Source organism: Ferruginibacter yonginensis, assembly GCF_042651465.1.
GTDB classification, from domain to species: Bacteria; Bacteroidota; Bacteroidia; order Chitinophagales; family Chitinophagaceae; genus Ferruginibacter; species Ferruginibacter yonginensis.
The window spans coordinates 1482851-1540521 of record NZ_JBHSCZ010000001.1; the positions used below are offsets into that span (position 1 = coordinate 1482851).

The 57671-nt window shown below is 35.0% G+C and carries 56 protein-coding genes and 1 tRNA gene (2 of these 57 running past the window's edge); 18 read left to right on the forward strand and 39 right to left on the reverse strand.

All coding sequences use genetic code 11. The features are described from left to right. From ACFOWM_RS06600 to ACFOWM_RS06610, 3 genes are all read right to left on the reverse strand, one after another. Positions 1-199, reverse strand: the start of a protein-coding gene (locus ACFOWM_RS06600) for a helix-turn-helix domain-containing protein (protein WP_379708051.1). It extends 746 nt beyond the left edge of the window; the window shows 199 of its 945 coding nt (coding positions 1-199); its start codon is at positions 197-199; its stop codon lies off the left edge, out of view. 114 nt (positions 200-313) lie between these two features. Further along, on the reverse strand, positions 314-1339 hold the full coding sequence (locus tag ACFOWM_RS06605) for a hypothetical protein (protein WP_379708054.1): 1026 nt from the start codon (positions 1337-1339) through the stop codon (positions 314-316). A gap of 177 nt (positions 1340-1516) precedes the next feature. Beyond that, positions 1517-3451, reverse strand: coding sequence for a T9SS type B sorting domain-containing protein (locus tag ACFOWM_RS06610; protein ID WP_379708057.1), 1935 nt, complete (start codon positions 3449-3451; stop codon positions 1517-1519). A 383-nt stretch (positions 3452-3834) separates the two neighbouring features. Here ACFOWM_RS06610 and gyrB point away from each other — a divergent pair, with 383 nt between their 5' ends. Next, positions 3835-5814 (forward strand): DNA topoisomerase (ATP-hydrolyzing) subunit B, encoded by a 1980-nt coding sequence (gene gyrB, locus ACFOWM_RS06615; RefSeq protein ID WP_379708059.1) that lies wholly within the window; start codon positions 3835-3837, stop codon positions 5812-5814. Between the two features lie 86 nt (positions 5815-5900). On the opposite strand, the gene ACFOWM_RS06620 is transcribed toward gyrB, so the two are convergent. Together ACFOWM_RS06620 and ACFOWM_RS06625 are read right to left on the reverse strand one after the other, a co-directional pair. Then, positions 5901-6707 (reverse strand): DUF3108 domain-containing protein, encoded by an 807-nt coding sequence (locus ACFOWM_RS06620; protein ID WP_379708061.1) that lies wholly within the window; start codon positions 6705-6707, stop codon positions 5901-5903. After that, positions 6704-7681, reverse strand: a complete 978-nt coding sequence (locus ACFOWM_RS06625) for a lysylphosphatidylglycerol synthase transmembrane domain-containing protein (RefSeq protein WP_379708063.1) — start codon at positions 7679-7681, stop codon at positions 6704-6706. Before ACFOWM_RS06625 ends, ACFOWM_RS06620 begins: the two co-directional genes overlap by 4 nt. Positions 7682-7691: 10 nt before the next feature. Between ACFOWM_RS06625 and ruvC the strand changes: the two genes are divergently transcribed. Then, positions 7692-8276 (forward strand): crossover junction endodeoxyribonuclease RuvC, encoded by a 585-nt coding sequence (gene ruvC, locus ACFOWM_RS06630; protein WP_379708065.1) that lies wholly within the window; start codon positions 7692-7694, stop codon positions 8274-8276. A 2-nt stretch (positions 8277-8278) separates the two neighbouring features. Here ruvC and ACFOWM_RS06635 read toward each other — a convergent pair whose 3' ends face one another. From ACFOWM_RS06635 to ACFOWM_RS06650, 4 genes are all read right to left on the reverse strand, one after another. Beyond that, positions 8279-8668, reverse strand: a complete 390-nt coding sequence (locus ACFOWM_RS06635; RefSeq protein WP_379708067.1) for an HIT family protein — start codon at positions 8666-8668, stop codon at positions 8279-8281. 51 nt (positions 8669-8719) lie between these two features. Next, positions 8720-9193 carry a transcription elongation factor GreA gene (gene greA / locus ACFOWM_RS06640; protein WP_379708069.1) on the reverse strand — a complete coding sequence of 158 codons (474 nt, stop codon included), beginning with the start codon at positions 9191-9193 and terminating at the stop codon, positions 8720-8722. 99 nt (positions 9194-9292) lie between these two features. Then, positions 9293-10222: an NAD(P)-dependent oxidoreductase gene (locus ACFOWM_RS06645; protein ID WP_379708071.1), complete on the reverse strand. Its 930-nt coding sequence runs from the start codon at positions 10220-10222 to the stop codon at positions 9293-9295. Between the two features lies 1 nt (position 10223). Next, the gene (locus tag ACFOWM_RS06650) at positions 10224-10604 is read right to left on the reverse strand and encodes a RidA family protein (protein WP_379708073.1); all 381 of its coding nucleotides are present in this window, start codon (positions 10602-10604) and stop codon (positions 10224-10226) included. Positions 10605-10710: 106 nt separating this feature from the next. Here ACFOWM_RS06650 and ACFOWM_RS06655 point away from each other — a divergent pair, with 106 nt between their 5' ends. The 5 genes from ACFOWM_RS06655 to ACFOWM_RS06675 all read left to right on the forward strand — a co-directional run bounded on the left by ACFOWM_RS06655 (position 10711) and on the right by ACFOWM_RS06675 (position 14166). Further along, a complete protein-coding gene (locus ACFOWM_RS06655; RefSeq protein ID WP_379708075.1) occupies positions 10711-11313 on the forward strand; it encodes a 3-hydroxyacyl-CoA dehydrogenase family protein in 603 nt (200 codons plus the stop codon). Between the two features lie 5 nt (positions 11314-11318). Continuing rightward, the gene (tsaB, locus tag ACFOWM_RS06660; protein WP_379708077.1) at positions 11319-11987 is read left to right on the forward strand and encodes a tRNA (adenosine(37)-N6)-threonylcarbamoyltransferase complex dimerization subunit type 1 TsaB; all 669 of its coding nucleotides are present in this window, start codon (positions 11319-11321) and stop codon (positions 11985-11987) included. 109 nt (positions 11988-12096) lie between these two features. Then, positions 12097-12450, forward strand: a complete 354-nt coding sequence (locus ACFOWM_RS06665) for an ArsR/SmtB family transcription factor (RefSeq protein WP_379708079.1) — start codon at positions 12097-12099, stop codon at positions 12448-12450. 88 nt (positions 12451-12538) lie between these two features. Then, positions 12539-13942, forward strand: coding sequence for an MBL fold metallo-hydrolase (locus ACFOWM_RS06670; RefSeq protein WP_379708081.1), 1404 nt, complete (start codon positions 12539-12541; stop codon positions 13940-13942). Between the two features lie 50 nt (positions 13943-13992). Next, a complete protein-coding gene (locus tag ACFOWM_RS06675; protein WP_379708083.1) occupies positions 13993-14166 on the forward strand; it encodes a hypothetical protein in 174 nt (57 codons plus the stop codon). 39 nt (positions 14167-14205) lie between these two features. On the opposite strand, the gene ACFOWM_RS06680 is transcribed toward ACFOWM_RS06675, so the two are convergent. The 10 genes from ACFOWM_RS06680 to mutY form a co-directional block, all read right to left on the reverse strand. Continuing rightward, positions 14206-15102 carry a lysophospholipid acyltransferase family protein gene (locus ACFOWM_RS06680; RefSeq protein WP_379708085.1) on the reverse strand — a complete coding sequence of 299 codons (897 nt, stop codon included), beginning with the start codon at positions 15100-15102 and terminating at the stop codon, positions 14206-14208. A gap of 70 nt (positions 15103-15172) precedes the next feature. Then, positions 15173-16783 (reverse strand): L-aspartate oxidase, encoded by a 1611-nt coding sequence (nadB, locus tag ACFOWM_RS06685; protein WP_379708087.1) that lies wholly within the window; start codon positions 16781-16783, stop codon positions 15173-15175. A gap of 42 nt (positions 16784-16825) precedes the next feature. Continuing rightward, positions 16826-18814, reverse strand: a complete 1989-nt coding sequence (gene ispG, locus ACFOWM_RS06690; RefSeq protein ID WP_379708089.1) for a (E)-4-hydroxy-3-methylbut-2-enyl-diphosphate synthase — start codon at positions 18812-18814, stop codon at positions 16826-16828. A gap of 46 nt (positions 18815-18860) precedes the next feature. Next, positions 18861-20501, reverse strand: a complete 1641-nt coding sequence (locus tag ACFOWM_RS06695; protein ID WP_379708091.1) for a VWA domain-containing protein — start codon at positions 20499-20501, stop codon at positions 18861-18863. 63 nt (positions 20502-20564) lie between these two features. Further along, positions 20565-21383 (reverse strand): class D beta-lactamase, encoded by an 819-nt coding sequence (gene blaOXA, locus ACFOWM_RS06700; protein WP_379708093.1) that lies wholly within the window; start codon positions 21381-21383, stop codon positions 20565-20567. A 74-nt stretch (positions 21384-21457) separates the two neighbouring features. Next, positions 21458-22042, reverse strand: a complete 585-nt coding sequence (locus tag ACFOWM_RS06705) for a DUF3109 family protein (protein WP_379708095.1) — start codon at positions 22040-22042, stop codon at positions 21458-21460. A gap of 97 nt (positions 22043-22139) precedes the next feature. Next, positions 22140-22799 (reverse strand): gliding motility lipoprotein GldD, encoded by a 660-nt coding sequence (gldD, locus tag ACFOWM_RS06710; RefSeq protein WP_379708097.1) that lies wholly within the window; start codon positions 22797-22799, stop codon positions 22140-22142. 20 nt (positions 22800-22819) lie between these two features. After that, the gene (gene gldE / locus ACFOWM_RS06715) at positions 22820-24142 is read right to left on the reverse strand and encodes a gliding motility-associated protein GldE (RefSeq protein ID WP_379708099.1); all 1323 of its coding nucleotides are present in this window, start codon (positions 24140-24142) and stop codon (positions 22820-22822) included. Positions 24143-24201: 59 nt separating this feature from the next. After that, positions 24202-24633, reverse strand: a complete 432-nt coding sequence (locus ACFOWM_RS06720; protein ID WP_379708101.1) for a single-stranded DNA-binding protein — start codon at positions 24631-24633, stop codon at positions 24202-24204. A gap of 118 nt (positions 24634-24751) precedes the next feature. Continuing rightward, positions 24752-25825, reverse strand: a complete 1074-nt coding sequence (gene mutY, locus ACFOWM_RS06725) for an A/G-specific adenine glycosylase (RefSeq protein WP_379708103.1) — start codon at positions 25823-25825, stop codon at positions 24752-24754. A 104-nt stretch (positions 25826-25929) separates the two neighbouring features. Here mutY and ACFOWM_RS06730 point away from each other — a divergent pair, with 104 nt between their 5' ends. From ACFOWM_RS06730 to ACFOWM_RS06745, 4 genes are all read left to right on the forward strand, one after another. Further along, positions 25930-26250, forward strand: coding sequence for an HU family DNA-binding protein (locus tag ACFOWM_RS06730; RefSeq protein WP_379708105.1), 321 nt, complete (start codon positions 25930-25932; stop codon positions 26248-26250). A gap of 27 nt (positions 26251-26277) precedes the next feature. Then, on the forward strand, positions 26278-27129 hold the full coding sequence (locus ACFOWM_RS06735) for a tetratricopeptide repeat protein (protein WP_379708107.1): 852 nt from the start codon (positions 26278-26280) through the stop codon (positions 27127-27129). 391 nt (positions 27130-27520) lie between these two features. Next, a complete protein-coding gene (locus ACFOWM_RS06740; RefSeq protein ID WP_379708109.1) occupies positions 27521-29068 on the forward strand; it encodes an Rne/Rng family ribonuclease in 1548 nt (515 codons plus the stop codon). Between the two features lie 70 nt (positions 29069-29138). Further along, on the forward strand, positions 29139-30482 hold the full coding sequence (locus ACFOWM_RS06745) for an MFS transporter (RefSeq protein ID WP_379708111.1): 1344 nt from the start codon (positions 29139-29141) through the stop codon (positions 30480-30482). Here ACFOWM_RS06745 and ACFOWM_RS06750 read toward each other — a convergent pair whose 3' ends face one another. The 14 genes from ACFOWM_RS06750 to ACFOWM_RS06815 all read right to left on the reverse strand — a co-directional run bounded on the left by ACFOWM_RS06750 (position 30483) and on the right by ACFOWM_RS06815 (position 42898). Next, on the reverse strand, positions 30483-31736 hold the full coding sequence (locus tag ACFOWM_RS06750) for a class I SAM-dependent methyltransferase (RefSeq protein WP_379708113.1): 1254 nt from the start codon (positions 31734-31736) through the stop codon (positions 30483-30485). Beyond that, positions 31736-32536: a DUF1365 domain-containing protein gene (locus ACFOWM_RS06755; RefSeq protein ID WP_379708115.1), complete on the reverse strand. Its 801-nt coding sequence runs from the start codon at positions 32534-32536 to the stop codon at positions 31736-31738. Before ACFOWM_RS06755 ends, ACFOWM_RS06750 begins: the two co-directional genes overlap by 1 nt. Further along, complete coding sequence (locus tag ACFOWM_RS06760; RefSeq protein WP_379708117.1) at positions 32529-33782, reverse strand: NAD(P)/FAD-dependent oxidoreductase; 1254 nt, start codon at positions 33780-33782, stop codon at positions 32529-32531. The genes ACFOWM_RS06755 and ACFOWM_RS06760 overlap by 8 nt, the downstream gene beginning before the upstream one ends. Beyond that, a complete protein-coding gene (locus ACFOWM_RS06765) occupies positions 33782-34906 on the reverse strand; it encodes an alpha/beta hydrolase (RefSeq protein WP_379708119.1) in 1125 nt (374 codons plus the stop codon). Before ACFOWM_RS06765 ends, ACFOWM_RS06760 begins: the two co-directional genes overlap by 1 nt. Position 34907: 1 nt before the next feature. Continuing rightward, positions 34908-35936, reverse strand: coding sequence for an SAM-dependent methyltransferase (locus tag ACFOWM_RS06770; RefSeq protein WP_379708121.1), 1029 nt, complete (start codon positions 35934-35936; stop codon positions 34908-34910). Between the two features lie 18 nt (positions 35937-35954). Then, complete coding sequence (locus ACFOWM_RS06775) at positions 35955-36746, reverse strand: DUF1295 domain-containing protein (protein WP_379708123.1); 792 nt, start codon at positions 36744-36746, stop codon at positions 35955-35957. Position 36747: 1 nt separating this feature from the next. After that, a complete protein-coding gene (locus ACFOWM_RS06780; RefSeq protein ID WP_379708125.1) occupies positions 36748-37089 on the reverse strand; it encodes a DUF1475 family protein in 342 nt (113 codons plus the stop codon). After that, on the reverse strand, positions 37089-37817 hold the full coding sequence (locus ACFOWM_RS06785) for an acyl-CoA desaturase (protein WP_379708127.1): 729 nt from the start codon (positions 37815-37817) through the stop codon (positions 37089-37091). The genes ACFOWM_RS06780 and ACFOWM_RS06785 overlap by 1 nt, the downstream gene beginning before the upstream one ends. 133 nt (positions 37818-37950) lie before the next feature. Beyond that, complete coding sequence (locus ACFOWM_RS06790; protein ID WP_379708129.1) at positions 37951-39426, reverse strand: COG3014 family protein; 1476 nt, start codon at positions 39424-39426, stop codon at positions 37951-37953. Between the two features lie 45 nt (positions 39427-39471). Next, positions 39472-40053: a penicillin-binding protein activator LpoB gene (locus tag ACFOWM_RS06795; protein ID WP_379708131.1), complete on the reverse strand. Its 582-nt coding sequence runs from the start codon at positions 40051-40053 to the stop codon at positions 39472-39474. A 44-nt stretch (positions 40054-40097) separates the two neighbouring features. After that, on the reverse strand, positions 40098-40448 hold the full coding sequence (locus ACFOWM_RS06800) for a hypothetical protein (RefSeq protein WP_379708133.1): 351 nt from the start codon (positions 40446-40448) through the stop codon (positions 40098-40100). A 174-nt stretch (positions 40449-40622) separates the two neighbouring features. After that, the gene (gene tig, locus ACFOWM_RS06805; protein ID WP_379708135.1) at positions 40623-41984 is read right to left on the reverse strand and encodes a trigger factor; all 1362 of its coding nucleotides are present in this window, start codon (positions 41982-41984) and stop codon (positions 40623-40625) included. 84 nt (positions 41985-42068) lie between these two features. Next, positions 42069-42150: transfer RNA gene (locus ACFOWM_RS06810), tRNA-Leu, on the reverse strand. Between the two features lie 85 nt (positions 42151-42235). Next, positions 42236-42898 (reverse strand): hypothetical protein, encoded by a 663-nt coding sequence (locus tag ACFOWM_RS06815; protein WP_379708137.1) that lies wholly within the window; start codon positions 42896-42898, stop codon positions 42236-42238. A gap of 338 nt (positions 42899-43236) precedes the next feature. Between ACFOWM_RS06815 and ACFOWM_RS06820 the strand changes: the two genes are divergently transcribed. Genes ACFOWM_RS06820 through ACFOWM_RS06830 form a run of 3 tightly spaced genes read left to right on the forward strand, consistent with a single transcriptional unit; the run spans position 43237 to position 47039 of the window. Next, complete coding sequence (locus ACFOWM_RS06820; RefSeq protein WP_379708139.1) at positions 43237-45477, forward strand: RelA/SpoT family protein; 2241 nt, start codon at positions 43237-43239, stop codon at positions 45475-45477. 42 nt (positions 45478-45519) lie between these two features. Beyond that, complete coding sequence (locus ACFOWM_RS06825) at positions 45520-46836, forward strand: amidohydrolase (RefSeq protein ID WP_379708141.1); 1317 nt, start codon at positions 45520-45522, stop codon at positions 46834-46836. A gap of 23 nt (positions 46837-46859) precedes the next feature. Next, the gene (locus ACFOWM_RS06830) at positions 46860-47039 is read left to right on the forward strand and encodes a hypothetical protein (RefSeq protein WP_379708143.1); all 180 of its coding nucleotides are present in this window, start codon (positions 46860-46862) and stop codon (positions 47037-47039) included. On the opposite strand, the gene ACFOWM_RS06835 is transcribed toward ACFOWM_RS06830, so the two are convergent. The 6 genes from ACFOWM_RS06835 to porX form a co-directional block, all read right to left on the reverse strand. Then, a complete protein-coding gene (locus ACFOWM_RS06835) occupies positions 47040-47417 on the reverse strand; it encodes a c-type cytochrome (RefSeq protein WP_379708145.1) in 378 nt (125 codons plus the stop codon). Positions 47418-47467: 50 nt separating this feature from the next. Next, positions 47468-48607 carry an acyl-CoA dehydrogenase family protein gene (locus tag ACFOWM_RS06840; protein ID WP_379708147.1) on the reverse strand — a complete coding sequence of 380 codons (1140 nt, stop codon included), beginning with the start codon at positions 48605-48607 and terminating at the stop codon, positions 47468-47470. Positions 48608-48678: 71 nt separating this feature from the next. After that, on the reverse strand, positions 48679-49617 hold the full coding sequence (locus ACFOWM_RS06845) for a helix-hairpin-helix domain-containing protein (RefSeq protein WP_379708149.1): 939 nt from the start codon (positions 49615-49617) through the stop codon (positions 48679-48681). A 51-nt stretch (positions 49618-49668) separates the two neighbouring features. Further along, on the reverse strand, positions 49669-50448 hold the full coding sequence (locus ACFOWM_RS06850; protein WP_379708151.1) for an MBL fold metallo-hydrolase: 780 nt from the start codon (positions 50446-50448) through the stop codon (positions 49669-49671). A 28-nt stretch (positions 50449-50476) separates the two neighbouring features. Next, the gene (locus ACFOWM_RS06855; protein WP_379708153.1) at positions 50477-50743 is read right to left on the reverse strand and encodes a hypothetical protein; all 267 of its coding nucleotides are present in this window, start codon (positions 50741-50743) and stop codon (positions 50477-50479) included. Positions 50744-50877: 134 nt separating this feature from the next. Beyond that, positions 50878-52434 carry a T9SS response regulator signal transducer PorX gene (gene porX, locus ACFOWM_RS06860; RefSeq protein ID WP_379708154.1) on the reverse strand — a complete coding sequence of 519 codons (1557 nt, stop codon included), beginning with the start codon at positions 52432-52434 and terminating at the stop codon, positions 50878-50880. Positions 52435-52635: 201 nt separating this feature from the next. Here porX and ACFOWM_RS06865 point away from each other — a divergent pair, with 201 nt between their 5' ends. The 4 genes from ACFOWM_RS06865 to ACFOWM_RS06880 form a co-directional block, all read left to right on the forward strand. Continuing rightward, entirely contained in the window at positions 52636-53820 is a 1185-nt protein-coding gene (locus ACFOWM_RS06865) for an HD domain-containing protein (RefSeq protein WP_379708155.1), read from the forward strand. A 17-nt stretch (positions 53821-53837) separates the two neighbouring features. Next, positions 53838-54884: a UDP-3-O-(3-hydroxymyristoyl)glucosamine N-acyltransferase gene (lpxD, locus tag ACFOWM_RS06870; RefSeq protein ID WP_379708157.1), complete on the forward strand. Its 1047-nt coding sequence runs from the start codon at positions 53838-53840 to the stop codon at positions 54882-54884. Between the two features lie 63 nt (positions 54885-54947). Next, on the forward strand, positions 54948-57416 hold the full coding sequence (locus tag ACFOWM_RS06875; RefSeq protein WP_379708159.1) for a DUF5686 family protein: 2469 nt from the start codon (positions 54948-54950) through the stop codon (positions 57414-57416). Between the two features lie 90 nt (positions 57417-57506). Then, positions 57507-57671, forward strand: partial view of a bifunctional UDP-3-O-[3-hydroxymyristoyl] N-acetylglucosamine deacetylase/3-hydroxyacyl-ACP dehydratase gene (locus ACFOWM_RS06880; protein ID WP_379708161.1) — the start only. It continues 1242 nt past the right edge of the window; 165 of the gene's 1407 nt are visible here — the first part of the coding sequence; its start codon is at positions 57507-57509; its stop codon lies off the right edge, out of view.

Below are 57671 nucleotides of genomic sequence, written 5' to 3' on the forward strand. Positions count from 1 at the left end.
TTTCGTCGTTTTTGATGTATACGTATTCTAAAATACCCGTATCATCTACCGACCATTGTGGTTGACGCTTATACCTTCTAATGTTATAATAAACTGAACCTGGCACATTACGCTCCACCTCATGTAACAACTCCAAGTCAGATTGCATGTAAGGTTGCTTTTGAGCAAAGGCCAATATATCTTGTGTGGGAGTGAACATAATATTAATATTTATACAAAACTAACAAGCGTTAGTTAAATTACAAAATAAAAGAATCAATTTTAACAAATTAATGTTGCAACATCATTCACAAATATACCGGTTAGGTTAAAATTAATTGTCATATTTTGGTTGTAAAAACAACAATACCGAGCTGTAAGGCCTTGCAGCTGTGTATTTATCGTTAATTAAAAAGTACCCTTTTTTATAGGCTGCAATGCCTTCCCAATTATAGCTCATATATTTTGTAGGTAGCTCCCACAAAGGCTTCCAAACAAATACATTTTTTTTAGTGAGTGAAATGGTTACTAATCGACAGTAACTTTCGTATTGGTTATTTTTTCTGATAAGGGTATCATTTGCTACATCATTTGTAGGCACTCTATACACAGCATCTTCGCCGCCACCCTTATAAAAATAGTTAATGCCTACCCATTGTTTTTTATTGATAGCAGTAATATCTGTTAAACGAAAGGGTAATTTATTGGCAAAATGGTAGGTTGTAAGTTGATCAGGTGCTGGGTTATACAAAGAAATACTGTTCATAGATAGTGGTGCATCAAAACTATTGTATTCAAAAATGGGTAATAGTTGTTCACGTACAAATGCCAAAGCTTCATACCCTGCATTGTAAATATGTGATCCGTTTTTTGCCATAGGCTTAGGCAATGGCTGTAAAAATTGATGGTTTAAGATAACCGCCGTATCAGTTAATATACCTTCAAACAAATAACAATTATTAGAAGGTGTAGCGGTTTCAACCGTTAAATATACCATACCATTTATTATAACCATGGCTTCAAAACCTTCATAATCATCGCCTTGTTGTTTCATGCTATTTCTTAAAAGTGCAGCATTATATATTGGGTATTTTTTATAAGGTAATGCATAGCTGGTATCTTTTAACTGTTGGTCAATATCTGCTAATGCGATGCTATACAAAACAGCAGGAGCGGCATCTTGTAAACGACTCTCACTCATAAAAAATAAGTCGTTTTTATAAATATACAATCCAGAAAATTGATGATCATAGTAGCTAACCTCCGCTGGAAGTTTTATATTCTTAACATCAAAATTGGGCGTTTGTGCAACTGTTAACAATGAAAGTATGCTGAATACAAACACTAAAAAAAATTTCATACTGCTATTTTATGCTTTACTGCAAACAAACCAAATTATATATGGGCTACACTTTCATCTGGTTTTACATGCTCAAATGTACTTGTATTAAGCGATAATGTAGTGTCATTTTAATAGTTATAGCATTACATGTTATTAAAAAAGCCTCTTTGTAAGAGGCTTTTTTAATATTCAAGATTATCTTAAAATGGTGACATTTCCTTTTCGTTCTAATTGACTTCCATCAATTAAAAAGTATTGAATTACAAAATAATAAGTACCATCTGGTAGGGCTTTATCTTTATACGTTCCCTGCCAATCATTTTGGTAGTTGGTTGAACTATACACCCTTGAACCATACCTGTTGTACACATTAACCTTCACTAATTTTGTACAATTTCCGCCGCTTGTAACCAACCATTTATCGTTAATACCATCACCATTAGGTGTAATAGCTTCCATTGGTTTTATACAGAAAGGCAATACGTTTACAGTAACATCGTCAGTTGCCGTACAACCTTGTGGCGAAGTAACTTTTAAAGTATAAGTTGTGGTACTACCTGGCGAAGCAGTAGGGTTTAATATGTTAGTTGCACTTAAGCCGGTAGCAGGCGTCCACAAGTATGTTCCTGCAGGTGCTGTGGCTTGCAATACAGCTGAGCTACCTTGCAAAATGTTAATGGTATTACCTGCATCAACCACAAAACTTGGCGCTACTGCAATTCGAAATGTTCGTATAATGCTGCAATTACCAATACTTGCTGTTAAAGTATAGGTTGTAAGTGCAGCTGTAGGGCTCAACACTGGGTTTGCGATAGTAGCATTGCTTATGCCTGCTGTAGCTGCTGGCGAAGCCGTCCATAAATAACTTGTAGCATTACTCACTGTATTAGCGTTGATAGCTGCACCTGAACAAATAGTAGTATCGCTTCTAACTGAAGCTGTAACTGCAGGTTGCACAGTAATACTAAATGAACGTGAAGTTGTACAGTTACTACCTAATGTAGCCGTAACAGTATACGTTGTAAATGGTGCTGTAGGAGCCAAGGTAGGGTTTGCTGCAGTGGCATTACTAATACCGGCAGTTGCAGCCGGCACAGCCGTCCAAGTATAATTGGCAGCATTACTGTTCGTATTTGCATTAATTGACACATTGCTACAAATAGTAGTATCTAACCTAGTTGTAAGGGTAAGGTTATTTGTTAGCGTTACTGTAACGGAGCTTGTTGATACACAACTTGCAGCATCTGTTATAGTAGCTACATAGGAATTAGGCGTTAAATTCGTAGCTGTAACACCCGTTTGAACAGGTGTAGTATTCCATGTTACACTGTATGGACCCGATGACCCTATAATGTTTAAAGTGGCTGTTCCGTTTGCAGAACAAGTAGCATTTGTAACGGTAGGAGCAACAGTTTGGCTATAGGTTACACCAGATACTGCAAATACAATTGCATTAGGAAAAGGTGCGTTGGAACCTGCAGTAGTTACATTGGCTATATTAATTTTTTGAATATCTTTTTGTCTGTTAGCACATGAAATAGGCACTTCAATGTAGTACAACCTTGGGTTGGCCGTAAATGCATCGGCACCAGAAGCTGGTGTAGCACGAGTACAACGACCAAAGCCTTGTGCCACTACATTAGTTGTACCATTAAACCAATCACCAACGGTTGTGTTGGTAAGTGCATTTACAGAAGTTCCATCTGTAAAAAATACGGTAGCATTAATTAAACTTGCACCTTCGGTTGAAAGTACCAATAAACGTAATGCACTGTATTTAGCTGGCGTTGCAAAATTTAAATCGCCGTTTTGGTTACGAGGCACCAACAGTACATTATTACCTGTATAAGCTGCTAGTTGATAAGTAGCAGTACCACTCGTAAAAGTACCATTATCGGGTATACCGCCACCACCAAAACCATTTGCTAGCCTGAAAGCATTGGTGTACATTACTTTGTTTGAAACTGTAACACCGTCCATTGCAACAGTTGTTGTGGTGAGTGAACTTGTTCCTGCTTCCGCAATTACATCGTGGTTAAAACCAGTTAAAGTAATTGGCGCATAAACCTGTGCATTTGTTTGGTGCACAAAAAAAATCATACTTACAATAAAAATGTACAATTGTTTCATTTGTGAAGGCATTGTTTAAGGTGGATGAATAACACAATTTAAACAAAATTTTAACACCAATCTTACAATATTTTTTGAATAAAAATCAAATTCGTAAAAAGTATAAAGCAGCTAAATACAGTATGTAAGTTGTAGCTTGCAAAAAATACTAGGCAACGAATACATCATTTTTGATCCAATTCAAACCAAAATTTTGTGAAATAAAGCTAATTATGAGCCTAAATTCATTAAATAATTTCTTTCATTTTATCTAACAAATTATCATGTTCATTTCATAGAAAATATGTTGGTAAATGGTTCAAAATGAATGCCCTTTAATTAGTAAAAAACCTTTAATTTAGTTACCTTCGCACACATTCATTTTTTTAAAAATGTAACTAATTATGAGCACAGAAATTGAAAATATTGAAGCTACCAGCAAACCAGCTTATGGTGCTGATAGTATTCAGGTTTTAGAAGGTTTAGAAGCCGTTAGAAAAAGGCCTGCCATGTATATTGGCGATATAGGCGAAAAAGGCTTACACCACTTGGTATATGAAGTGGTTGATAACTCAATTGATGAAGCATTAGCTGGCTGGTGTAAAAATATTACCGTTACAATCCATAAAGACAATTCCATATCTGTTCAAGATGATGGTCGTGGTATTCCTACTGGTATCAATACAAAAGAACAAAAATCAGCACTGGAAATTGTAATGACCGTATTGCACGCCGGTGGTAAGTTTGATAAAGATACCTACAAAGTATCGGGTGGTTTACATGGTGTGGGTGTAAGTTGTGTTAACGCATTGAGCACCAAATTACATGTAACCGTACAACGTGAGGGCAAATTATTTGAGCAAGAATATCATACTGGTATACCTAGCTACCCCGTTCGTGAAATTGGCACATCAACCCAAACGGGCACATTGGTGCATTTTTGGCCTGATGGCAGCATTTTTATTACCACTGAGTATAAAAAAGAAATTTTAGAAGGTCGTTTAAGGGAGCTGGCTTTTTTAAACAGAAAAATTACCATTGTACTAAACGATTTACGTGAGGTAGATGAAAATGGCAAACATTACAGCAAAACATTTTACAGCGAAGGTGGTATAGTGGAGTTTGTTGAAATGCTTGATAAAAATGCAAACCGCCAACCTTTATTGCCAACTGTAATTTATTGCGATGGACATGATGAAAAAAATAACGTTGCAGTAGAAGTAGCTATGGTATATAATGCTGGCTACTCTGAGCATATTTTTAGCTACGTAAACAACATCAACACTATTGAAGGCGGTACACATGTGGCAGGCTTTAGAAGAAGCGTAACAAGGGTTTTTAAGGCATACGGTGAAAAAAATGGCATGTTCGAAAAAGCCAAAGTAGCTATTGAGGGTGATGATTTTAGAGAAGGTATTTCAGCTATCATTTCAGTAAAAGTACCAGAGCCGCAGTTTGAAGGACAAACAAAGACAAAACTAGGTAATAACGAAGTGATGGGTATTGTTGATACTACATTAAGTCGTGTATTAGAAAATTATTTAGAAGAAAATCCGAAAGATGCCAAAACCATCATCCAAAAAGTAATTTTAGCTGCACAAGCAAGGGCGGCTGCTAAAAGAGCAAGAGATATGGTACAACGTAAAAGCGTACTAGTAGGTGGTGGTTTGCCAGGTAAATTAGCCGATTGTTCTGATAAAGACCCTGGTAAATGTGAATTGTTTTTAGTGGAAGGTGATTCGGCAGGTGGTACTGCTAAACAAGGCCGTGATAGAAGCTTTCAAGCTATTTTACCATTAAGAGGTAAAATTTTGAATGTTGAAAAAGCCATGGAGCATAAAATTTATGACAACGAAGAAATTAGAAATATGTTTACGGCACTCGGCGTAAAAATTGGTACTGCAGAAGATGCAAAGGCCTTGGATATTTCAAAACTACGTTACCATAAGCTCATTATTATGACCGATGCCGATGTGGATGGAAGCCACATTGCTACATTGATTATGACCTTTATTTTCCGTTATATGAAGGAGTTAGTAGAGCAGGGTTATGTATACATTGCACAACCACCTTTGTATTTAATTAAAAAAGGTAAAGAGCAAGAATATGCTTGGAATGATGATGAACGTAAAGACTTATCAATAAAAATTGGAGGTGGTAAAGAAGATAGCGTAACTGTACAACGTTACAAAGGTTTGGGTGAAATGAACGCAGAGCAATTGTGGGAAACCACCATGAACCCTGCAACCAGAACATTAAAACAAGTAACATTAGATAGTATGAGCAGTGCAGATAGTGTTTTTTCAATGCTAATGGGCGATGAAGTACCACCACGTAGAGAGTTTATTGAAAGCCATGCCAAATACGCAAAAATTGATGTTTAAACTTAAATACGTTTACAATAAAAAAGCCCGAATAATTTCGGGCTTTTTTATTGTATGATTTTAAATACAGCTGATTAAAATACTATTTATCTAAAAGAAATCAATGAACTCAATGGATACCTTAACCCACTGTAACCCATCATATCAACCTTTACACTACCAACAGATATAGGACTTTCAACCCTTAAAATTAAACGGTTAGGATCATCACTCACCCAAGCCGTCATTTTTTCACCACCTTCAAATATGGTTCCCTTAATTAACAATGGCTTAAATTTAATTGCATTGAACTTTCCGTATTGGGTTTTAATTTTTTCTTTACCCATATAGCGAATATAGAGGTGAAAAATTTCATCATCTAAAAACATATCAAAGGGTATTTTATCACCTGGTTTGTATTTGTTCCAATCAATATTACGAGCATAATACATGGCACTTACAACATCTTGCATACACTCTGTAATTTTAAAAACACCATTGGTACTTACAGCCGTGTTAGATGCTTGGTTAAAAGTTACATTGTTATAAATTTTATGGCCACCTTCATCAACATTGCGTAAAAATTTTATGGGCGACATGTTTGCTGTGTCTATATAGCTTTCGTAGCGATCCCTCACTTTAAAAAAATTATCAAAAAAGGAGTAGGTTTTTCCTTCACCCACACAGTGGTATACTGGCTTGCCATTAAAACGCTCTAATGCAGTGGTAAAGCTAGCTTCGCCTGCGCCAATGTAAGCACCTAAAGCACTATAATATACTTTCATTATTACCTTTTCGCCAGGTAAAAAAGCTTTGTTTGTATTACCACAAAAACCCGTTTTTTGAGCAGCGGCTGTGATTGTTGTAATTACCATTAAAAAAATAATGGCGATATGTTTTGTAAAATTTATCATTTTTCTTTTAAAATTTTAGTTCCTAAAATAAACAAACTACCAATAATTGCCGGTACTACTAAATTGATTATCCAAATACCGAAAGTTGCTGCTTGTATACCTACGATATTACTGCTGTACAACTGTAATACTACCACACTTGCAGCCACCCTTATAGGAAGCTCTGTTAAACCAATTGTTGGTGCTACGGCCATTAACAAATAAAAAACAGTTAACAACCAAAAGCATATAATGAAGCTTATTTGTACTTGCATTACTTGCAACAACAAAATAAATTGCAAAACAAATACCGAATATCTTAGAAAAGATAAAAATAAAATTCTTAACAATTGTTTACGTGAAAATGACTTTAACAAAACAATGTGTGCAACCAATTTTTTAAATAAACGCACTTCTGTCAACAGCCGCACTAATACACCAATTTCTAAATAAATAAGTATTAAAACAATAGCCAACAGTATACTTCCCCAAAGTAAAACTGATGAAGTGTAAGTAGGTAAATGTTGAAACAGTAATAAACCATTGCTAAATAACTTAAAATACAATAAGCCAATTACACCCATAAAAATGGTTATAAATAATTGCCCCATACTACCTAAAATAGTAAGCGGAATAGCATCAATACGGTGGGGTTCACTTACAAATAAAATACGCCCCCCATACTCACCAACCCTATTAGGCGTAAGCATGGTAATACTACAACCAGCTAATACACTTTTAAAAGCTTTAAAAAAAGATATGTTTTCTAAAGGTGCTAATAATCGCTGCCACTTCAATGCTTCTAACCCCCAATTTACAATTGCCAATGAACATGAAAGCCAAAGTAAAGGCGAATAAAAACTGTTCTTTATTTGTTGCCAACGGTTATCAACATCAGGCTGATGCATAATTTGCTTATATAAGCTCCATGATAACACTATAAATATTAAAGGACCTAAAAACCAGTTGAATAATATTTTAATACTTTTGTTCAAACAATCAATTTTGGTAAAAATAACGTCCGTATTGCAAAAGTCGTCAAAAATAATTTTAGGAATTGACCCCGGCACTATCGTTATGGGTTACGGTGTTATATTGGTGAAAGGCAAAAGTATATCATTGATTGAAATGAACGTACTTAAATTGAATAGCAAAAAAGATGCGTATGAAAGGTTAGAACTCATTCACCATACGGTTGGCCAAATCATAAAAGCGTTTAAACCTACTGATTTTGCTATTGAGGCACCTTTTTTTGGAAAAAACGTTCAGAGTATGCTGAAGTTGGGTAGAGCCCAGGGCGTAGCAATTGCTGCAGCTATGCAAGCTGGGTTAAGCGTTTGCGAATACTCACCCAAAAAAGTAAAACAATCCATTACGGGTAATGGTAATGCTGATAAAGAGCAGGTACTGAAAATGCTACAAACTATTTTACAATTTGAAGGCAAACCGCAAACTTTTGATGCTTCAGATGCTGTGGCGGTTGCATTATGCCATCACTTTCAAGATAGCAATGTTTTAAGCCTACCTAAAGGCAAAAATGATTGGAAAAGTTTTATTGCCAATAACCCTAGCCGAATTTCCAGTAAATAACTTTATAAATTAGCAACAATCAACTCCTGAATTGCCTTCATACGTTCAGGTGCAACTTGTATTTTTGGTTGGGTGAAATTTAAATCATTGGCGGTAGTAATGGGCACTAAATGCATGTGAGCATGTGGCACTTCTAACCCGATAACACTAATACCACAACGTTTACAAGGCATTGTTTTTTCAATCGCAGTTGCAATAGGTTGTGCAAAAACTAATATTTGTTGAAGATAGTAAGTGGGTAAATCAAACATTTTATCTACTTCAATTTTAGGTACTACCAACACATGACCCTCCACTAGCGGAAATACATCTAAAAAGGCAATAAAATGCTCATCTTCTTTTATTTTGTAAGATGGTATTTCGCCGTTAATAATTTTTGTAAAAATTGACATGGTAAGTATTTTAAAGAGAAAAGCCGTTCAAAAATAAACGGCTTTAAAAAATTAAACAGTGATTTCAATAATTTTAAATTTAAGTAAACCTGCAGGTACACTAACTTCAGCAACTTCATCTTTTTGCTTGCCTAAAATACCTTTACCAATTGGCGAAGTAACTGATATTTTACCCAACTTTAAATCAGCTTCTTTTTCAGAAACAATTTGGTAGGTAACCGTTTTTTTAGTGTTCATATTGAGCAAGGTTACCTTGGTTAAAATACTTACTCTGCTGGTATCAATAGTAGTTTCATCAACAATACGTGCAGTAGCTATAACGCCCTCTAGGTACTTAATTTTTGCTTCCAACATACCTTGTGCTTCTTTAGCAGCATCATATTCGGCATTTTCTTTTAAATCGCCTTTTTCTCTTGCTTCTGCAATTGCGGCACTTGCGGCTGGTCTTTCAACTGTTTTTAATTGGTGCAACTCTACCAACATGTTATCAAAAGTTTGTTGTGTTACGTAATTTGTAGCTGCCATAAAAAAGTTTAGGTGTTTACTAAAAAAAATACAACGCCCCTATTTTGAAGCGTTGCAGTAAATACAAATATAGTACTTTATGTTGGTGCAAATAGCTAATTATACAAATTTTAATGCCGCTAGCTTGCTTAATAAAACGGTGCTCATTCTTAAAAAAGCTTCATGTGAATAGCCAGCAATATGAGGTGTAATCAATACATTTTGCCTTGCTAATAAGTTTTGTAATTGTGCTTGTTGCAATTCGTTCAATGTTTTTAATTTTTCATTTTCAATAACATCTAACGCAACACCACATATTTTTTGATTATCCAATGCCTCAATTAAAGCACCTGCATTTACTACGTTACCTCTTGATGTGTTAATAATGAAAGGCTTATTTTCAAGCATTTCAAAGAAGGCTTCGTTGGCCATATTGCTTGTTTCGGGGCTCAGTGGCACATGAAAACTAATAACATCAGCATACTTGGCAATTTGCTCTAACGATGCTTCTCTAATAAATTTACCACCAAAATCGCCTTTATATTTATCGTAAGCCAACATAGTAACATCAAACCCAGCTAACAATTTTGCAAATGCTTGTCCGGTATTACCATAACCCACTATACCTATAATTTTACCACTAATTTCACTACCTCGGTTTTCATCTCTCACCCATTTGCCTTGCTTAACTTCATCACTACTTTTTATGAGGTTATTTTTCATGGCCAATAACATACCAAGGGCATGTTCAGCCACCGCATTACGGTTGCCTTCGGGGCTACTTAAACAAACAATATTTTTTGATTGTGCATAAGCCACATCAATAAGTTCCATACCACTACCAAGCCTACCTATCCACTGTAATTTTGTGGCTTTGTCAATGAGTGTTTGATCAATTTTTAACCTTGTAGTTACCACTAAGCCGGTTGCTTGTGGTATAATTTTCAGCAAGTCATTGTGGGTAATATCTGGCAAATACATTACTTCAAACCCTTTTTGTTGCAGGGTTTCAATGAGGTGCTGGTGTACTAGAGCGGTTATAATGATCATATTACAAAAATGCTGTTACGCTTATTTCAACATTTACATTTTTTGGTAATCCTTTCACTGCAACCGTTTCTCTTGCAGGAAAGTCTGCTGTAAAGTAACTACCGTATGTTTCATTAACCGTTGCAAACAAACTCATATCACTCAAAAAAATGGTTGTTTTTACAATATGTTCAAAACCTGCACCAGCAGCAGTTAATATGGCTGCAATATTCTTCATTACTTGGTGGGTTTCAGCCTCAATACTATCGTTTACCAATGCTCCTGATTGTGCATCTAAAGCAATTTGTCCTGAACAAAATAAAAAATTACCTGCCTTTACAGCTTGGTTGTAAGGGCCAATAGGTGCTGGAGCATTACTTGTATTAATAACTACTTTACTCATTTGAAATTAAATTTTTGCTTTGCAAATATATCCTCTTTATTGAACGTATTTTTGTAAAAAATACAGCTGTGCTTAATTTTGGCACAGTTGCAAAAAAATAATTAAAATGAAATTAGTGGTTTGTGGTACTGATGCCCAATGGAATTATTTAACATCATTAAACGAAACGGTTGAGTGGGTTCGTGTTGATGATGCCATTAAATTAAATAATGAAAATGCAGATGCCTATTTTTATTTGCATGATTATGAAAAAACTACACCTATTACTATTGAAACACAGCCCGTTTTCATTAATAGTATGCACAATACATTACATTTATTAGCACTGCCTAATAATTTCATTAGAATAAACGCATGGCCTACTTTTTTTGAACAACCAATATGGGAAGTTGCTGGCGTAACAGATAGTAATGTTCATACCATTTTAAAAAACATCCACAAAAAAATTATCAATGTAAACGATGAACCGGGCTTTATTAGTGCAAGGGTTGTTGCAATGATTATTAACGAAGCTTATTTTGCTAAAGGTGACCATGTTAGTTCAGCAGAGGACATTGATACTGCTATGAAATTAGGCACCAACTACCCTTACGGTCCATTTGAATGGTGCCAATTAATTGGTGCAAAAAATATTGTTGCGCTATTACAAACCTTATCAATACAGGATGTTAAGTATACTCCAGCTCCTGCTTTAATTAATGAAATTTAATACCAATGGCATTCATTTTAAATATAGATAGTGCTTTAGAAACTGCATCAGTAAGTATTAGTAAAGATGGTGTTATTCAAAACTTATATAGTAACCATACCCAAAAAGACCATGCCGCTTTTATTCATACCGCCGTTGAAAAAAGTTTAGAAGCATCACAAATTTCAGCAGCACAATTAAATGCCATCGCATGTACTATAGGCCCAGGTTCATATACAGGGTTACGAGTAGGTTTAGCAGCTGCAAAAGGTTTGTGTTATGCCCTTAATAAACCACTTATTACTTTGAGCACATTACAAGTAATGGCACAAGCTGCTATTATCAATAACAATCAAAACGAAGGTTATTATTACTGCCCAATGATTGATGCTAGGCGAATGGAAGTTTTTACTGCTATGTACAAAGCTGATTTATCAACTGTTACAGAACCCGAAGCAAAAATTATTGATGCCCATAGTTTTGACTTTGCCCTATCAACCAAACCAACTTATTTTTTTGGCAACGGCATGCAAAAATTTAAAAATATTTGCACTAACACCAACGCACACTTTATTGAAATGGGTGAAACCTTTGAGGCCATCAATATTATTTCAACACAACTATATAAAAAACAATCGTTTGCAAACTTAGTAATGGCGGCACCTTCATATACAAAAGAATTTTACAACCCTTAAATTTAATGTTTAAACATTTTTTTCGTATTTAATAAAACCTTAATAAAGTCTGCATCGTATATTCGAATTATTAATTTGTTCAAGCATTTTAAAAATTCCAAAATAAACCATGAGTGAGCGTCAATCAGTGGTGTTAGAAAAGCCTACATCTGTAGGTAACACACCCGAAAATTCATTAAAAGTAAATTACCACAATTTAAAAAAAGCTGCCCTAGTTTTAAGGGCACTCAATCATAAATTGAGGCAACAAATGTTGTTACTTATTGAAAATGAAAAGAAAATAACAGTTACTGAAATTTATGTTCGCATGAGGCTTGAGCAGTCAGTAGCATCGCAACACTTAGCTATTTTACGTAAAGCTGGCATTGTAATAACAGAACGTGAAGGCAAATTTATTTACTACACGGTAAATCATACTAGAATTGACCAAATTTCTGATGTAGTTGAAGATTTGGTACGTTAAAATATTTCAAATTGAATTTAAAAAAGCGGTTGTAAGGTTCAACCGCTTTTTTATTTTGTAAATTGCAGCCTTAAAACATTAGAAAACCATGTTTATACAACAATTGTATACCAATTGCTTAAGTGAAGCAGCGTATTTTATTGAAAGCAATGGGGAAGTGGCAATTATTGATCCGTTGAGAGATTATGAGCAATACATTGCCATGGCTAAAGAAAAAAATGCTCAAATTAAATATATTTTTGAAACACATTTTCATGCTGATTTTGTTAGCGGCCATATTGATTTAAGCAATGCAACTGGTGCCCCCATTATTTATGGACCCGGTGCTACAACAAACTACGCTATTACCAATGCGGCACATGGCCAAATTTTTCAATTAGGCAACGTAACTATTGAAGCCTTACACACTCCGGGTCATACTTTAGAAAGTACTTGTTATTTATTGAGAGATGAGCATCAAAAACCTCATGCAATTTTTACAGGCGACACTCTTTTTGTTGGCGATGTAGGTAGGCCCGATTTAAGCAGCGGCGATATGAGCAGTGAAGAATTAGCAAGTATCATGTACGAAACACTTACAGAAAAAATTATTCCTTTACCTGATGATGTAATTGTTTACCCTGCACATGGCCCTGGCAGCAGTTGCGGTAAAAATTTAGGTCCTAACACCTTCAGTACTATTGGCGAAGAAAAACAAACAAACCATGCATTGCAACCGCAAAGTAAAGATGATTTTATACAAGCTGTAACTACTGGTTTATCAACTGCACCCGTTTACTTTGCTATTAATGCTGCTATCAATCAAAAAGGTTATGATAATATTGAAACCATAATACAAAAAGGCACGCAAGCTTTAGATGTTGCCGCATTTAAAGTTGCTGTAAAAAACGATGCTATTATTTTAGATACCAGACATGCCTCTATTTTTACACAAGGGTTTATCCCCGGCAGTTTGTTTATTGGCTTAGAAGGCCGCTTTGCTGAATGGGCCGGCTGCTTAATACCTTTTGATAAAAATATTGTATTAATAACTGAACCTACAAAAGAAAAAGAAACCGTGGTAAGGTTGGCTAGGGTTGGGTTTGATAAAGTAATTGGTTATTTGCAAGGTGGTTTTGAAACGTGGAAAAATGCTGGCGAAAAAATTGATATGATTATTGATGTGGAGCCTGATGAGTTGATTATGGATATACCGCATGACCCTAATTTAACAGTGGTAGATGTTCGTAAAGAAAATGAATATGCTGATGGGCATTTAAAAAATGCAGTAAACCTACCATTGAATGATTTAACCGATGTATCATTACTAGGTGAATTTGAAGAAAACGAAAACATATATGTGCACTGTGCAGGCGGCTATAGAAGTGTAATTGCCTTATCAATTTTCAAAAAAGAAGGTATACATAATGTACGCAACGTTGTAGGAGGCTGGGCAAAAATTAAAGAAGAAGCAGGTGCCAAAATTGAAAAAAGTAAAGAGGTTTTAAATTAACCTTTATAAAAAAAATTATAAACACACCATTAATAACCAACTGTATACAGTTGGTTATTTTGTTTTTAGTGGCTTTCAACATTAAATTAATGGGGGGCTTTAAGCAACAACAAAGTGGCAGCAGCAGTTCCGGCTATTCGCTGTACCGCAACCGCTTTGGTAGCGGTTTGGGTGCCGCTGCTATCCGGCAGCCATTGAACAATGCAACTTATATCAACAATTAAACCTATAAGGTTTTAAAAACCTTATAGGTTTAAAAGCGGTTATGGGTGAGGTGAAGTATCAATCCAACGTTTTTCAAAACTATTATCCCAATTAAATTTCCAACGGCGGTGGCTCCATAAATAATTGGCTGGTTGGGCTTCTATGCCTGCTTCTAAAAAGTCACGGTACATTCTAGTTAAATCACCGTTTTTAAATTGGCTGCCATCTTCTGTAATTACCTTACATTCAAAATGGTAATAGCCTCTTTTAATTTTTTTAATATTTACAAATACTACTGCAGTTTTGTAACGCATAGCGCCTTTTTCAGGGCCAATTAAAAATGGTGCAGGTTTACTAAAAAAATTAAGCCAATAACCGTTTTTTACAAATGCCGGATTTTGATCAGCAATTAAACCCAAAGCGTATTGGTTTTTTATAAGCTGTGGCATCATAGTTTGGTACTTATCTTTCTCCACCATGGTTGCGCCAAACTTGCTGCGTATTTTTAAAAATAAACGATCAACTGGTTTCGCTGAAATACGCATGTACACTGCCAACCAAGGTATGGTTAATGATTTTGAAATGGCCAAACTAGCAAACTCCCAATTCATTTGATGACCGCTGTGAAATTGTATATTCAAACCCTTATCAACCAAGGCTTTTGCAGCTGCAAAATCAATGGTAGCATGTTCTTCAAATTGTTTTTTGGAAATACTTAAAAGCTTAATCGTTTCAATAAAATTATCGGTTAAATTTCTATAAAACTGTTTGGCAATTTTTATTACCTCCTCATCAGATTTTTGAGGAAAGGCAATTTTAATATTACTCGTTACAACGTCTTTACGATAACCAATAACATAATACAGTATAAAAAATGCAACATCGCTTAGTTTATGTAAAACAAAAAACGGTAATAATGATACCAAATACAATAAACCATAAAGCAAGTAGTACATGCAAAAATTTTATTGCTGCAAAGTTAATAGCGTAACACTATAATATATGCGTATTTTTTAACAGCAGTTGCTACAAAATAGTGTTTTGAAGAATGGGTTGCTTAAATAAGTAATCTGTATTGTAATGCAATCCTCTGCTTTCATGACGCAGCTCAGCACTTTTTATAATGAGGTACGAAACTGTAATCATATTTCGCAGTTCACAAAGTTGCGGCGATACAGCTGTACGTTCGTACAAATACTCTGTTTCTTCATGTAACAAATCTATTCTTCTATTAGCTCTTTTTAAACGTTCATTATTTCGTACAATACCCACATAATCACTCATCAGCAATTTCATTTCTTTCAAACTCTGCGTAATTAAAATCATTTCTTTGGGCGCTGTTGTTCCGTCAGCATTCCAAACGGGTATCACAACATCATCTATTTTACGTAATGAGTTGGCTTGTACTTTTTGCAGGGTATCTTCAAAAGCCCGGTGTGCAAATACCATAGCTTCAAGTAAGGAGTTGCTAGCTAAGCGGTTGGCACCATGCAAACCTGTGCTGGCACATTCGCCAGCAGCATATAAATTTTTAATAGAGGTACGAGCATAAGCATCTGTTTTAACACCACCACAACTATAATGTGCCGCTGGCGATACCGGTATCATATCTTTTGCTACATCAATACCTATACTCAAACATTTTGCATGAATATTGGGGAAATGCTCTTTAAATTTTTGTTGATCCATATGCCTACAATCGAGGTATACAAACTCGGTACCATTAATTTTCATTTCGTTATCTATGGCACGGGCAACAATATCTCTTGGTGCTAAATCTTTTCGTTCATCATATTTTTCCATAAAGGCTTCGCCACTTGCATTACGTAAAATACCTCCATCGCCCCTTACCGCTTCTGTAATTAAGAACGAGTGACCTCTTACACCAGCTTCATATAATGCAGTGGGGTGAAATTGTATAAACTCAATATTTTCAATACGACCTTTTGCCCTGTACACCATAGCAACACCATCGCCTGTTGCAATAGCTGGGTTGGTAGTGGTTCTGTATACTTGTCCGTTACCGCCAGTAGCTAATAACGTAATAGCTGCTGCAATTTTTTCAATTTTATTGGTAGTGAGGTTAAGTACGTACACCCCATAACATTCAATATCGGGTGTTGATTTGGTTACCAAATAGCCTAAATGATGTTGGGTAATAATATCCAATACAAAGCAGTGACTAATCAAATGGATATTGGAACATTTTTTTATGGCTTCCAATAATGCCCTTTCCATTTCTTTACCAGTAACATCTTTATGGTGTAAAATTCTGTTTTCACTATGGCCACCTTCTTTACCTAATTTATAGTCACCTTCAGGGTCACGATCAAACTGTGCTCCCCAACTAATTAATTCGTTTATTCGCTGTACACCTTCTTTTACCACAATTTCAACAATAGCAGGGTTGCACAAGCCATCGCCAGCAATTAAGGTATCTTCAATATGTTTTTGAAAACTATCGTGTGCAAAATCAGTAACACCAGCAATACCGCCTTGGGCGTACTTTGTATTGGTTTCATCGCTTTGTGTTTTGGTTAAGATTGTAATTGTTTTATCAGGCATTTCTTGTGCACATTTTAATGCGTACGTTAAACCTGCTATACCACTACCAATCACCAAAATATCTGTTTGCATACTTTATTTTTTATTTAAATAAACGTCACAGCATTGCTGTAATTAAGCATCTGCATCTATCCACACATTATTTTCTTTCAACAAATTAATCAATTCATCTACCGCAATTTCACTAGGTATGTTTTTCTTAACGACTTCTTTGCCTTTGTATAGCGTTATTTTACCCACGCCGCTACCTACATAACCAAAATCAGCATCAGCCATTTCGCCAGGACCGTTCACAATACAACCCATTACTGCAATTTTTAAACCTTTTAAGTGATTGGTAACATTGCGAATTTTTGAAGTAGTTTCTTGTAAATCAAACAAGGTTCTGCCACAACTTGGACAACTAATATATTCTGTTTTTGAAATACGGGTACGTACCGCTTGTAAAATTGAGAAAGATGTATTATTTAAAAACGCATGGTTATTTTTTGTGGGCAAATACGTTCTACCTGTAACCTGAACGTTCGTCATTTTTGAAGGATCGTTCATTAACCAAATACCATCACCCATACCATCTAAAAACAAACCGCCAGCTGTTGCTGCAAAGTCAATTAATTGTGCATCAATAGTAGTTTGCATACTTTCAACAGCAATAATAACCGGGCAATTTATTTGTTGCAACATTAAACCATTAATAAACTTACGTACACATTGCAGTGCATTTTTTTTATTTGAAAAAACACAAAGCACCACGTTATTTTTTGTTGGCAACTGCTTTAATAAAGCACTATTATCATCATCTACATTTACTGAAATAAAATTTGTAGTGGGGTGATGATGTGCAGCTGCTAAATACGCATACGCTGTAAATAAAGGTAAATACTGCTGCTCGTTATTTTGTAAATTACTCCATACTTTATAATTGCATACTACTTGTAAAGTGCCAGGTAAAGCAAAGGTAGGAAGCTGATCACCTACATATAAATAATCAGCCGCAGCATCTCCAATATGCCATTTATCATTCACGGCATCGTAACGGTAACCAATAGCTTGTAGGTCAGTAGGAAGTATATTTTTTGTTAACATAAAATCTGCAAATACAACTGGCACATTTTTTTGCCCGATATTATTGACAGCGTTTGTTACACGACGTTTGTATTCAAAAGGATTGTAAGCTAATTTAGTATCATCAATTTCGCTAATATCATCTTGCTGGTAATACCCTTCATAACGAGCCACTAAATCTTTACAAACAGGTATTTCAAATTCGGGGTCTTCGGTGAGGCTCACTCGTATCGTATCACCAATACCATCTTCTAACAAACTACCAATACCTATGGCTGATTTAATGCGCCCATCTTCACCATCGCCAGCTTCAGTAACACCTAAATGCAAAGGGTAACATTCGCCGAACTCTTCCATCATATGCACAATCAATAAACGGTAGGCTTGTACCATTACCAATGGGTTACTGCTCTTCATGCTCAACACAATATTGTGAAAATCTTCACCACGGGCAATGCGTAAAAACTCCATTGCACTCTCTACCATACCAATAGCAGTATCGCCATAGCGGCTCATAATACGATCGCTCAAACTACCATGGTTAGTGCCTATACGCATGGCCGTACCATGTGCTTTACATATTTTTACAAGTGGGGTAAAACGTTCTTTTATGCGATCAATTTCCTCTGCGTATTCAGCATCGGTATATTCAATTTGTTCAAACTTCTTTTTATCAACGTAATTGCCGGGATTCACCCTTACTTTTTCAATGAGCTTAGCAGCAATTTCAGCCGCATTGGGCGTAAAATGAATATCAGCCACAAGTGGTGTATTATAACCAGCATTGTTGATTGCATTTTTAATAGGCAATAAATTTTCAGCTTCATTTTTTGAAGGCGCTGTAATACGTACCAATTGGGCACCTGCTTCAATACAGCGGATAGATTGCTGCACGGTGGCATCTGTATCCATGGTATCAGTGGTGGTCATTGTTTGAATAGCGATGGGGTTATTACCACCGATTACTAAATTTCCTACAGTAACAGCTTTGGTGCGTAAACGTTTGTAACTAAATAAAGATTCGCAATACGATTTCATCGAAATAGTTTAAAATACTTATTACAAAGATACGTTGCCACGTTCATTACCAATCTTTTTCAGGCTTATTAGGTGCGGCTACATTTACTTTGTGCAATTTATCTTGCAGCTCTTTTTCTTTTTGTTGCAAGGCTTGTAATTTTTGTTCCGCATCTTTTTGTGATAAATTACTTTTTTGTTGCTGCGGTTGGTTATCCTTGTTGTTTTTATTATCCTTGTTCTGCTGATCTTTTTTGTCTTTCTCTTGTTGCTGTTGTTGCTCTTTTTGTTTTTTTAGTGCTAGCTGTAAGTTGTGCCGTGCATCCACATTATTAGGGTAGGCAAACAAGGCTGTTTTGTAGACTCTAATACAATCTTCTAACTTTTTATCATTTTGCAACACAACGCCTTTGTTGTATAAAGCATTACTTTTTTCAACTGGTTTTGTTAAGTAAGATGATGCTTTATCATAAGCATTGAGTGCATCTTCTTTTTTGTCAGATTTATACAATGCATTACCTAAATTAAATTGAGCAATAGCGTTTTTATCATCTTTTTGCGTAGCAATATTGTATTGATTAATTGCAGTAGCAAAGTCGTTTGTTTTGTAAGCATCATTCCCTTTTTTAATAGCTTCAACTGGTGCTTGTGCTATTGTGATAAAATGACTGCTCATAAACACTAGTAATAACAAGGGTTTAAATGTCATTTGCTTTTTTGATTTTAGCTCACTCACCATCATTTCAATTATTAATAAAATCAATGCAATACCTAGTAAATATTGAAACCAACTTTTGTAATTAATGAGTGATTCATCTTTCACGGCTTTGGTATCTAACGTTGCTAGTTGGTTATAAATGCTTGAAACGGCTGCATCTGTATTGGTAAAAAATGTATAGTTACCATTTCCTTTTTTTGCAATATCGGCTAAGGCTACTTCATTTAATTTTGTAATAACGATATTGCCTTCGTTGTCTTTTTTATTATCATTGGTAGTGGGGTCAAATATAGGGGCACCATCTGGAGAACCAATTCCTACGGTATTAATTACCACACCTTCATTTGACATTTGTTCGGCAATGCTTACTGCGTTTTCATCATGATCTTCCCCATCAGTAATTAATATAACAGCTTTGTATTTTTTTTCTTTGCTATTAAAGGAGGCGTAACACATTTTCAACGCATCGCCAATAACCGTACCTTGTGTAGGAATAGTTTCAGGAGTAGCGGCAGATAAATACATTTTGGTGGCAGCATGGTCGGCGGTGAGGGGCATTTGCAAATATGCTTTACCTGCAAAAACCACAATGCCAATTCTATCATTACTTAACTGATCAATTAATTTACTCAGCAATTGTTTGGCCCTATCAAGCCTGTTAGGTTTTACATCTTGCGCTAGCATACTTTTACTAACATCTAATGCAATCATAACATCAATACCATTACGATTTACTTGTTGTGCACCTGATGGTGAACGTAAATTAGCAATGCTTACAATAAGTAATGCCAATGCAAGCCATACCAATAAAAACTTTTTAAAGAAACTCGTTGTGTTGTAGTGTGCTGTTAGCTCGTTAACTAAAGCGGCATCACCTAACTTTTTAAAGGTTTGCTGTTTTTTATGTTTTGCATAAAAATAGATTGCTGCTACCAAAGGTAGCAGCAATAAAAGCCATAATAAATAAATATATTGAAACTGTGTGGTCATATTGTAATGCTGCAAATGTATGATTTGTATAAGCAGGCATTGTTAAAAAAACAATAAACCAACTTATTTTTTGCCTTCAAAAAAGCCGTAATGTTTTAAAATATCTTTGGTGATACTTAACCTTATTTTTTCATAATCAATGTTGCGATCTTTTGATTTTAACAAGGTGGTAAAAAAGTATACGTGTTTGTTTTCCTCTATCCAACCAACAACCCAGCCAATGGCATTGTTGCTTTCATCAAAACCCCAACCGGTTTTATAACTCAATTTGTATGCCGTATTATCTTCTTGCAACATTACATCTCTCACCATTTGTTGTACACTTTTTCTAAATGGTAATTGATCAAAATACAAACGTTTTACTAAACCCACTTGCTCATCAGGCGATATTTTGAGTTGGTTATTGAGCCAAAAAGAATCAATTGAACCACTAATTTTTTTGTTACCATAGCCTAAAGTATCAATAAAACGTTTCATAGTATCAGCGCCTATTCTTCGAGCTACTTCTTGGTAATAATTAACGGCACTTACTTTAAAAGCTTCTGTCATGGTTAAATCTTTATTCCACTCAGCACGACTGCGTTGTACACCATCCCATTTTATGACCATTTTTTCATTGGTGATACGCCCTGTTTCTAACCCAATTAAGCTATTTACAATTTTAAAGGTTGATGCTGGTGTAAAACGAGTAGTATCTAATGCCATGTTATACACTGTAATTTTACCGGTGGCATTATCTAACATGGTAAAGCAACCTTCAACATTTTTATCATCAAAATATTTTTTTATATCGTTATCAATTGTTGCTTTATTAGCTGTACAACTAGCTAAAACGGCCACTACACTTACTATTACAACTGTTGCAATTTTATTGAATGTCATTTTATTTTGTTTTGAATACTTACCGTTTAATAAGTATTGATATGTTTTTGTGATTTAAATATCGCTGTTAAAATTTATGGTTGCTTTTTTAAATGTTGAGCGGTAGCATCTAATGCTTCGTAAAATGGTGCTCCAAATTTACGTACCAACGGTTCTTTTAAAAATTGATACACTGGCACTTTTAATTTTTTACCTAAGCTACATGCCGCTTTACAATGATCTTCTCTAGGTTCGTAATTGGCTAATTCAGTAACACCATCTTTACTTTTTTTAACAATGATGGGGAAAAGATGGCAACTAATAGGTTTTTTGAAATTTATTTTTCCGTCTAAATAAGCTTGTTCAATACCGCATTTTACTACCCCATTTTCATCATAAATACCGTACACACAAAGCTTACTGTTAATGGTAGGTGTTACCCAACCAAACTCTTTATCGTATACATATCTACCTTGTTTGTTAATTTCATCTATACCTTCTTTACGCAAATAAGGTAACACTTCATTAAACACTTCATCAATATTTTTGAGTTCTTTTACATCAAGTGGCGCACCTGCATCGCCATCAACACAACAAGCACCTTTACAACTGGTGAGGTCGCAAACAAACTGATCAGTAATAATTTGATCGCTCAGTAAAACATTGTCAATTGCTATCATTATTACAAAAATACATTTTAAAGCTAGATAACTAAAAGATGTTGCAGTATAATATCTTATTGAGTAAATAAAAAAGTGCTGTAAATAAATGACCTACTTACTTGTTTTTCCACTTAAAAGTGCTGATTAAATGATCAATATCTTTTTGCAAAAAATCAACCACAGGTTTTAATGAATCTGCATTGGGTGATGCATAAAAATACAGTGCACCTCTAATAAAATTTTTGGTAGTATCCGTCATAAAAAACTGCCTTGCGGTTGCCGCATTACCACCTAATTTAAAAAGTAAACCACTGATGTTATTTTTAGTGGTAAAAAGACTGTCTTTTTTTGATGTAGCGATATCGTCGTTTTTATTGGTAAGATTGAAAGCATCGTTAATCATACGATCGTATTCATTGATGCCGAACGAATCTTTATAATTACCATTAGCTAATTTAACTTTATACAGCGCCTTACCCCCTATTTGTTTATAGCTCAAAAATATTTTTGCATTCAAATCAGCAAAGTCGATGTTGCGCCAAAAATCGTTTTCAGGGTTAGCGTCAAAATAGGTACTATCTTTTATAATTTTTGCATACGTAGGGTATTCAAAACTATAAGGCATACCTGGCTCATCAAACAATACATACTTTTTTTGTGGCAAATCAATGTGATAATATCCCTTTTTTTTGGAAGTGTAATTACTGTTGCATGAGGCCCCTATTGCTCCTAAAAAAAGTAAACTATAAAAAAAGTTGTATTTAAAACCCTTCATGTATATTTTTTTATGAAGCATTACGATACTGCTTCATTTGGTTGAATCATTATTTTTACTTTGTCAATTCTATTTTTATTAATTTCTAAAGGCACAAACGAAAAGTTACCACTCGTAAGTACTGAATTCGTTTGTGGAAATTCGCCTGCAATTTCTAATACAAGCCCTGCAACTGAATCACTTTCACCCCGTATTTCATCAAAAGTGTCGGCACTTAATTTCATGGCTTTGCAAGCATCGTTGATCATCATTTTACCTTCGAATATATATGTAAAATCATCAATTTTTTTATTGGCACTTTCTTCATCATCAAACTCATCTTTAATTTCGCCAATAATTTCTTCCATAATATCTTCCAAGGTTACAATACCTGATGTGCCACCAAACTCATCAACCACAATGGCAAAATGGTTTCGTTTTAATCGAAACTCTTGCAGCAAATCTTCAATTTGTTTTTGTTGGTGTACAAAATATGCAGGTCGAATATGTTGCTTCCAATCATAATCAGGTGCTTCGTTAATATGTGGCAATAAATCTTTGGTGTGGAGCATTCCAACAATTTCATCGAGGTTATTTTTATATACCGGTAACCTTGAGTAATGTAGCTCTTCAACTGTTTGTATAAGTTTACTAAAGCTGGTGCTTTCTTCTATACCATTAACATCTAAACGGGTACGCATAATTTGCTTAACAGGCGTATCCCCAAATTTTTGAATACCTTTTAAAATTTGTTTTTCTTCAGTTGTTGCTTCGTCTTCTGGCAGTAAATCAATCGCTTGGTCTAAACTATCAGCATCAGGCGTGCTTTTTTCTGGCGATAATTTTTTCTCTAAACGATCGCTGAATTTTACCAAACGTTTGCTTAATCTATAAAAAATGCTATTAAAAATTTCAACAATTAAAGAGGCATAAGATGCAAACAACACTTTATTATGTGTGGCCCAAACTTTTGGTAATATTTCTGCAAACAATAAAATAAAAGTGGTAATGCTAATGGCTTTTATGAAAAACTTTGTCCAAAAACTGTATTCAATGGTTTTCAACCAATCATCAAACAAAATATTACCAATGAGTATTATGCCAATATTTACCAAACAATTGGTAATAAGCATAGAAGCCAATAAAATTTTAGGTTGTTCTAAAAGTGCTACAATTCTACCAAATGAGGGTTTTTGTTTGGTTTTTAAAACGTTGATTTCTTTTTGCGATAGTGAAAAAAAAGCAACTTCGCTACCTGCTATTAAAAATGAAATAATAAAAAACAATATTGCAATAAAAATGAGTACACCTGTAAGTGCAGGCAATACTAATAAAAATGTAAAAGGCAGTTGCAATGCTGCCATAATCGAATGATAATCCAAAACTGGGTATTTAAATGAACAATATTTTTATGGGGCGGCTTTTAAAATGGCAACCTTTCGTTTCCATTTTCATCAACCGAAGGTGGCACATCATCATCATTAAAATCTGGAATATCCATACCATTCGCTTGCATACCTTCTGTACGTTTATCAAGCATAATTAAATTTTCGCCAACAATTTCTGTTGCAAATTTTTTATTGCCTTCTTTATCTTCCCAAGTACGGGTTTTTAAACGCCCTTCAACATATACCAAACTACCTCTGTGTAAATATTTTTGCGCCAACTCGGCCAAACCTCTCCACAAAACAATCGTGTGCCATTCAGTTTGTGATATCAACCTACCGTTTCTATCTTTATACGATTCAGTAGTTGCCAACGAAAACTTTGCCACAGCAATATTTCCTTCTAAAAACTGCATTTCGGGGTCTTTACCCAAATTGCCAATTAACATCACTTTGTTTACACCTCTCATAAAGTTCAATTATTTTATTTGTACCGATGGAGCATCCGTTTCAAAAAATTTAAACCAATACAAAAATCAACAATTTTAAAGATACATTAAATTTTAAATTATATACTACCTCAAATAATTAAGTAAACGATGTGTTATTTTCAAAAAACTGTGTAACAATACGAGGAAAAGGTAATTGCCGCAGCTGCTTTACAGGTTGCAATTGCCATTGTAGCAATTGTAATGGATGTTGTAATTGTAACACTACAAAAGTAACTTCAATATGCTGGTGGGTGAGCTTTTGTTTTAAAGGCGCTGAAACAAACTTTACTTGATACGGTTTTGTAAATATATTTTGAAATGATTCACTCGACTGCAACGCATCAAAACTCATATTGGCAGGCATTTCAAACGGAATAAATTGCCATAAATTTTGCCAAATATCTTTCTCCACTCTTTTTTGTACATATACTTGCTGCTGATAAATTGCCACTACAAAAAAGAAAAACCTGTTTTTTATAATTAGTTTTTTAGTTTTTATGGGTAAAGATGATACTTCATTTTGTTGCAACGCTTTACATTTCTTTTGCAAAACACAGGTAGTACAAAGGGGCAACTGTGGCTTACAAACTGTAGCGCCAAAATCCATAATCGCTTGGTTGTAAGTGGCTGGTGGCTGCTTTTGTATAAGTTGTTGCGCTAGCGTTGTAAATATTTTTTTACCGATGGTACTATCAATAGGCGTTGCAATACCAAAAAAACGGGCTAACAACCTTAATACATTACCATCCACTACTGCGTAAGGCTGGTTGTATGCAAATGATGCAATTGCAGCAGCGGTGTACGGACCAACGCCTTTTAAAGCCAAAATGCTTTCGTACGAATTGGGGAAAATGCCATTATGCTCAAAAGCTACTATACGGGCTGTTGCCAATAAATTTTTACACCTTGAGTAATAGCCCAACCCTTCCCATAGTTTAAACACATCATCATCATTTGCCAATGCTAATTTTTCAATGGTGGGGTATTGCGTTACAAACCGATTATAGTAAGCCAAACCTTGCTCCACCCTGGTTTGTTGCAAAATAATTTCGCTTAACCATATTTTGTAAGGATTTTTTTCGGCTTTCCATGGCATGGTGCGATTATTGCTTTGCTCATTCCACCACAATAATTTTTTTGTAAAAAAGCTATTTTCTTTAGAATTGTTCATGCAGATTTGCAAAATTATTGTTTTAAGCAGCTATTAAAAACTGCTAAATATATTTTTTTTTAGTTGATATATATCGTAGTTTACAATACATAATAACATTCGCAATGAGAAAAGCAGATTTAATCAACAAAATTTCTGATAAAACAGGCATACCAAAAGTTGATGTGTTGGTTACGTTAGAAACCATGTTTAAAGAGATCAAATCATCGTTAGCATCTGGCGAAAACCTTTACGTACGTGGGTTTGGTAGTTTTATTATTAAAAAAAGAGCAGCAAAAATTGGTAGAAATATCAAAAAAAATGTTGCGGTTTCAATACCTGAACATTTTATACCTGCCTTTAAACCTTCAAAAGAATTTATGAAGGAAATTAAAGCAGCAGATATTAAAGTTGAGCCAAAAATAGAGTCTGACAACGAAGACTAACGTAACTTTGCACCAAAATTTGAAGCTTTGAAAAAACAATTGATAGTAGCTGGTGCAGGCTTAATTGTGGTGGTATTACTTTTCACTTTTGGAAGAACAACATCTAACAAAAAAACAACCGTTGCCGCAAATAAAGCAACAGAAACACAGAAAGTATTTGATATTCAACAATTTATATTAGCAGAAAAGGCTAAGTTATCGCCTACACAAGCTATTTTCCTTTCAAAATTAGAGAATAATATTACCAGAGGTGATGTGGCTGACCAAACTATTAAAGCCAATATTGCCCTTGCAGATTTTTGGAAAGACAGTGCAAAAGTGTACGAACCATTTGTTTTTTACACTTCTACCGCCGCAAAGTTGGATAATTCAGAAAAAAACCTCACCTTCGCAGCCCAATTAATTTTAAGCAACCTAAGAAACGAACAGGATGAGGCGAAATTAAATTGGGAAACAACAGAAGCAATTGATCTTTTTGAAAGAGCTATTAAAATAAACCCTAATAACGATACGTTAAGGGTTGGCTTAGGTAGCTGCTACATTTTCGGCAAAGGCCGTAATGGAGATCCACAAGAAACAATGAAAGGTATTCAAGAGTTGTTAGGAGTGGTACGAAAAGACTCAACTAATTATCAGGCGCAGCTTGTTTTAGGTATCGGCGGTTTGGTATCGGGTCAATTTGATAAAGCAATTGAGCGATTAAATAAAGTGGTAACTGCTGAACCAAATAACAAAGAAGCGATTGCATTTTTAGCTGATGCTTATGCTGGAAAAGGTGATAAAGCTAATGCCATAAAATGGTATAACGTTAGTAAACGCCTTATCAGCGATGTTCATTACACCCAAGAGGTTGATGAACGCATTAAATCATTGAAATAACACATTGTAGCAATACATATATTTATTTTAAAAATTATTTATTAAACACAAAAAAGACCAAGTATGCCTTGTGGTAAAAAAAGAAAACGTCATAAAATAGCTACACACAAGCGTAAAAAACGTTTAAGAAAGAACCGTCATAAGAAGAAATAATTTTTCTCCTTACACGGTAGCGGCTTTCCTCATTCCGCTTTAACTCAATAAACACAACATTATGGCACTGGCTGTCGTAGTGTTGTGTTATTTATTGTATTCTTCCCACTTAAATTATTGTTAGTTAAGTATTGCCTTTTAATGCAATGAACTTAACAGTACCAATTATTTTGGGGTATGAGACATGCTGTTTAATAAATAGCTTGAACGTGTGCAGGTCTATCAAAACTTATACACTTTGACAAAGGAATTAATAATAAATGCTGCTGCTGAAGGCACAGAAATTGCGCTTTTAGAAGACAAAAAACTAGTAGAGTTACACAGCCAAAAAGCTGATGCTGGCTTTGCTGTGGGTGATATATACCTTGGTAGGGTAAAAAAATTAATACCAGGCCTTAATGCTGCATTTGTAGATGTAGGCTTTGAAAAAGATGCTTTTCTTCACTACACTGATTTAAGTCCGTACGTAAAATCATTATTGAAATTTACGCACCTTGCCATGCACGAACATACAGAGCATGGGTTTGATTTTGCCAAATTTAATGTTGAGCCCGAAATTATAAAAACAGGTAAAATTACAGAGGTAATGAACGGCAAACCCAATGTGTTGGTTCAAATTTTAAAAGAACCTATTGCACAAAAAGGACCAAGATTAACCTGCGAAATATCATTACCTGGTCGTTATGTTGTAGTAACACCTTTCACAAACATTGTTGCTGTTTCAAGAAAAATTCACTCATCAGACGAAAGAAAAAGACTGCAAAAAATTATTGAAGCTATTAAGCCACATAATTTAGGTGTGATAGTACGTACTGCTGCTGAGGGAATGAAAACAGCTGATTTACATGAAGATTTATTGAGTTTGGAAGCTACTTGGAAAGGCATACAAAAAAGTTTAAAAGGTGCCGTACCTCCTCAAAAAATTTTGAGTGAACAAGGTAAAACCAATAGTATGTTGAGGGATTTACTCAACGAAGATTTTAATAAAATTGTTGTAAATAATAAAACCATTTTTACTGATACTAAAAGCTATATTCAAAAGATAGCACCCCATAAGTCAGATATATTATCGCACTACAATAGCGACTTACCTATATTTGACCAGTACGGTATTACCAAACAAGTAAAAGCATCTTTTGGAAAAACAGTGAACTTACCAAGTGGCGCCTATTTAATTATTGAGCCAACAGAAGCTTTACATGTAATAGATGTGAATAGTGGTTATAAAAGTGTAAGCAACAACCAAGAGCAAAATGCTTTAGAAACCAATTTAGAAGCAGCTGAAGAAATAGCACGCCAATTAAGGTTAAGAGATTTGGGCGGTATTATTGTGATTGATTTCATTGACATGAAATTGCCTGAAAACAAAAAGAAACTTGCTGATGAAATGGAGCGGTTTATGCAACCAGATAGGGCTAAACATGCTGTATTACCATTAACAAAGTTTGGGTTAATGCAAGTGACTCGTCAGCGTATGAAGCCTGAAATGAAGGTAAATACAATGGAAGTTTGTCCGAGTTGTAATGGCACAGGCAAAATATCATCTACCTTAATATTAGAAGATGAAATAGGCAAAAACCTTAGCTACTTAATTATGCAAAAGCATACTGGGCTTACCATTGAAGTACACCCTATTGTGCATGCTTACTTAACAAAGGGTTTGTTTAGCAAGCGTTTAAAATGGAGTTGGAAGTACAAACAAAACATAAAAATAAAAGCCAACACCAATAACACGTTAACACAGTTTACTTTTTTTGATGATAGTGAAGAAGAAATTAAATTATAAATAAGAGCTACCTACACGGTAGCTTTTTTTATGCCTGCATATGAATTAAATAAGCACCTAACTTCGTAAAATGCAACAACAGCGTTTCCCGTTATTAGGTAAAATATTTTATGCATTTGGTATGATGGGTTGGAGTATCATGATCAACCTTATTAGTGTTTTATTGGTTTACTTATATGCGCCACCAACTGGTAGTAATATACCACTGTTAATTAGCCAAGCGGTAATTTTTGGTGCATTTAATTTGATATCGCTCATTACAGTGAGTGGCCGTTTAGCAGATGCATTTTGGGACCCATTTGTTGCACAATTAAGTGATAAAAGTAGCCACAAAAAAGGCAGACGAATACCTTTTATGAGATGGGCCATTATACCATCATTACTATTTTGTTGCGGCATATTTTTTCCTTTACAAGTAAGTATAAGTACGGTAAATGTTGTTTGGCTCATGTTTACTTTGGCACTATTTTACATAGCTTCAACAAGTTTTATAATACCCTACAATGCACTATTACCGGAGCTTGCAACCACTTCAAAAGAAAAAGTGGAGCTTTCAACTTGGCAATCGTTAGGGTATGTTTTTGGTATTGCAATAGCATCAAATGCACTAAATATTGCTGATAGTTTTTATCATAATGGCATTGCTGAAAACAGGCTTGTTTCCATACAATATACCGTTATCATTTTAAGTGTATTAGCTGCGTTAATGATGGCTTTAGCAGCGTTTGGTATCAATGAAAAAAAATATGCCAACGCAACACCAAGTACTATTTCTTTAAAAGTTGCTTTAAAACAAACCTTACAAAATAGTAATTTCTTAAAATTTATTGTGGCTGATGTAGCTTATTTTATTGGTGTAACCATCATTACATCAGGCTTATTATATTTTGTAACGGTGTTATTGCAACTACCAGAAACGATTGGTAATAAGCTAATGATAACCATGATTTTGGTTTCGTTTATTTTTTACCCTGTGGTAAATTACTTATCAGCTAAAGTGGGTAAAAAACCAATTGTGTTGGTATCGTTATTAATATTATCAGTTGTGTTTGCTGGCATTTTCTTTTTAGGAAATTTGCCAATGAACGCAACGTTGCAAATTTATATTTTAGTGATAATTGCTGCTATACCCGTAGCATCACTCAACATTTTACCTGTAGCTATTTTAGCTGAAATTATTGAACAAGATAGTAAACACACTGGTGTAAATAAGGAAGCGGTATATTTTGCTGTACGTTACTTTTTTGTAAAAGTTGCACAAACAGTAGGCATTGCACTATTTGCGATGTTGCTAATTTATGGTAAAGATGTTAACAACGACTTTGGTATTCGTTTAAACGGATTGGTTGGTTTTGCATTGTGTTGCTTTGCAGCTGCCATATTTAGTAGGTTTAAAGAATTGCCTTCACAATAATCACCTAATTGTTACATTGGGCCTTGTATATACCAATTGCATTACATTAATATTACGCATAGCAAAAGCCGCTTCACAATACGAAAAATAATAATTCCATTTGCGTAAGAAAGCTTCATCAAAACCAAGTGAACGAATATGTGCAGCATTGTTGTTAAACTGCATTCGCCATGTTGCTAAAGTTGTAGCATAATCAAGACCAATATCTTTTAAATCAACCAACGTTAAATCGCCTGTTTGGTTAATAGCATTGTTCATTGCAGCTACTGAAGGCAATAACGAACCTGGAAAAATATGTTTCTGAATCCAATCAACACCTTTACGTAATTGATGGTACCTGCTATCCGGACAAGTAATGGCTTGTATCGCTAAAATACCTTGTCGGTGTAACAGCTCATGGCACTTTTTAAAATACGCTTTTAAATATTTATGCCCTACTGCTTCAATCATTTCAACAGATACAATTTTATCAAAAGTGCCCGTCATGGTTCTATAATCTTGAATGAGCACTGTTATTTTATCTTGCAAACCAGCAGCAACAATACGTTCGTTTGCTAATTTAAACTGCTCCTCAGAAATAGTTAATGTAGTTACTTTACAACCATAATTTTTAGCCATAAAAATGGCATTGCCTCCCCAGCCACTGCCAATTTCTAACACATGATCCGTAGGTTTTAAGTGTAGTTGTTTACAAAGCCGATCATACTTAGCTTCTTGCGCTTGTTGTAAAGTAAGATTTTTATCAGCGAAATAAGCAGATGAGTAAGTCATAGTTTCATCTAAAAAAAGTGCAAAAAAATCATTGCTTAAATCATAATGTGCTGCAATGTTTTTTCGTGAACCCGTAAGCGAATTTTTATTTCGTAAATGCGAAATTTTATTGGCAGCTTTCAACAAGTTCAAAACAATTGATTTTACAGAACTTCCTGATACACTTGGGGCATTATCAATGTTTAATAAAAACCATTTAATTACATTGGTAATATTATCTGTATCCCAGTCGCCATCGGTATAAGCTTCTCCAAAACCAATATCGCCATACAGTACACAACGTTTAAAAAAATCAAAAGTTTTAATATTGATATTGGCTTGAAGGGTACCATCATCGTTACCAAAATATAATGTTTGAGCATTAGGTAAATCAATACGCATTTGCCCATGTTCCATTTTTTGAAACATACCCAAAATAATTTTCTGATAAAAATTACCTATTATTTCAGCCGTTTGGGTTGATGTTGATGCTGGTGACGACATTATTGTTTGCTTTTATATTTTCGATATACGTTTTGCTGCAAGTGTGGGTTTGCAGCTTTTGGGTGATAGGGTATTTTTTTTAACCACAATAATAGTGCGTTCCAATGAATTAAAAACATGATACGTAACGGAATTAACGGAAACTGTAGGCTATACCACAATAAAGCCTTGTTGGTTAATGGCTGCCTTTTACCTGATAATGTACTAATGAATACTTTCTGTTGCTGTTGTACCGTATCAATTTTAATATGCAATTTGTGACCAGGCACTTGTAATGAAAAATTAAAATCAGCATCATGGTCAAAAAATGGTGATACATAAAAATACTTGGTAGTATTTAATTGAAACTGATTGTTTTCAAAAGTTGAAGCATCAAAAAAATAAGGTTTCATTTCTCTGTAGGTATTACTCACTTCGGCAATGGCATAAAGTGGCTCATCAACTTCATTCAATATATAGTAAAACGATACCGGGTTAAAGTTATAGCCTAACACATTCATATTTGTAAGCAACATTATTTTTTCATTGGTAATTGTTATACCTAATGAATGTAAATAGGTTGTTATTTGTGCTCGTAAACTAAGTTCAGTGTTGGGATTATGTGGCGGAAATTGTAAATGTTCTTTCTTCTTAAATGAAAATAAATTAAATTTTTCAACGCTAAACCAAGTTAGTTTTTTATGCAAAAGGGGCAACTCAGCAATATCAACATAAAACATAAAAACATTATAGTGAAAACGATGCTGCTTAGGCTTTAACCTATGGTGCATTACTGTAGCCTTATATAAACAGCTATTCACTTAATAATATTTTTGATAATTGTACGGCACTAGTGTAAGCATCTTCATGAAAGCCATACTTAAAATAACTACCACAAAAATAAATAGGACCAGCTTCATTCAACAAATGCAAATCGGCTTGTGCGTTTACAGCAGCAACATCAAACAATGGGTGTTCGTAATGAATTTCTTTAATAAGATGTTGTGGTGCAATTGTATTTGGAATAGCATTGATACTTACAAAATAGTTTACATTTTCAGAAACCTGTTGTAATCTGTTCATCCAATAAATAGTAGTGGGTAATAATTGTCCGTTAACTTCATCAATTCTATAATTCCAACTGCTCCATACTTTTTTATTTTTAGGCATTACACTTGTATCAGTATGCACTGTGGCAGTGTTTACTTGGTATTTAAAATGCTGCAATAAACTTTGTTGCAACGCAGTTGGCTGTGATAATAATTTCAAAGCTTGGTCTGCATGGCAAGCCATTACTACTTTATCGAAATACTGAACATCGCCATTAGTGGTATATACTGCCACTTTACCCTCAAGCATTGCAACTTTTATAACTGCATTGTTTGTATGAATACGATGTTTAAATGGTGCTATTAATTTTTCTCTATACGCTTGGCTCCCATTATGCAAAGTATACCATTGGTGTTGTGTATTTAAACCTAAAAAACCATGGTTTTTAAAAAAGCGAATTAAGGTAACAGCAGGAAAATCTAACATCAACTCCATTGGTGTACTCCATACGGCAGCACTCATGGGTACTAAGTATTTCCACAACATATCATCACTAAACTTAAAATGCTTAATAAACTCACCTAATGAATATTGTTGAAATGTAGGGTCGTCAATTATGTTAACTGCTTCTTTATTAAAACGTTGAATTTCCATCAACATTTTAATGTACTTTATGTTGAATATATTTTTGCGTTGTGCAAACAAACCAACTAACCCTGAGCCACAATATTCCAATTTTGTAGGAGTATGTTGCACACTAAAACTCATATCAGATTTTTTGATAGGCGCTTCAATTTCTTTAAATAAATTGCAGAGGTTAGGGTAGGTTTCAAAATTAAATACCATAAAACCAGTATCCATATAAATGGTTTTACCATTCTCGTTTACGGTAATGGTATTGGTATGTCCACCCACATAATTCAACTGTTCAAAAATGGTTAACTCATATTTATTTTTCAATAAATGAGCACTACCCATACCTGCAATACCTGTTCCTATAATTGCTAAACGTTCCATTATTTATTGATTACAACTGCATTTAAAAAATGTAGCACTGCATAGGTGCAAATTTGTCCATCAGGACCATTCAAACTATAATCGCAACCGTGTGTTGCAAAAGGCAGCGCTACAAAGTAGTTAGGTATATTTAATTTATTCAATACTACTTGTAAACGCTCCGCATGTTGGTACGATACTAAGGGATCAATAGCACCATGAATAATTAAAGTAGGTGGAGCCTTTGTTGTAGCTTGTGCAGTTGCTGAGCTTTCTACAAATTTTTGTGGCACTTCGTTGTATTGACCGCCAAAGTAATTATTATAAATCGTTTCAGTATCTAACACTTTTTTACTCACTTTTATTTGTGCACCCCACACCATATCAGCCGGACCATAATAACTCACTACACCTTTAATGTTCGGCAATTGCAATACGTAAGCTGTACACAATGCAATTTGAGCACCGGCTGAGCGTCCTATTAAAATAATATTATTGGTGTCAATATTATACTGAGCAGCATGTTGTGTAAAAAAATCAATAACAGCTTTGGTATCTTCAACTGGTGCAGGCGCTTTGTAATCAGGTGCTAATCGGTAATTTATTGCGGCTACATTGTAACCTCTATTAGCCAAATAACTATTAAGTTCAGGGAGTTGTTTACTATCGCCGGTTTGCCATGAGCCTCCATGTATCACAATTACAAGCGGTGCTTTTTTGTTTTGGTGGTTAGCATAAAAATCAAGCATTAATTTTTTATCAGGATAGGCAGCGTATTGAAGTGTTGTATATTGTACTGTTTCATTTTTACGAAACATATTAAAAAAAGAAAACGGCGTTTGAGCAATAGTAACATCTTTAGGAAAAGCTGCTTGTAAGTTTTTTGCCAAACGTTGGTTCATTTTATAGGCATTTACAATAGGCAACGCATAAATAACCAAAGAAATAACACCTAAAATCATAGTTACCATTTGGTATTGCTGCGAACGATACCCCCAAAAAATGATACCGATACTCAACAACATGGGTATGTACGGAAAGTTGGTAATGGCAACTGATGTCAACCATAACCAATGATTGGGCGCTCTAAACAACACCAAAAAGGCCGCTAATAATAGCAATACACCTAATAATAATTTAAGCATCTTATTTTTTATTGAATAAATAATGACTCACTATCCACTCTTCTCCATTTTTGTATCTCCAAAGTTCAGCGCAAGCCATATAAAACAAACGCCAATAAACCCACCATTTTAATGCTGCGGATTCGCCATAAGTTTGTTTAAACAAAGGCATAATTTCAGCTTTATGAGCATCCATATTACGAAGCCATGCTTCAGAAGTTTTAGCATAGTGTAAGCCACTTACATGCCAATGATTTTCAATTGTAACGTCATTATTAAAATACAGAAGCAAATCATCTGAAGGCATTATACCTCCTGTAAAAAAGTATTTACTCATCCAATCCGTTTCATCTTTCACTTCAAACTTATAGGCTAAATGTTTGTGCGTAAAAATATGTACAAACAATTTACCTGTTGGTAGTAACATGTTGGCTACTTTTTTCAATAACAGTTCATAGTTACGCATGTGTTCAAACATTTCAACAGATACAATTCTATCAAACTGCTCATTTAATGAAAAACTGTTCATATCAGCCGTTATAACGGTTAAGTTATGTATGCCACGTTCAGCTGCTTGTGCATCGATATATAACTTTTGTGTACGAGAATTTGATACAACGGTGAAAGAACTTTGTGGAAATGCAGCTGCCATGTATAACGACAATGATCCCCAGCCACAACCAAGCTCCAATACTTTTTGTCCGTTTTGTAAAGCTGCTCTTTCACAAGTAATTGCCAGCATATCTTCTTCCGATTGATCAATATGAGTGACCCCTTCGTTCCAATAGCCACAACTATACTTTAAATGTTTACCTAAACAATATTGGTAAAAAGCAGTGGGCACTTCATAATGTTGTTCATTAGCATCTGCCGTATTTATAGCAATGGGTGATGCTTTTAATTCAGCAATTAACTGCATTAAATGTGCTTGCTGAAAAGCAACATTGGTTTTGGTTTCATCTTTTAAACGTTGCTTTAATAATTTGCGGATACCTATTCTTATTAAAAAATCAGGTACTACATTTTTATGCAGTAGTTGGTTTATGAGCATGATGTTTATTTGTGCTGATTAAATTTTCTTTTTAAACCAAGGAATAAATACGCTGGTTGTTTGTTGATAATCAATGTAAGCTTGTCCTCTTGTTTTGATTGCTTGCGCTTCTGTCATAGGTATACCCGTTACTTTAAACAACAAATAACCTATACTCAATGGGCTTATCAATGACCATATACCAAAGGGTGCTGTAATGGCAAAAATTGAAACGCCCATCCATATCATTAATTGAAAAAAGTAGTTGGGGTGCCTGCTATAAAACCACAAACCAACATCGCATACTTTACCTTTATTTAAACTATTTTTTTTGAATTGATGTAATTGCACATCTGCTATTGCTTCACCCACAATACTTATGGCCCAAATGGCTGCACCAACGTATTCAATAAACGATAAGTTTGGTGAAGGGTTTAATGCTATGATAAAAAAAGGAAATGCTAACAACACATTACTGATAGCCTGCATTTGAAAAAAAATAAAAAACTTAACGTGTAAATGATTAGCCCACTCTTTTCGAAGTTGTTTGTACCTACCTTCTTCTTCATTAATATGTGAAAATATTCTGTTACCTAAATGTAGTGTAAGGCGAAGGCTCCATATAAATGCTAACAATGATACAAGTAAAGTTCTGTGAGATGATGTATTGATATTCGCATAAATTATTACAGCAACTACCGCAAAGTTGGCTGCCCAAAAGGCATCAACCACACTATAGTTTTTAATAACCGTACCCCAAACCCAGGCACAAAGCATAATGGCACAAACTAAGGCCAAAGCTATTAATGGATAATAAACCAGTGGCTGCATATTAATTATTTTGTTGGGTGAATATTACTGCTAAAACGTTATCTGTTTTCTTAACTTTAAATAACTGCAGCAATACGTATGCGGTAGTAGCAATACTACCTAAGCAACACAAACCAATAATCCACAATGCAGCTTTGAGCCAATTTTTTTCTTTGTAACAAACCCACAGCGCTAATATAAAAACATTGGTATAAAAGTCCCAAAGGGTGGCCTTCATCCAAGGTATACTGCCCAAAAAATCCCAGTGTTCAAATAATGGTGTGGCTATTTGTGTGGTAATTACCACGTAACACATCCATATAAGTGCTACACACATGAGTATTTTTAAAAGCGTAGTTAGCATTAGTGTCTTTTAAGTTTGATGATGTGTAATTTATTCAATAATAAAATTACAGGGTAAGTAGGATCAAACTCAAACCATTTTTTGGCGAAGTTGATGCTATTGGGACTTTTATGATGGTTGTTTTGAAATAACTCACCCATTAATAAAAAGTCAAGCGGTAAACTATTTTTACTATGGTCGTTATTATCATAATTACTGTAACCGTATTTATGACCACACCAATTTACTATAGCACCGTGTATTGGTCCCATAAAAAAATGAATTGGCAATAATAAAAACATCCACCAAGATGTTGCAAATTGTAAATAAAATAAAAAGTACAAAACACCAAACCCAATGCGTACACTCCAATAGTTTGACAATTTATCAAGCCATTTCCATTCGGGATAATTACCCCTAAATGCTTTTTCGGGCTCAACTTTATTGTTTACATAATTCACATAAATTTCTTTTGTTTGCATGGTCATTTGCCAAACATCTTTAAAAAAATGAGGCGAATGTGGGTCTTTTTCTGTGTCGCTATACGCATGGTGCATGCGGTGCATAATAGCATAGGCTCTTGGGTTTAAAAAAGAGGAACCTTGCACCAATACAGTAAAAGCATAAAAAAAACGCTCCCAAAAACGGTTCATACTGAACATTTTATGAGAAGCGTATCTATGTAAAAAAAACGTTTGACAAAACAACGACAAGAACCAATGTGCCAAAAAGAAAACTAATACCGCCATAAAAACTTTACTATTTAAAAAATCAATACCTCATTTATCTACGTAAAGGTGATAAAAAGAGATGACATAAAAAGTAAAGAGGCGAATTATATTTTACGATTGAGGGTAAATTACTTTGAACAAATTTTGATTATTACAAACGTATGCTTTGTAGTTGCAACCCTTTTTTGCCTACTACTTTCAAAGGTATTGTTTGTCCGTTATGTTGTATACTGATGTTGTTTTCACCTGCCTGTAAAGGTACACGTACGTAACTTATAAAAGCCGGTAGCGATTGCCAATTACGGGTATCAGCCTTTTCTGACGCTGTGTTAATTAAGTTCATTACCAACCCTGCCACTTGCCCTACTTGCTTTGCTTTTTCTTCTTTTTCCTTTTGGCGTTTTGCTTTTTCTGCTTCGTCGGCATTTTTATTATCTTCTTTTTTATCAGCAGCTTTCGCAATACTTTCAGCTGCTAACTGTGTGCCTTTTTCAACTACCTTTTTAGTTAGTTGACGAGCCAATGCATTCGCCATTTCATTTAAAAAACGTTCTTTCAAAATATTAACCGCTAATGCATTAATATTTTGTGCCAATTGTGGTTGATAGCTTACATTATTTACACCTACACTAATATTTTGTGGTTGTTGGTATTGTACTACGTAATTGGGTAATGCCAAACGAAATACCCTTAAAGATGATAATTTGGTTTCGCTAATACCATAGTTACTATAATTAAAATTAAAGTTGCTATTAATACCATAACCATTTACATAATTAAAACTCCCTAACCCATCATTGGTAGCGGTTAATATAAAATCTTGTTCTTCTTTAATTGGTGCTATACCTTCTTCAATAAACAATACCAATTCACCAATATTATTTGTATCAGTTAGTGTTGTTTGGGCAGTAAAACTTTTACCATATTTATCTACTTGTTCGTTAAAGCCCATTAAATTGGCGGTACGCAGCACATCTTGCTGTAACTGGGTTGGCAAGGTTACACCATAATACTCGTTTGCTGCATTAAGGTAAACATCAGCTGCATTACGGTAAGCTATAAACGCATTGTTAATGTCGCCTGCAGCTTCGTAAATCATCCCTTGTACGTTTAATGCAAAAGCATCGTTAACATACCTTTTATCTTTATTGTTGTACTTATTATTTTGAGCATTATTGGTTAATGAAATACGCCTAGCTTCTACCAAAGCCTCTTCGGGTTGGTTGAGTGCAAAATAATTAAGGGCTTTGTAAAAATGCAATAAATATGGCTCATAATCTTCACCCCTATACGATTGTTGCATGGGGTTTAGCAAATTAGCTACAGCAACATCTGCCAACGATTTTTGATTATTTTCATACATGGCATCCGCCCTATTAAAATAACGATTGCTGTTAGCGTAATCATTTTTTAATCTATATAAATTACCCAGTTCAATATTGTACAATAGAGCATTTCTATTTCTTTTTATGATTTTGTTATGCTCAATGGTTTTTTGGGCTTTATCATAATCGTGTTGTTGTAGCTGGGTATAATAGGTGCCCATCATTTTATTGTAGGAAGCACATGATAGTAGAACGGGCACTAACAGCGCTACTGCCCATGCCCGTTTTAATGAGGTAAACATCTCCGTAAAATTTTGTTTGAAAGAAAAAATACCGAATAGTAATTTTTAGTTCTTAACGTACTTAGCAATTTTTTTATCGCCAATCCAAACTACTTCGTTGGTTTCAATATTGGTTAATTCTAAGTTGATTTGGTACGTTACTGTTTTCTTTCTTTTATATGCATCAACAATTGAGTTGATAGAACCTTGTAAAATATAATCAGCACCTTTTTCAAGACCAAATTTTTTCATGGTACTTGCGGATGCATTGGTTTGTTGATCAGCTTTTTCTGCTCGTAGCTCTTCTCTTTTTTTACCGCTTTGTACCAACCCTACTTTTTCGGTGCTAATAAAACTACGCTCTAAATCGGCCATAAAAGTTTCAGCTTCAATATGTTCATGACTTTTATTGGTAACAAAACCTACAATCACTACAGGGCGTTTGCCTTTAGCTTGTAAATGCTCTGATAACCATTTACCAGTTAATGATTGGTTGATCATTTCTTCGGCAGTTAACCTACTATCCGTATTATTCCAGCTACCGTTAATATCTGGCGTATCAGCAGGGTCAATTCGGCTTACTTTATGGCTACAAGCACTTACAGTGAATAATAATGCTGCTATTGATAATGTAATAAATTGTTTCATTTTGTTAGATTTTAAAAGTTAGTAAAAAGAAATAAACGCATGATTTACCAGCGCCTCCAACCGTAGTAATAACGATATTGGTAAGGACGAACATTGTAATTTCTGTAATAAGCATTAGGATCGTAATAGTTAAAATTGTTGTAACTATTGAATAACCTACGCTCTTGCCTATTAGCCCTACGTTCTGCTTTACGCTCCGCTTTTGCAGTGCTAAAATCGTATGCTTTGTAAGTATTTTGAATAGTAGTGTTATTCGTTGCTTGCAATGCAGTCAAATTATTTTGATATTGTTGCATGCTCACTTTATAGTTAGGATTTTGATCAGGAGCTAAATCTTGTGCACCAGCATCAAAACCGGCGGCATACGTAAAGGCGGCAAGTAATATTTTTTTCATGATGGTAATTTTTAAAGTGTTATCCAAATTTAAAGCCATTATTTGAAGGTTAAACGATGTATTAAATAAAAAGTTACAGCGTTAACAAAAGTTTAGGGATTCCATTTTTCAGTACATCAAAAAATAAAAAGCCTCCAAAAAATTGGAGGCTTTTTAAAAATTATGAATGCGGTATTAATGTTGGTGGTTGTGTTGCATAGCCACTAACTCATCAACCGTTACTAATTTTTCAGTTGGGTTGGTTTGTTTTTCAGCCCAATCAAATAATTTTTCAGTAACTACCCTACGGTATGTTGCATCAACTTGTTTTTCGTCTTTCATCATTCTGTCTAAGTAGCTATCTAACCAGCTTAAATCGCCACCCATGTTCATTTGGCCAAAGTAACGGGTTACTTCTTCTTTCATGCTAGCTCTTAAATCTTCTTCTGTAACTTCTAATTTGTTATCACGAATAATGGTATCGCTAATCAACGTCCATTTCAATTGATTTTCAAAAGTAGGATATTCTTTTTCAGCTTCTTCTTGTGTACGTTGTTTATCGCCACCTGTTTTTAACCAACGGGTTAAAAATGCTTGCGGAAACTCCATTTTAGTTTCATCTAACAAAAAGTGGTACAACTGATCATGCAATTGGTTACGGGTTTGTGCAGCCCAATATTGCTCAATTTCAGTTTGTAAAGCTTCTTTTAAAGCTTCAAGTGTTTTAATTTCTTTACCAGGATAAACTTCGTTGAAAAATGCTTCATCTAAAGTAGCAGGCACCACAACACCAATGGTTTTGATGGTAATTTTAAAGAATTTATTCGCAGCATCTTCTTTAGCTAATCCAATAGTTTGTGCAATAGCGGTTAATGATTCGCCTTCAAATGCTTTATCAAGTGTGTTAATAAAACTATCGCCTACTTTTTTACCTAACAATTGTTGTTGCATGGCTGCACTACAATCTTTTACAGCAATACTGGTTTCTTTTACAATACCAGCTTCTATTTCAACACCATTTTCATCAGCCTCAGCTAATAAAATATTGATGACGTTGTCATTATTTTCAATGGCTTCTTTTTCTTCCATTTTGCCCGCCTTTTGTTGCATACGGGTAATTTCTTCATCTACCATTGCTGGCGTAACTGCTACCTTATTACGGGTGAAACTTGCTTTTGATAAATCGTTTAAGGTAAACGCTGGTTTTAAACCAATTTCAAATGCGAACTCAACATCAGTTGGGTTGTTCATATCCAATGGTTTCATTTCATTATCCATTGGTAAAGGCTGTGCAAAAATTTCTGGTTTTTCTGCATCTAAATAGGTGTACAATTCTTTTTCGATGGTACGTAATACTTCATCAGAAAAAATACCAGCGCCATACATTTTTTTGATCATACCTGCTGGCACCATTCCTTTACGAAAGCCAGGAATATTGGCTGTTTTACTGTACTCTTTCAGCTTTTTTTCAAATGCTGGTAAATAATCTTCTTTGTTAAGCTTTACCATAAGCTTGTCGTGCAATAAACCAATGTTTTCTCTTACTACTGTAGCCATTTTAATTGTGTTTTTACCTCAACTTAAAAATTGAGGGCTTTTTAAAAAAAATCCTTCCGTTTGTGCGGAAGGAAGTTGAATAAGTGCGGATGATAGGGGTCGAACCTACATGCCTTACGGCGCTAGATCCTAAGTCTAGTGCGTCTGCCAATTTCGCCACATCCGCAAATGGGATGCAAAACTAAGGAATTATGCTAAATAAATAGCTTTTTATTAAAATTTATACAATTATACAGGTGAAAGCCATCATACTAAGGTAAAGGCTGGCCTACAGCCACTTTACAATCATGCCCCGGTTGCCCATGTGCTGGGTTTAATTTAGCCGAACTACCATTGTTGCTTATAGGCAATGGTGGTTGTATTTGTGTAGGGGTGGTCATACTTGCAGCTGGGGTTGCTGCTGCTGGTGCAGGTGCACTACTTAATGATGCTCCAACAGGTAAATCGCAACGGTGCCCCGGTTGCCCATGTGCTGGGTTGGTACCTGCTTTTGCAGGAGTGGCAACGGTAGTAGGTGCTTTTATTTGTGTGGGTGTGGTCATAGCAGCGGTAGGCTGTGTAGTGGGTGCTGGTGGTGCACTACTCAATGATGCACCCACAGGTAAATCGCAACGGTGACCGGGTTGCCCATGTGCAGGATTGATACCTGCTTTTGCAGTACCTGTAGTTGGCGCTGCTGTATTGTTAACTGGTGCAGGCATTGCTGTAGTGGTAGTAGGCGCTACAACAGCTGATGGCATATTTGCAGCAGGTACATTTAACACAGGGTTACTGCTGGTATTGTTTGCTGCTGGTACTATTGTAGCAGGTGTAGCTGTATTTTTATAAGAAGCCGCTGTTGGCGCATCGTCATTATTATTGCAACTTGTAGCCACTAAAATGATGCTCACTGCAATACCACTTACTATTTTCATATTAAATAATTTTATACTTATTAGGTTTAAAAATACGATGATATTTTAGTAAAGTAAGCCAAGGCACCAATTCTTTTAAAATGAAGCCATAACTCGGCAAAAGCTAGTAGCTACTTATTGTTTAAACAAATGAGTTTTTAAATAAAACAGAAACTACTTTTACTTACCCATGTTGCCATCATATACACTGCTGAAAGGCTGCCCGATAGTAGTGGAAATACTTTTTGAGGAACGAAAAAGATTGGAACGAATAGCGGAAACAACAGCTGCATATTGCTTTGCTGTACACAGCCCCCAAAATAAAAATTTATAAATGTTTTTTAGTAAATTCGTTATACATGGATGTAACTACTGATACAATTGTAAAGCCGTACACACTCGGCGAAGAAGATGAAAAAAAATTAATACTAAGGGAGTATAGGGCATTGCTACGGGCACTTAAAACTAAATTAAAGCCCGGCGATAAAATGTTGTTGCGTAATGCTTTTGAAATGGCTGCTGAAGCTCATAAAACCATGCGCCGCAAAAGTGGTGAACCTTACATTATACACCCATTAGCTGTTGCCATGATTTGTGTGGAAGAAATTGGCTTGGGTGTACGCAGTACCATTTGTGCCCTACTGCACGATACGGTTGAAGATACAGATGTTACCTTACAAGATATTCAAAGAGAGTTTGGTGTTGAAATAGCCAAAATTGTGGATGGCCTTACGAAAATTGCTACTGTAATGGATAGCAACGCATCGCAACAGGCCGAAAATTTTAAAAAGATTTTACTCACCCTTACTGATGACCCTCGTGTTATATTAATTAAGCTAGCCGATCGTTTGCATAATATGCGTACGATGGATAGCATGAAGAGAGAAAAGCAATTAAAAATTTCATCAGAAACAGTATATGTATACGCCCCATTGGCCCACCGCATGGGTTTATACAATATTAAAACTGAAATGGAAGACCTCTCCATGAAATACATGGAGCCTGATACGTTTAGATTTATTGCACAAAAATTACAAGACACCAAACGTGAACGCACCCGTTACATCAACGATTTTATAAAACCCATTAAAGAGAAACTCGATAAAACAGGTTTTGATTTTGAAATTTACGGTCGCCCCAAAAGCATACACAGCATTTGGAACAAAATAAAAAAGAAAGGGGTGGCTTTTGAAGAAGTGTATGATTTGTTTGCGATCAGAATTATTGTAAACGCCCTACCATCAAAAGAAAAAGAAGAGTGTTGGAAAGTGTATAGCATTATTACAGATGCCTACAACCCTTCACCAGAAAGGCTGAGAGATTGGTTGAGCAACCCCAAAAGTAACGGATACGAGGCTTTGCATACCACCGTTATGGGGCCGCAGGGTAAATGGGTAGAGGTGCAAATTCGTACCAAACGTATGAATGAAATTGCCGAAAAAGGTTTGGCTGCCCATTGGAAATATAAAGAAGGTACTAATGATGAAAGCAGGTTTGACCAATGGTTTGCACAAATACGTGAAAGTTTGGCAAACAATGATAGTGAGTCAATTGATTTTTTGCAAGATTTTAAAACATCTTTTCTTACAGAAGAAATTTATGTGTACACTCCTAAAGGTGATGTAAAAATGTTACCTATTGGCGCAACTGCATTGGATTTTGCTTTTGGCGTACATACTGCTGTTGGTAGCAAATGTATTGGTGCTAAAGTAAACCATAAATTGGTGCCTATTAGTTACAAATTAAAAAGTGGCGACCAAATTGAAATTATTACCAGCGCCAAACAAAAACCCAACCCTGAGTGGCTCAACTTTGTAGTAACCAGTAAGGCAAAAGCTAAAATTAAAGACACACTTAAGGAAGAAAAAAGAGCCATTGCTGATGATGGTAAATACATTTTACAAAAAAAATTAGAAGGCATGGGGGCCGCCATGAGTGTGGCGAATATGGAAGAGCTTTGCCAGTATTACAAAATAAATAGTACCCTCGATTTACATTTTGAAATAGCTACTAAAAAAATAGATCTTAAAGAGTTAAAGGAATTTACACTGCATGGTGATAAGTTGGTGGCACCAAAGCCAATCAAACAAATTGATGATAAACCTGCCTACGACCCTGAGTATAAAGTACCCTCAAAAAAAGATACTGAGCTGATTATTTTCGGCGAAAGCAGCGATAAAATTATGTACACATTGGCCAACTGCTGCAAACCCATACCGGGTGATGATGTGTTTGGTTTTGTAACCACTGGCGAAGGACTAAAAATACACCGTACCAATTGCCCCAACGCAACGAGATTAATGGCAAATTACGGCCATCGTGTAGTAAAAACCAAGTGGGCAAAAAATAAAGAAATATCTTTTTTAACGGGTTTAAAAATTATTGGGTTAGATGATGTGGGGGTTATTCACAAAATCACGAACCTTATAAGTGGCGAAATGAAAGTAAATATTTCTGCCATGACGATTGAGGCCAAGGAAGGTATTTTTGAAGGTAATGTAAAAGTTTTTGTTCATGATAAAGATGAACTTGAAAATTTAGTAACTGCACTTTTATCATTGCAAGGCATTGAAAGGGTTGATAGATATGATATTGATTAACCTTTCATTTTTTTAAATTACCCATTTTAATAAATTATTTACATGAAAAAATTACCCATTGCTGTAACACTTTTTTTAAGTGTTCAATGTGTTGCACAAAAGCAAAGTCTACAAACCAAAGCTGCTACAAGTGCTAAAAACATAGAAGCAAAAACAATTGCATGGCGCAGGGATTTTCATGCCAACCCTGAGTTAGGAAACAATGAAAAAAGAACAGCGGCTATTGTAGCCCAACACCTAAAAAACTTGGGTATTGAAGTAACAACCAACGTTGCCAAAACAGGTGTTGTGGGTATTTTAAAGGGCGCTTTACCAGGACCAGTAATAGCTTTAAGAGCTGATATGGATGCCTTACCCATTACGGAAAGAAACAGCCTACCATTTGCATCAAAAGTAACCGCTACCTACAACGGTAACACGGTTGGTGTAATGCATGCCTGTGGGCATGATGCTCATACCGCTATACTAATGGCTACAGCAGAGGTACTAGCCAGTATGCGTAATGAATTAAAAGGCACCGTAAAATTTATTTTTCAACCAGCTGAAGAAGGTGCACCTGTTGGTGAAGAAGGTGGTGCAAAATTAATGGTTAAAGAAGGGGTAATGAGCAACCCAACGGTTGATGTGGTGTTTGGCTTACATGTAGATGCTCAATTACCAGTAGGGCAAATTGGCTACCGCCCTGCAGGCTTTATGGCCAGTGCTTGTGATGTAAAAATTACCATTAACGGCAAAGGTGCTCATGGTGCATCGCCATGGCAAGGTATTGACCCTATTGTAACGGCTGCACAAATTGTAAATAACTTACAAACTATTGTGAGTCGTAATGTAAATATTACTGAAAATGCTGCCATTGTTACTATTGGTAGCATTAATGGTGGCAACCGTTTCAACATCATACCTGAAAAAGTTGAAATGCAGGGTACTGTACGCACTTTTACTGATGCAGACCAAACCATGATTTACAACCGTATAAAACAAATAGTAAACAATACAGCAGCATCAAATAATGCCACTGCGGAAATATTATTACCATACACCGTACAATACCCTGTAACGTTTAATGATACTGCCCTTACTCGTAAAATGTTACCATCATTACAAAGAGCAGCAGGCGCTAATAATACCATTTTAGTAAATGCAAAAACAGGTTCGGAAGATTTTAGTTTTTACCAACAAAAAGCCCCTGGTTTATTTTTTAATTTAGGTGCATTGCCAGCCAATGTGAAAAAAGAAGATGCTGCAAGCCACCATACACCTGGCTTTTTTATTGATGAAAGTAGCTTTACATTGGGAGTTACAGCATTTACAAACTTAGTGTTAGATTATATGGATGCTGCTTCAAAAAAAACTAAATAATACGTTGCTTTAAAAATATAATGATGAAAGAATTGATTGATAAAATAAAAATGAATGCTCAAATTAATGATGAGCAAGCTGCTAAAGCATTAGACACCATCAAAGATTTTGTAAAAGAAAAATTTCCGATGATGGCAGGTGCAGTTGATAAATTATTTGAGGCAGATGCTACTGCACCGCAACAAGATGAAGATTATTTGTAACTAAGGATTGTAGGTATCGCAGTACTTTAAAATTGCATCAATATCAGCATCCGTTAACTGCGGAAAAGGTAACATGGGCGACTCTTTGTATTCCATGTAAAGCTTCTTTGCATAATCATTTCGGCTTATAACCTCTTGTGAATTTCGTACAAATTCATAAAGCAAAGCTTTGCTAGGCCAACGGTTGGCAACACCCTTTAAAGCAGGACCAACATAAGGTTCAACAGTCTTATGGCAACTAGCACAATTGGCTTTAAACAAGGCTTCGCCATTAGCTATTTCACTTGCAGGCATTTGTGCAGTTACAGTACTATTGTTATTGTTACTATTACAAGCAATAGTTGCAGCGATAACTGCAAAACATAACATCCACTTCATAAAAATTATTTTTAAAAAAGCCTCGTTACAAATTGTAACGAGGCTTTTGTTTATTTTAAAATTTCTCTACCAATCACTAATTTTTGTATTTCGCTAGTACCCTCACCAATGGTACACAACTTACTATCTCTGTAAAATTTTTCTACTGGAAAATCTTTGGTGTAACCATATCCTCCAAATATTTGAATAGCATCTGTACTAATTTCTACAGAAATTTCACTGGCATAATACTTAGCCATAGCTGCCTCTTTGGTCATTGGTAGCCCTTGCATTTTTAAATCGCATGCTTGGTTAATAAGCAACTCAGCGCATTCAATTTTAGTAGCCATATCAGCTAACTTAAATGATATGCCTTGAAAATTTGCAATAGGTTGATCAAACTGTTGGCGCTCTTTTGCATATTGTAATGAGGCTTCGTAAGCACCTTTGGCAATACCCAAACTTAATGCAGCAATAGAGATACGGCCACCATCTAAAATTTTCATTGATTGTTTAAAACCCTCCCCTACTTCGCCTAAACGGTTTGCATCACTAACCACACAATTATCGAAAATCATTTCGGCTGTTTCACTAGCCCTCATTCCTAATTTATTTTCTTTTTTACCGGCTGTAAAACCAGGTGTGCCTCTTTCAACAATAAATGCAGTACTGTTGTTTTTAGCTCTTGGTTCGCCTGTACGGCAAATAACAACTGCAACATCGCCAGATTTACCGTGGGTAATCCAACTTTTAGCACCGTTAATTACCCAATTATCACCATCTTTTACAGCAGTAGTTTTCATGTTGCCAGCATCGCTACCTGTGTTAGGTTCGGTTAAACCCCATGCCCCAATAAACTCAGCAGTGGCTAGTTTGGGTAAGTATTGTTGCTTTTGTGCTTCGTTACCAAAAGCTAAAATATGGCCTGTACATAAAGAGTTATGTGCTGCTAGTGATAAGCCAATGGAGCCGCATACTTTTGCTATCTCTTGTATGGCTACGCTGTATTCATAATAACCTAAGCCGGTTCCTCCATAAGCCTCTGGCACTAAAATACCCATTAAGCCTAACTTGCCTAACTCTTTAAAAATATGTACTGGAAAAGTTTGCGCTTCATCCCACTCCATTAAATGAGGTTTGATGTGCTGTAGTGCAAAATCTTTAGCAGATTGTGCAACTTGGTTGGTTAATTCGTTCGTGGTAAAATTCATTTTGGTTTAATGATATTTGAGAGTGCAATTTAGTGCATTTACCTGTTAGACTAACAACCGTTCATCCACATCTACAAAGTAAGATAGGGGCTTATTTTATTATAAGTAATATCATCAATTATCATAATTTTTTTTAATGCTTCAATGCTTGTAAAATTGCCATGTTCTTTTTTATAAGCCATAATAACATTTGCCAATTGCCAACGAATGTATGGGTGTGCTTTTAATTCATCAAGCGAAGCTGTATTGATGTTTATTTTTTTAATGGTATTAGCGTCAATTTTAATGTAGGGTTTTACTTTTTGAAAAGTAGAATCTGGTAAACCAAATGTTTCGGCTACTTGCTCCACCTTATAAAAACCACCTAACTTATTTCGAAAATTAATAATACGTTTTGCAAAACCGGGGCCAATACCTGGCAATGCTTCTAAACTTGTTGAATCAGTACTATTAATTTCAACTGCTGATATTATTTTTTTAGGATATGGATTGGGGCTGTAATTATTGCTATTATCAAAAAATTTATTGGAGGTTGATTGTGCTGCTATGCGTACATAGGGCAATAAAATGGCTTTATCTGCATCGCTAATACCCCATATTTTATTGATAGCTTCAGGCGTTTTAAACTTTCCGCCTTTTGAGAGGTATTTTTGTATACCAGCAATGGTTTTATCACTTACACCTAATTGTTGCCAACCAGCAACAGACAAAGTATTGGGATCAAAATAAAAGGGTGTAATTTTTTTATGATTGTTATACTGCGGTTTATACTTACCGTTGTAATCATTTGAATTATCATCATCAAAAGCATCATCTTTTATAATAGCATAGTTGAGAGAATCAGCCGCAGCGATGATTTTTTTATCAGCAGTTTTTGTTGTTGGCTTATACAGTAAGGGGTACAACAATATGCTCAAATAAACTGTTGTTACAAATGCTACTAAGTATGTAATTCCTTTTCTTGATTTTTTACAAAAAGAAAAAAAACCTGTTATAAACGGGCTAGCCATAGGGATAAGATTGTAAGACTAATTTATAACGAATTAATAAAATTTCCAATATTAATTCGCTACCAATTGAAGTCCATCGTATGCCAGCTTACAACTAACGGGTAGGGTATTGCTTACTTCGGTATGTAAACCAAGTTGGTGGCTAATATGCGTAAAATAAGTTTGGGGTATTTGCAGCGTTTGCGCTACTTCAATAGCTTCTTGTAAAGTAAAGTGCGATAAATGTTTTTGGTGCCTTAATGCATTTAATACCAATATTTTTGAGCCTGCAATTTTTTGCATTTCATTTGGCTCAATTCGATTCGCATCAGTAATGTAGGTGAATTCGCCCATTCTAAATCCTAATACAGGCATGTGTAAATGCCATACTTTTATGGGTGTAATGGGTATATCGCCTACTATGATAGTTTGTTCATCAATATCATGCAAAGTTATATCAGGTACGCCCGGGTATTTATGTTCGGCAAAAACGTAATAAAACTCATTTTTGAGGGCCTTTTGGGTTAAAGCATTGGCATATACGTTAATAGAAGTATCATTAAAGTAATTAAAAGCCTTAATATCATCTAACCCAGCAACATGGTCTTTGTGTGGGTGCGTAAATAAAACAGCGTCAACACGTTTTACTTTTTCACGTAGCATTTGTGTTCTAAAATCAGGGCCCGTATCTATAACCAAATTAGTAGTACTACTTTGCACCAATATGCTGCTACGTAGCCTTTTATTATATGCATCGGTTGATTGACAAACTTCACAATCACAAGCAATCATAGGTACGCCGCCGCTGGTACCTGTTCCCAAAAAAGTGATAGTGAGTGGTGGACAAATCATTTAAAATATATAACAAATAGCTTTGTGGTTATGCCGCTGGTAAAGCCGTTAATTCAGTAAACAATTTTTGGCTTTCATGCGTTAAAGCATCAATATTGATGTTCAGTTGTGGTAATAAATCAATCATGGTGTTAATACGACCTTCAATTTGTAAAAACTTATTTAACACCACCACTTTTTTTGCTTGCAAAATACAATATCCACTTTGAAAAGAACCTCTTTCATAACGAATAACATAGCCACTTTCTTCAGCAATTCTTTCTATTTTATCAAGTGTATGTTGTGTAAACTTCATAGTGTTATACCCTAGTTATAAATTTTATTAAACTAATACCTGCAACTTGCTTCATTTATATGATTCATTCAAAAAACGTTTTCAACAAAAGTTGATAACTATTTTAGCAAATACAGTTATGTTGCAACAATTCTTTATTTATTAGTCATTCTTACAACCGGCACAATCATTTCTTCTAAACTAATACCACCATGTTGAAAGGTATTTTTATAATAGTTTACAAAGTGATTGTAATTATTGGGATAGCATAAAAAGATATCACCTTTAGCAAATACAAAACTTGAGTTTACATTTGGTACAGGCAAACCAGCCTCTTTAGGATCTCTAAACGCTAACACATCTTTAGCTTCATAATTGAGGTTACGCCCATGTTTGTAACGGAGGTTTGCAGTAGTTTGTTTATCGCCAATTATTTTTGCAGGTGTTTTTACTCGAGTGCTACCATGGTCAGTAGCAACCACCATATTAATTTTTTTGTCGGCTATTTTTTTCAAAGCTTGGTGTAAAGGGCTATGTTCAAACCAGCTTTGTGTAATACTTCTGTAACTTGTTTCATCGCCAGCTAATTCTTTCAACACTTCCATTTCAGTTCGTGCATGGCTCAGCATATCAACAAAATTGTATACAATTACATTTAAATCATTTTGCAATAAATTATGCATACTCTCTACTAACTTTTGCCCATCATGATTATTAGTGATTTTAGTATAAGATATTTTAATATCGCCTTTACCTAATTTTTTTAATTGAGCTCTTAAAAAATCTTCTTCATGTAAATTTTTTCCACCTTCTTCATCATCATTTTTCCATTGCTCCGGAAATTGTTTTTGAATATCTATTGGCAACATCCCGGCAAAAATAGCGTTACGAGCATATTGCGTAGCTGTGGGCAAAATAGCATAAAAGGTTTCTTCTTCATGTATTCTAAAACTTTCTGCAAATGTGGGCTGTATGGCTTTCCATTGATCAAATCGAAGGTTATCAATCAACACAAAAAATAATGGTGTTCCTTTTTCAAGATGAGGTAAAACTTTATACTTAAGTAACGTATGGCTCATAATAGGAGCATCGGTACTTTTAGGGTTTACCCAAGTACTATAATTTTTTGAAATAAATTTAAAAAACTCAATATTGGCTTCTTGCTTTTGTGTAGCAAAAACCTCTTGCATTTCGGGGCTATCGCTTTTCTTCATTTCAAGCTCCCAGTACACCAATTTTTTATACAAATCCATCCACTCGGTGTAGTTAGGGTTATCGTTTAGCGCCATAAACAAACTTCTAAACTCTTGTTGATATGCAGTGGTTGTTTTTTCAGCAACAAGTCTTTTATTATCTATCAGCTTTTTTAGTGAAAGCCATACCTGATTTGGGTTTACAGGTTTTATAAGGTAATCGCTTATTTGGCTACCAATAGCTTCATCCATTATATTTTCAGCTTCATTTTTAGTAATTAATACTACTGGTATGGTGCTGTTTACTTCCTTAATTTGCTGCAGCGTTTGTAAACCAGTAATACCTGGCATACTTTCATCCATCAACACCACATCAACAATATTCTCTTTTACATATTCAACTGCATCAAAACCATTGGTTTTAGTGGCTACTTCGTACCCTTTATTTTGCAAGAACATGATTTGTGAGTTGAGTGAATCAATCTCATCATCTACCCAAAGTATTTTTGCTACATTCATTTGTAAAATTTAGTTTAAAATCTTTATGAAATACCTTTCAAAATTTGTGCCCCTATTAGCAAATATAATTTTTATACCATTTTATGTACTTACTGCAAATAGTTTGTGGTTGTTTTAACAATATTGATTTTAGCAAACCCTCTCCATTATATAGCATATAACAGTTGCTTGCCCGTACCTTTGTACGCATTATTAAAAAATATGGCTTTTCACAAAATAATTAACGACCCCGTTTACGGTTTTATAACCATTGATGATGAATTGGTGTTCAACATCATTGCACACCCTTACTACCAAAGGTTACGTCGTATTCAGCAAATGGCAATGGCGCATTTGGTATATCCGGGGGCTGTTCATACAAGGTTACACCATTCGCTAGGCGCCTACCATTTAATGTGTTTGGCTTTACAAGAGCTTACTAGAAAAGGCATTGACATTACACCTGCTGAACAACAAGCGGCTAAAATTGCCATTTTGTTACATGATGTTGGTCATGGCCCGTACTCCCATGCACTTGAACAAGTGTTGGCTGAAGGTGTGCACCATGAAAAAATTTCGTTGCTTATTATTGAAGCACTTAACCAAAAGTTTGATGGCAAGTTACAGATGGCTTTAGAAATTTTTACAGGCGCTTATCCTAAAAAATATTTACACCAATTAGTGAGCGGTCAATTAGATGTTGACCGAATGGATTACCTCACACGTGATAGTTTTTTTAGTGGTGTGGTGGAAGGTTACGTGGCATACGATAGAATTTTGAAAATGATTACCGTACACAACGGCGAATTAATGGTAGAAGAAAAAGGTATTTATTCTATCGAAAAATTTTTAATTGCCCGTAGGCTCATGTACCGCCAAGTATACCTACATAAAACCGTAGTGAGTGCGGAGCAAATGTTACAACGCATTATCAAAAGAGCCAAATTTGTAGCAGCAGCATGTGCACAACCCCTTAATAGTTTTATAAACGAACCATTACAAAATATTACCCTCGATCAGTTTTGCAGTATTGATGATGCTGATGTTATGATGGCAATTAAAACTTGGTGCAGCCATTCTGATAAAGTACTTGCCTTATTAAGCAATGGTATTATGAATAGAAATTTATTGAAGGTAAAATATAGTGCAACACCAGCAGATGAGGCTTTTGTTAAAAGGACCAAATTAGCGGTAATGCAGCATTACGAACTCAATGAAGCTGATGCAAACTGGTTGGTATTTGAAGGCAATGCAAGCATTAGCACATATGATTTTGATGATAACCCTATCAAAATTTTATACAAAAATGGAGAAGTGAAAGATATAGCACAAGTAGATGATGCTTTAATTAATGAGAGCTTACGTGGCAAAAGCAAAAAATATTACATTTGTTACATAGGTTTATAACCAAACTAACTTTATAGATGGAATTTAGCGCAGCACAAATTGCACAAATTATTGGTGGTTCTGTTGAAGGTAATGCCGCTACAACTGTATCATCATTCGGTAAAATTGAAGAAGCCGTTGCAGGCCAATTAGCATTTTTAGCTAATCCCAAATATGAAGAATACCTGTACAATACCAAAGCTTCCGTCATAATCATTAATGATACACAAGTTTTAAAAGAACCTATACAGGCTACACTTATTAAAGTTGCTGATGCTTACTCAGCTTTTGCTGCTTTATTAGAGCAATACCAAAAAATGCAATCGCAGCAAATGGTGGGCATTCAAGAGCCCGTATATATTGACCCTACCGCAAAAAAGGGAACCGATATTTTTATTGGAGCCTTTGCATATATTGGTCAAAATGCTCAAATTGGTAACAATACAAAAATTTATCCCAACGCATTTATTGGTAACAATGTTAGTATTGGTAATAACACCATTATACACCCCGGCGTAAAAATTTACCACGATTGTGTTATAGGAAACAATGTAGTTATACATGCAGGCACTGTAATTGGTGGCGATGGTTTTGGTTTTGCCCCTCAAGCAGATGGTAGCTTTAAAAAAGTACCACAAACTGGCAACGTTATTATTGAGGATAATGTTGAAATAGGTAGCAATGCTACTATTGACAGGGCAACTATTGGTAGTACCATCATAAAATCAGGCGCTAAACTCGATAATCTTTTACAAATTGCCCACAATGTTGAAGTGGGTAACAACAGTGTTATTGCAGCCCAAACAGGAGTAAGCGGTAGCACAAAAATTGGTAATAATGTTATGATTGGCGGACAAGTAGGTATTGTAGGCCACATACAAATTGCTGATGGTACAAAAATAAATGCACAAAGCGGTGTAAGTAAATCCATAAAAACACCCAACAGCGCTGTAACAGGTTCACCTGCTTTTGATTATACTGCTGCACTTCGTAGCCAAGCATTAAGTCGTAATTTACCTGAAATGGAAAAACGCATAAAAGCGCTTGAAAATGAAATTAAATTGTTGATGCAAAAATTAATTTAACACTTATCTACGTTGCTTTAAGGTATTTTTGGGTGATTTTTAACAACAATAACCCTTTTTCATTTGCGTATTCATAAGTACCTTTTTTTATTATTATTTTTCGTTTATCCGTTAATGGCTAGTGCTCAATTGGTTACGTTGAGTGGGATGGTGCAAGATGCATTTACTAAAGAGCCCGTAAATTTTGCTTCGGTTTCATTTGCATTGGCTGGTAATGGTAAAGTGGCTGATAGTGCAGGTAATTTTTCATTTTACTTAAAACCAGGCACTGTTGATACTTTAATGGTAAGCTATGTAGGCTACCAAACATTTAAAGAGCCTATTAGCATGCTCAATGGCGATGCACAAATTATTATCTCCTTACAAAGAGGCACTTCCAACGAAGTTGTAATAAAATCAAAAATTAATAAAGGGCTGTTTTTGTGGCGCAAAATTATGAGCAAAAAAAAGTTATACAACCGCTATAACCAAACCAATTTTGCATACGAAGCTTACAATAAACTTGAAATTGATTTTAAAAACTTTAAAGCAGATAAACTCAAAAAGAATTTTATTTTAAAACCTTTTTCATTCATATTTGATAATATCGACAGTACTTCAGAAAAAGAACCATTTCTTCCATTTTTTTTAGTGGAAAGCATCAGCGATTATGCGTTTCAAAAAAACACCAAAAAGTATTTTGAAAACATAAAAGCCACCAACATAAAAGGCATTAATAACGAAAGTATTTCGAAAATGTTGGGGGTAATGAACCAAAACGTAAACGTGTACGGCAACTACATCAACGTAATGGATAAAGATTTTGTGAGCCCCTTTAATGATCGTGCCGATGATTTTTACAACTTCTCAGTACCTGATACGCAAATTTTAAATGGCAAAAAGATTTTGCATTTTGTATTTAGGCCAAAACATCCGGGCCAAAACACATTTGAAGGCGATGCAATGGTATTTGCTGGCACTTACCAAATTCAAAAAATTGGTTTAAACTTAGGTAAAGATGCTAATGTAAATTTTGTTGACAGGGTAGGTATTTTTCAAGAGTTTATACCAATTAACGATTCTGTATATTTTATTAGCAGGGATAAGTTTTTCGCTGATTTTAAAATACTCGGCAAACAATCACTCACTATGATTGGTCGTAAAACAACTTCTTACAAAAACATTATCATCAATAGCGACTCCATCACCAATTTATTTAAAGCGCAAAATATTGAAGAGCTGGTCACTACGGCAAAAGGTGTTAATAATTTTTCTGATTCGAGCTGGCAAAATTTTAGGCATGATAGTTTATCTACCAACGAAAAAGCCATTTATGCTACTGTTGATAAACTCAATAGCATGCCCACTTTTAAAAAGTTTCAAAAACGTATAAAATTTTTAACTACCGGCTATACCAATGATGGTAATGTAGTGTTTGGCCCTTGGTTTAATTGGGTAAGTGCCAACCAATATGAAGGCACTCGTTTGCGGTTCGATTTAGGTACCAACCCTGGTTTTCATAAAAAAATTTACATACATACGTATTTAGCTTACGGCACTAAAGATAAACAGTTTAAAGGCCAAGCAGAGGCGTATTGGAACATTACTAAAACACCCAACCGCTTTAGGTTACATGCATCGTACTCAAAAGATATTGACAATGGTATTAGCCAAATTGGCGAAGTAAGTCAAGACAATGTTTTTTCATTAGCCATCAGAAAACCTAACATTACTCGAAAATTTATTCGTTTACAAGATGTACGTTTCGAAATTTTGAAAGACTTTGGCAAAGGGTTTTCAACTGAGTTATTTTTCATACATAAACAATATGATCCCCTACTTAATTTACCAGCGCTAAAAACCGTTAATGGCACCACACTTATTAATTTTGAAACCGCTTTAAAACTCCGTTTTGCTTACCTCGAACAGTATTTAGAAGGTGATTATTTCAGGTATTCATTGGGTAGTAAGTACCCAATTATTGAAGCAACTTTTTCAAAAGGTATGGCTGGTGTTGGTAACAGTGCTTATAACTATCACCGTGTATCAGTAAACATAAAAGATAATATCAAAATTTCACCTTACGGCTCCGTTTCATATAAAATTTTTGCTGGCAAGGTTGATGGTACGCTCCCATATGTGTTTTTAGAAAACCACCCTGGCAACGATATTTATTATTACAATGGCAACGCCTTTAATTTAATGACCCGTTTTGAATACCTCAGTGATCGTTATGCAGGGCTCAATGTAGAACACCATGTTGGTGCAGGTTTATTTAGGTTTACTAACATTACTCGTAAACTAAAATGGCGTCAATTCTGGACAGGCAAAGCCTTGTGGGGTTCATTAAGCAACGATAATTTAAAACTTAACAATACCGTAGGCACTTTTAAAACGCTCAACAATAAAACATATATGGAGTTGGGCACTGGTATTGATAACATCTTCAAAGTTTTTAGAGTTGATTTTATTTGGCGTTTAACAGCCAATGAACGCCCTATTCAAAAAGTAAGTCACTTTGGTGTATTTGGTAGTTTTCAGCTACAATTTTAATGCACAGCATTTTGTAATAACAGTATTTTGTTGTTAATTGATTTTATAAGCCCCAATATTTAAAATATATTTGCACAAAAGCATAAAGGCATGGATATCAACTTCAACGAAAACAAACAACACACATTACAAGCACCCGTAACAATATCGGGTACTGGTTTACATAGTGGTATTCATGCTGATATGGTACTGAACCCTGCCCCACCCAATTTTGGTTTTCAATTTAAACGTACTGATTTAGGCTGTAGTGCACCC

Coding starts and splice junctions, on each gene's coding strand:
- gyrB (WP_379708059.1), top strand. CDS start 3,835: ATGAGCACAGAAATTGAAAATATTGAAGCTACCAGCAAACCAGCTTAT.
- ACFOWM_RS06635 (WP_379708067.1), bottom strand. CDS start 8,668: ATGTCAATTTTTACAAAAATTATTAACGGCGAAATACCATCTTACAAA.
- ACFOWM_RS06745 (WP_379708111.1), top strand. CDS start 29,139: ATGCAACAACAGCGTTTCCCGTTATTAGGTAAAATATTTTATGCATTT.
- lpxD (WP_379708157.1), top strand. CDS start 53,838: ATGGAATTTAGCGCAGCACAAATTGCACAAATTATTGGTGGTTCTGTT.
- ACFOWM_RS06760 (WP_379708117.1), bottom strand. CDS start 33,782: ATGGAACGTTTAGCAATTATAGGAACAGGTATTGCAGGTATGGGTAGT.
- ACFOWM_RS06695 (WP_379708091.1), bottom strand. CDS start 20,501: ATGACCACACAGTTTCAATATATTTATTTATTATGGCTTTTATTGCTG.
- ACFOWM_RS06840 (WP_379708147.1), bottom strand. CDS start 48,607: ATGAATTTTACCACGAACGAATTAACCAACCAAGTTGCACAATCTGCT.
- ispG (WP_379708089.1), bottom strand. CDS start 18,814: ATGAAATCGTATTGCGAATCTTTATTTAGTTACAAACGTTTACGCACC.
- ACFOWM_RS06645 (WP_379708071.1), bottom strand. CDS start 10,222: ATGATCATTATAACCGCTCTAGTACACCAGCACCTCATTGAAACCCTG.
- tig (WP_379708135.1), bottom strand. CDS start 41,984: ATGGCTACAGTAGTAAGAGAAAACATTGGTTTATTGCACGACAAGCTT.
- ACFOWM_RS06795 (WP_379708131.1), bottom strand. CDS start 40,053: ATGAAACAATTTATTACATTATCAATAGCAGCATTATTATTCACTGTA.
- greA (WP_379708069.1), bottom strand. CDS start 9,193: ATGGCAGCTACAAATTACGTAACACAACAAACTTTTGATAACATGTTG.
- ACFOWM_RS06750 (WP_379708113.1), bottom strand. CDS start 31,736: ATGTCGTCACCAGCATCAACATCAACCCAAACGGCTGAAATAATAGGT.
- ACFOWM_RS06835 (WP_379708145.1), bottom strand. CDS start 47,417: ATGAAGTGGATGTTATGTTTTGCAGTTATCGCTGCAACTATTGCTTGT.
- porX (WP_379708154.1), bottom strand. CDS start 52,434: ATGAATGTAGCAAAAATACTTTGGGTAGATGATGAGATTGATTCACTC.
- ACFOWM_RS06655 (WP_379708075.1), top strand. CDS start 10,711: ATGAAATTAGTGGTTTGTGGTACTGATGCCCAATGGAATTATTTAACA.
- ACFOWM_RS06610 (WP_379708057.1), bottom strand. CDS start 3,451: ATGAAACAATTGTACATTTTTATTGTAAGTATGATTTTTTTTGTGCAC.
- nadB (WP_379708087.1), bottom strand. CDS start 16,783: ATGCAAACAGATATTTTGGTGATTGGTAGTGGTATAGCAGGTTTAACG.
- ACFOWM_RS06775 (WP_379708123.1), bottom strand. CDS start 36,746: ATGCAGCCACTGGTTTATTATCCATTAATAGCTTTGGCCTTAGTTTGT.
- gldE (WP_379708099.1), bottom strand. CDS start 24,142: ATGGCAGCATTGCAACTGCCTTTTACATTTTTATTAGTATTGCCTGCA.
- ACFOWM_RS06800 (WP_379708133.1), bottom strand. CDS start 40,448: ATGAAAAAAATATTACTTGCCGCCTTTACGTATGCCGCCGGTTTTGAT.
- ACFOWM_RS06605 (WP_379708054.1), bottom strand. CDS start 1,339: ATGAAATTTTTTTTAGTGTTTGTATTCAGCATACTTTCATTGTTAACA.
- ACFOWM_RS06705 (WP_379708095.1), bottom strand. CDS start 22,042: ATGATAGCAATTGACAATGTTTTACTGAGCGATCAAATTATTACTGAT.
- ACFOWM_RS06670 (WP_379708081.1), top strand. CDS start 12,539: ATGTTTATACAACAATTGTATACCAATTGCTTAAGTGAAGCAGCGTAT.
- ACFOWM_RS06770 (WP_379708121.1), bottom strand. CDS start 35,936: ATGCTCATAAACCAACTACTGCATAAAAATGTAGTACCTGATTTTTTA.
- ACFOWM_RS06620 (WP_379708061.1), bottom strand. CDS start 6,707: ATGATAAATTTTACAAAACATATCGCCATTATTTTTTTAATGGTAATT.
- mutY (WP_379708103.1), bottom strand. CDS start 25,825: ATGAACAATTCTAAAGAAAATAGCTTTTTTACAAAAAAATTATTGTGG.
- ACFOWM_RS06830 (WP_379708143.1), top strand. CDS start 46,860: ATGAAAGAATTGATTGATAAAATAAAAATGAATGCTCAAATTAATGAT.
- blaOXA (WP_379708093.1), bottom strand. CDS start 21,383: ATGACATTCAATAAAATTGCAACAGTTGTAATAGTAAGTGTAGTGGCC.
- ACFOWM_RS06790 (WP_379708129.1), bottom strand. CDS start 39,426: ATGTTTACCTCATTAAAACGGGCATGGGCAGTAGCGCTGTTAGTGCCC.
- ACFOWM_RS06730 (WP_379708105.1), top strand. CDS start 25,930: ATGAGAAAAGCAGATTTAATCAACAAAATTTCTGATAAAACAGGCATA.
- ACFOWM_RS06820 (WP_379708139.1), top strand. CDS start 43,237: ATGGATGTAACTACTGATACAATTGTAAAGCCGTACACACTCGGCGAA.
- ACFOWM_RS06855 (WP_379708153.1), bottom strand. CDS start 50,743: ATGAAGTTTACACAACATACACTTGATAAAATAGAAAGAATTGCTGAA.
- ACFOWM_RS06720 (WP_379708101.1), bottom strand. CDS start 24,633: ATGAGAGGTGTAAACAAAGTGATGTTAATTGGCAATTTGGGTAAAGAC.
- ACFOWM_RS06815 (WP_379708137.1), bottom strand. CDS start 42,898: ATGAAAATAGTAAGTGGTATTGCAGTGAGCATCATTTTAGTGGCTACA.
- tsaB (WP_379708077.1), top strand. CDS start 11,319: ATGGCATTCATTTTAAATATAGATAGTGCTTTAGAAACTGCATCAGTA.
- ACFOWM_RS06780 (WP_379708125.1), bottom strand. CDS start 37,089: ATGCTAACTACGCTTTTAAAAATACTCATGTGTGTAGCACTTATATGG.
- ACFOWM_RS06680 (WP_379708085.1), bottom strand. CDS start 15,102: ATGTACTACTTGCTTTATGGTTTATTGTATTTGGTATCATTATTACCG.
- ACFOWM_RS06650 (WP_379708073.1), bottom strand. CDS start 10,604: ATGAGTAAAGTAGTTATTAATACAAGTAATGCTCCAGCACCTATTGGC.
- ACFOWM_RS06665 (WP_379708079.1), top strand. CDS start 12,097: ATGAGTGAGCGTCAATCAGTGGTGTTAGAAAAGCCTACATCTGTAGGT.
- ACFOWM_RS06865 (WP_379708155.1), top strand. CDS start 52,636: ATGGCTTTTCACAAAATAATTAACGACCCCGTTTACGGTTTTATAACC.
- ACFOWM_RS06765 (WP_379708119.1), bottom strand. CDS start 34,906: ATGCTTAAATTATTATTAGGTGTATTGCTATTATTAGCGGCCTTTTTG.
- gldD (WP_379708097.1), bottom strand. CDS start 22,799: ATGAAGGGTTTTAAATACAACTTTTTTTATAGTTTACTTTTTTTAGGA.
- ACFOWM_RS06785 (WP_379708127.1), bottom strand. CDS start 37,817: ATGGCGGTATTAGTTTTCTTTTTGGCACATTGGTTCTTGTCGTTGTTT.
- ACFOWM_RS06850 (WP_379708151.1), bottom strand. CDS start 50,448: ATGATTTGTCCACCACTCACTATCACTTTTTTGGGAACAGGTACCAGC.
- ACFOWM_RS06825 (WP_379708141.1), top strand. CDS start 45,520: ATGAAAAAATTACCCATTGCTGTAACACTTTTTTTAAGTGTTCAATGT.
- ACFOWM_RS06845 (WP_379708149.1), bottom strand. CDS start 49,617: ATGGCTAGCCCGTTTATAACAGGTTTTTTTTCTTTTTGTAAAAAATCA.